Genomic DNA, 54,165 nt, shown 5'->3' with positions numbered 1-54,165 from the left:
TTGAGCGCGCTGCGAAGATGAACGACGAGAACGGCAACGGCTCGCTCACTGCGCTTCCGATCATCGAAACGCAGGCTGGCGACGTCTCGGCCTACATTCCGACCAACGTGATCTCGATCACCGACGGCCAGATCTTCCTTGAAACCGGCCTGTTCTACCAGGGCATCCGTCCGGCCATCAACGTGGGTCTGTCGGTGTCGCGCGTCGGCGGTTCGGCCCAGACCAAGGCGATGAAGAAGGTTGCCGGCTCGATCAAGCTGGAGCTGGCGCAGTACCGCGAAATGGCGGCCTTCGCCCAGTTCGGTTCGGACCTCGACGCCTCGACCCAGAAGCTCCTCAACCGCGGTGCGCGCCTGACCGAGCTGCTCAAGCAGAAGCAGTTCTCGCCGCTGAAGTTCGAAGAGCAGACGCTGTCGATCTTCGCCGGCACCAACGGCTACCTCGATGCCCTGCCGGTTTCGAAGGTCACCGAGTACGAAGCCGAAATGCTCGACTTCATGCACGAGAAGCACGCCGACGTTCTCGAACTGATCCGTTCGACCAAGGACTTCGGCGACGAAGCCAAGGCGAAGACCAAGGCTGCGCTCGACGCGTTCGCCAAGCAGTTCGCCTGAGATTGACCTGATCCTCCGTTCCGGCTGCCATCGCGGCGGCCGGGGCGGAAAACGGAGAGAAACGAGTGGCTTCGCTCAAGGAACTCAAAGGCCGCATCAACTCGGTCAAGTCGACCCAGAAGATCACCAAGGCCAAGCAGATGGTCGCCGCGGCCAAGCTGCGCAAGGCGCAGGCCGCCGCGGAGTCCGCGCGTCCCTACGCCGCGCGTCTCGCCGAGGTGATGGGATCGCTCGCCAGCAAGATCACGGTCAGCGAGAACAGCCCCAAGCTGCTCGCCGGCACCGGCAGCGACAAGGTGCACCTGCTCGTCGTCGCGAACTCGGACAAGGGTCTGTGCGGCGCGTTCAACTCGAACATCGTCAAGGCCGCACGTGTGAAGGCGCGTGAGCTGGAAGCACAGGGCAAGACCGTCCTGTTCTACCTCGTCGGTCGCAAGGGTCGCGCGCCGCTGCGCCGCGAATTCCCCAAGCAGATCGCGCACATGTTCGACACCACCGACGTGCGTGACCCCGGCTTCAACGAAGCCGAGCGCATCGCCGACGAACTGGTCGCCATGTACGAGGCCGGCAAGTTCGACGTGGCACACCTGTTCTACTCGAAGTTCCGCTCGGCGCTTCTGCAGGAGCCGACCGACCAGCAGATCATCCCGGTGCCCGCCCCCAAGGCGGTCGTGGCCGGTGATGCCGTGACCGAATACGAGCCGGAAGAGGAAGAAATCCTCGCCGCGCTGCTGCCGCGCTACCTGCGCACGCAGATCTTCGGTGCGCTGCTGGAGAACGCCGCTTCCGAACAGGGCGCGTCGATGACCGCCATGGACAACGCCACGCGCAACGCCGGCGACCTGATCCAGAAGCTGACGATCCAGTACAACCGCAGCCGTCAGGCCGCGATCACCACCGAACTCATCGAAATCATTGCTGGCGCGGAAGCGCTGTAAGTCACCGCAGGCAAGGAAACCAAAATGGCCACCGCACCCGTGCTAAACCTGACCGCTACTGGCAAGATCAGCCAGATCATCGGCGCCGTCGTCGACGTCACCTTCGAAGGCGAACTGCCGGCGATCCTCACCGCGCTCGAGACCGAGAACAACGGCCAGAAGCTGGTTCTCGAAGTCGCGCAGCACCTCGGTGAAAACACCGTTCGCACCATCGCCATGGACGGCACCGATGGCCTGACCCGTGGTCAGCCCGTCGCCAACACCGGCAAGCAGATCTCGGTCCCCGTCGGTCCGAAGACCCTCGGCCGCATCATGAACGTCGTCGGCGACCCGATCGACGAGCGTGGTCCCGTCGGTTCGGACATGTTCTCGCCGATCCACGCCAAGGCTCCCGAATTCGTCGACCAGTCGACCGAAGCGGCGATCCTGGTCACCGGCATCAAGGTCATCGACCTTCTCGCCCCCTACGCAAAGGGCGGCAAGATCGGCCTGTTCGGCGGCGCCGGCGTGGGCAAGACGGTTCTCATCCAGGAACTGATCAACAACATCGCCAAGGGCCACGGCGGCGTGTCGGTCTTCGCGGGCGTCGGTGAACGCACCCGTGAAGGTAACGACCTCTACCACGAGTTCCTCGACGCCGGCGTTATTGCCAAGGACGCCGAAGGCAACGCCACCTCGGACGGTTCGAAGGTTGCTCTCGTGTTCGGCCAGATGAACGAACCGCCGGGCGCCCGCGCTCGCGTCGCTCTCTCGGGCCTGACCATGGCCGAGTACTTCCGCGACCAGGAAGGCCAGGACGTTCTGTTCTTCGTCGACAACATCTTCCGCTTCACCCAGGCGGGCGCGGAAGTGTCGGCTCTGCTCGGCCGTATTCCTTCGGCCGTGGGCTATCAGCCGACCCTGTCGACCGACATGGGCCAGCTGCAGGAACGCATCACCTCGACCACCAAGGGTTCGATCACCTCGGTTCAGGCGATCTACGTCCCCGCGGATGACCTTACCGACCCGGCACCGGCCGCATCGTTCGCGCACCTTGACGCAACGACCACGCTGAACCGCGCCATCTCGGAACTGGGCATCTACCCGGCCGTTGACCCGCTCGACTCGACCTCGCGCGTTCTTGAGCCCCGCGTCGTCGGCGCCGAACACTACGAGACCGCCCGCAAGGTTCAGGAAACCCTGCAGAAGTACAAGTCGCTTCAGGACATCATCGCGATCCTGGGCATGGACGAGCTTTCGGAAGAAGATAAGCTCACCGTCGCCCGCGCCCGCAAGATCCAGAAGTTCCTGTCGCAGCCGTTCCACGTCGCGGAAGTCTTCACCGGCATCTCGGGCAAGTTTGTCCAGCTGGAAGACACCGTGAAGTCGTTCAAGGCCGTCGTCGAAGGCGAATACGATCACCTTCCGGAAGCAGCCTTCTACATGGTCGGCGGCATCGAGGAAGTGGTCGCCAAGGCCAAGAAGCTGGCCGAAGAGGCGTAATCGATCATGGCTCTGCACTTCGAACTCGTCACGCCGGCCAAGCTCGTCCGCTCGGAAGACGTCCACATGGTGGTCGTCCCCGGCACCGAAGGCGAGTTCGGCGTGCTGGAGGGCCACGCGCCCTTCATGTCGACCGTCGCTGACGGCGCCCTCAAGGTCTATCGGGCCGAAGGCGCCATGCCGGAAGAGATCCGCATCACCGGCGGTTTCGCCGAAGTGGGCGAAAAGGGCCTGACCGTGCTCGCAGAGCACGTCGAGGGCTGATCTCCGACAAAAGCTTTCAACAAGCTTTGCGCTTTCAGGGGCGCCTCCGGGAAACCGGGGGCGCCCTTTTGCTTCTGCCTGCAGACCTGACGCGAGATCTTGCGGCAATCGGAAGCCGGGGCCGCGCCCATTAGGAAGTTATCAAAGTTTCAACCTTAATCCTCTGCATATTCGCACAGGTTCGCGGGCAACCGCGCAACCGGAGCGCTGGAAAGGTTTATGGAAGCATGACGGCATTCGGGCGGCGTAACGGCATGGGAGGGATGAGCCAGGGAGCGCGTCCCGCGTTCGGCGTGGCCAAGCCGCTCAAGAGCGGCGTCGGTGAGAAGCCTCCGGTTTCGGGCGGCCCGGGCGGCGAGCAGTTCCCGCCGGTTGCCAGCATGGACGCGCCCTCGTCCGGCCCGCAGAACTCGCGCGAGGACGCCATGTCGCGCCTCGCCGATCGTGCCAATTCGGTTCATTCGGGCGAATCCGAGCAGAACGGCTTCGAAGCCTCGATCCACAAGATCAAAGAACAGGTACTCCCCCGCCTGCTCGAACGCGTCGATCCCGAAGCGGCGGCGACGCTGACCAAGGACGAACTGTCCGAGGAATTCCGCCCGATCATCATCGAAGTGCTGGCCGAACTGAAAATCACCTTCAACCGCCGCGAACAGTTCGCGCTGGAGAAGGTGCTGATCGACGAACTGCTCGGCTTCGGCCCACTGGAAGAGCTGCTCAACGATCCCGACGTGTCGGACATCATGGTCAACGGCCCGAACCAGACCTACATCGAAAAGAAGGGCAAGCTGCAACTCGCGACGACCAAGTTCCGCGACGAGCAGCACCTGTTCCAGATCGCCCAGCGCATCGTCAACCAGGTCGGCCGCCGCGTCGACCAGACCACGCCGCTGGCCGACGCCCGCCTCAAGGACGGCAGCCGCGTCAACGTCATCGTGCCGCCGCTCAGCCTGCGCGGCACCGCGATCTCGATTCGTAAGTTCTCCGAGAAGCCGATCACCATCGACATGCTCAAGGACTTCGGTTCGATGAGCGAGAAGATGGCCACCGCACTCAAGATCGCCGGCGCCTGCCGGATGAACGTCGTGATCTCGGGCGGTACCGGCTCGGGCAAGACGACGATGCTCAATGCCCTCTCGAAGATGATCGATCCGGGCGAGCGCGTGCTGACCATCGAGGACGCCGCCGAACTCCGCCTCCAGCAACCGCACTGGCTGCCGCTGGAAACCCGCCCGCCGAACCTTGAAGGGCAAGGCGCGATCACTATTGGCGACCTTGTGAAGAACGCCCTGCGTATGCGCCCGGACCGGATCATCCTGGGCGAAATCCGCGGCGCCGAGTGCTTCGACCTGCTCGCCGCCATGAACACCGGCCACGACGGTTCCATGTGCACGCTCCACGCCAACAGCCCGCGCGAGTGCCTTGGCCGTATGGAGAACATGATCCTGATGGGCGACATCAAGATCCCCAAGGAAGCCATCAGCCGCCAGATCGCCGAATCGGTAGACATCATCGTGCAGGTAAAGCGCCTGCGCGACGGTTCGCGCCGCACTACCAACATCACCGAAGTGATCGGCATGGAAGGCGACGTGATCGTCACCCAGGAACTCTTCAAGTTCGAGTATCTGGACGAGACCGACGACGGCAAGATCATCGGCGAATTCCGCCCCTCGGGCCTGCGTCCCTACACGTTGGAAAAGGCCCGCCAGTTCGGATTCGATCAGGCCTATCTGGAAGCCTGCCTCTGACGCGAGTGCCCTCACCGCGCGCACCCGGTTGACACGAAACCGGGTGCGAAACGGTGTAACCTTGCCTCGCCCCTAGCGCCCGACAATGCCGAACGATCCAACTGGGCGAGATAGGCCAGAAGCGCGGAATTGTCGGCTTTTCGCTCGGTCGCGACATGGCGGCCACGGTACATCCGCACCTTGAGCAGACCGAACAGCGCGCGTTGTGCCCGCTCTTCGGCTGTGACCTTCCACTTTCGCGACCTGTCACCTTGTGCGGGCCTGTCACCTTGTGGGCGCACACCCGTCACTTTGTCCCATGCGGCGGCGAAACTGCCCGCGCCCGGCTTGCGGCGCAGCCGATAGGCCGTCTCGCGCGCCATCCCGACGCGCCGCGCGGCCTCCACGACCGAACCCGTCTCCGCCAAGGCGCCGAGAAAGCGCGCCTGACGGTCCGGCGTCCAACCATCGGCACGCGCCCGCACGGGTACGGGAGCAAATGCGGGAACCCGGATGTGACGGGGCTTGTTGCGGGGCAGATTGCGCTTCATCCCCCGATTAGGTCACAACCCCGCGATGTAGGAAAGCGCGGCAAGCGCCCCTAGTCGATCATGCGAATGATCCGCGCCGGGCTTCCGCCGACAAGCGCGTTCGGCGGCACGTCCTTGGTCACGACCGCCCCCGCTGCCACGACGGAATTCTCGCCGATCGTCACGCCGCCGATAATCGTCGCACCATTGGCGATCCAGGCGTTGCGTCCGATCACGATCGGTTTGCCGATCGTGACGGAGCGACGCTGGACCGGATCGAGGGGATGGCTCGCCGTAATGATGCTCACGTTCGGCGCGATCATCACATCGTCACCGATGTCCACGCCGCCAAGATCGTAGATCGTGCAATTCTGATTGATGAAGACATTCCGGCCAAGCCGGATTTCGGTGCCCCCGGAGGTGTAGAACGGTGGAAGCAGGAGGAAACCATCGTCGACCGGGGTTCCGATCAGTTCGCTGAACAGCGCCCGCACCGCATCGGCATCGTCGAACGTCAACTGATTGAGCCGGGCCGTCAGCGTCATCGCCCGCCGCGTTGCCGCGACCATGGCCGCAGACTCCGGAGTCTTGCCGCGAACGATCCGCATGCCCGGTTCATCATCCATCAGACATTCCCCCTGCCCTTGTCGACCGGCGGCCTAGGCCCTTGCCGGATTATCGCCCGAACCAGTCCTTCGCGGAAATCCCGAGCAGCAGCACCGCCCCCATCAGCGCAATGAAGAACACCGTCGTCCAGGGCATGAAGCCCACGCGGTCGAGATCGCGGCGCTTCATGCGGCGAAGGTCGCCGATCCAGGCGATCGCCGCCACCACGACGCAGACCCCGCCCGCCGCTGCCATGATAAGGTCGGTATCGTTCATTCCCCGCCCTTGCCTCCTTGCGCCGGGAAGATAAAGCCCGCCGGGTGAACGTTTCCTCCGCCCCGTCGCCATCCCGCCCACCCGCAAGCAGGCGTCCGGACCGTCCGCTGCTGGCCATCGGGCTGCGCCTCATGGCCATGACCATGCTCTCGACCATGTTCATGCTGATCAAGCTTGCCGGAAGCCGGGGCGTTTCGGCGCCGGAAATGGTGTTCTGGCGGCAGGCCATGGCGGTTCCGCTGATGGCGGGCTGGCTGCTGGCGACAGGACGGCTCGGCATGCTGAGGACCGGCCGCCTGCGCAATCATGCGATGCGGGCGACCACCGGGACGCTGGGCCTCGTCTGCAATGTCACGGCGGCCATGCTGCTGCCGCTGCCCGTGGGCACGACGCTGGGCTTCACAGCGCCGCTCTTCGCGGTGCTGATCACGGCCCTTGTCATGCGCGAGCATGTCGGCCGCTGGCGTTGGACCGCCGTGGTACTCGGCTTTATCGGCGTGTTGCTGATTACCCGGCCGGGGGAACAGGCGGTTCCGCTGGCGGGCCTCGCCGCCGGGCTGGGTGCGGGCGTGATCGTCGCCGTCGTCAGTTTCCAGATCCGCGACCTTGCCAGTACCGAGGAGCCGATCGCCTGCGTATTCTGGTTTTCTTTCTTCGGCTCGCTGTTCGCCGCCGTGCTGCTGCCGTTCTATGGCCAGTCGCACCCGCCGCAAGTCTGGCTGCTGCTGGTGGCCGTGGGGCTTGCCGGGACACTGGCGCAATTGCTCATCACCGCCGCGCTGCGGTACGGCGCGGTCGCGACCGTGGTGGTCATGGACTACAGCGCGCTGATCTGGGCGACGCTTTACGAACGCACGATCTTCGGATCGCTGCCGCCCGCATCGATCTGGCTTGGCGCGCCGCTGATCGTCGCGGCAGGCCTCATCATCACCTGGCGCGAACATACACTGGCAAAGCGTATCTCGCCGACCTCCGCGCTGGATGAAGGGGCGACCGAAGAAAGCCTTGGCGAGGCGGGGCCGGCAATCGAAACCTCCGCGCCCTCCCTTCAGCGAACCTAGGGAACCTGCTCGCGGGCTGGACGTTGCCTTTAGCGATCCCGGTAAAACATGCCGGACGGATGCTCGAAAGGAACGAGAAATGCTCAAGAAATTCGTGCTCGCCCTGATGGTCGGCGGTATCGTCGTCTCGGCTTCGGCCTGCAACACGGTCAAGGGCGCCGGCAAGGACGTCCAATCGGTCGGACAGGCCGGCGAAGACGCCATTCACAAGTAAGCCGATCAGCCGCGCACGCCGAAAGTGGGCCGGAACGCTTCGGCCGAGCGCCGAAGCGCAGGCTCTCCCCTCTTTCGCTGCCTTGCGTGATCGCCTAGCGGTCGCCGATCGATAGGACCAATCCGGGGCCTTTCGCTGACAAGGATAGCGAAAAGATGATCAGGAAGCTTGTCCTGGCTGCCGCTGCGGCGGGCCTCGTGCTCGGTGCGGCTGCCTGCAACACCGTGCGCGGCGTGGGACAGGACATCGAATCCGCGGCGAATGCGGTCGACCGCGCGACGTGAGGCATCACGGCCTGCCCCAGCGCCACAGGCGCCGGCAGGCCGCAATTTCCTGTTCTGTCAGGCGTCGGTGATGTGGTTGGCCACCATGGCCCGCGCACGCTGCCAGAGCACACCTCGGCTCACCACGACCATTCCCAGCACCAGACCGAGCATAGCATCGGTCAGCAACAGCGCCGTGGCCGCAGGATGGCTCGCGCCGATGGCCATGCCGCCCGGAAGCAGAAGGCGGCGCACTATGAAGACGCCGCCGATCAGAACCAGCGCAAGCGGCGACTGACGCACCATGACACGCGCATCGTCGCCCTCGCCTTCGACATGCAGGCGCATCAGGCGCGAACGCTGCATGCCGATCGCGCCGCCGATCGTGGCACCGGCGGCAAGGCTCAGCCAGCCAAGGCCGCTCGGCGGCAAGGCAAACAGCGCGAAGCAGACCAGTGCCGTAATGATCAGCGGCAGTATCCAGAGCAAGGGAAGCCGGAGCGGACGCGCCTTTTCAAGGTTGCGGAACCGCCAGAGCATCAGCCCGGCAAAGACCAGCAGCGGCAACCATGCCGCCATTCCACGTCCAGCTTCCCCCATAGACTTCAGCTACCCCCGAACTCGCTCAGCGAAGGCGTACCCGGCTCACCCAAGTGCCCCTGCCACACGAGCACTGGCTTACGCGCCGCAAGCGTTTCGTCAAGTCGACGACGCGGGGCAAAATGCGGCGCGCTGTGAAGGCTTTGGTCGCCATCCTTGGCACGCTGGGCAAGGCTGCGCAGCGAACCGATGAAGCGGTCAAGCCCGGCCTTGCTTTCCGTCTCGGTCGGCTCGACGAGCATCGCGCCCTTGACCACCAGCGGGAAGTAGACGGTCATCGGGTGGAAGCCCTCGTCGATCAGGCCCTTGGCGATGTCGAGCGTGGAGAAGCCCTCGGCCAGACCGGCGTCGCTGAACAGCGCCTCGTGCATGCACGGGCCGCTCTTGGCGAAGGGTGCGGGCAGCAGGTCCTCGCACGAGCGCAGGACGTAGTTGGCGTTGAGCACCGCGTCCTCGGCCACCTGGCGCAGACCGTCCGCGCCGTGGCTGAGGATGTAAGTCAGCGCGCGGGTGAACATGCCCATCTGGCCGTGGAAGGCGACCATGCGGCCGAATGCCTGTGCATGGCCCTCACCCGCGTTCTCTTCCTCGACGAGGTGGACGGTGCCGTCCGCGCCGCGCGTGACGAAGGGCAGCGGCGCGAAGGGTGCCAGCGCTTCGGAGAGCACGACCGGACCGGCACCGGGGCCACCGCCGCCGTGGGGCGTCGAGAAGGTCTTGTGCAGGTTGATGTGCATGGCATCGACGCCGAGGTCGCCGGGGCGGACCTTGCCGACGATGGCGTTGAAGTTCGCGCCGTCGCAGTAGACATAGCCGCCCGCCGCGTGAACCGCGTCACCGATCGCCTTCATCTCCGGCTCGAACAGGCCGCAGGTGTTGGGGTTGGTGATCATCACGCCCGCGACGTTCGGCCCGAGCTTGGCCTTGAGCGCATCGAGATCGACGCGGCCTTCCGGGGTCGCCGGGATCGACTGGACCTTGAAGCCCGCAAAAGCGGCCGTCGCCGGGTTGGTGCCGTGGGCGCTCTCAGGCACCAGCACGACGTCGCGCTTCTCACCGCGCGCGTCGAGCGCGGCGCGGATGCAGAGCAGGCCGCAGAGTTCGCCATGGGCACCGGCCTTGGGGCTCATCGCCACCGAAGCCATGCCGGTGAGCGTGATCAGCCAGTCGGCCAACTGCTCGATCACTTCCAGCGCACCCTCGACCGACTTCTGCGGCTGGAGCGGGTGGACGTCGGCGAAGCCCGGCAAGCGGGCCATCTTCTCGTTCAGGCGCGGGTTGTGCTTCATCGTGCACGAGCCGAGCGGGAACGGCCCGAGGTCGATCGCGTAGTTCTGGCGCGAGAGGCGCGTGTAGTGGCGCACCGTCTCCGGCTCGGTCAGGCCCGGCAAAGCCGGAGCGGCCTTGCGCAGGAACTTCGACAGACCTGCCGCCGCCGGACGTGCCGGAGTGTCGAGATCGACACCGCACTTCTCGGAAGAGCCGAGTTCGAAGCTCAGGGCTTCTTCCAGCATCAGGCCGTAATCGCCTGAAGAGGTTACGAACTTTTCGCCCGCCTCACCGGTTTCGCCCATGCTGGGACGCCAGCCGCTTGCGTTTACCGCGTTCATGCCAGCACTCCTTCAAGCTCACGGGCAAAGGTTTCGATATCCTCGTCGGTGACGGTTTCCGTCGCCGTGATGAGCAGGCCGTTGTGCAGTTCGCCTGCCTCGGGGAACAGGCGGCCGAGCGAGACGCCGCCCAGCACCTTGCGGTCGGCCAGTTCGCGAACAACCTCACGCGCGTCGCGCGGGAGGACCAGCGTGACTTCGTTGAAGTAGGCGTCGTTCAGCAGCTTCACGCCCGGAACCTTGGTGATCCGTTCGACCAGCGCCTGCGTGCGATCGTGGTTCACGGCAGCGAGACGAGACAGGCCTTCACCGCCCAGAAGGGTCAGGTGGATGCTGAAAGCCAGCGCGCAAAGCCCTGAATTCGTGCAGATATTGCTCGTCGCCTTCTCGCGGCGGATATGCTGCTCGCGGGTAGAGAGCGTCAGCACGAAGCCGCGCTTGCCTTCGGCGTCCACGGTCTGGCCGCAGAGGCGGCCCGGCATCTGGCGCACGAACTTCTCACGGCAGCCGAACAGGCCGAGGTAGGGACCGCCGAACTGAAGGCCGACGCCCAGCGACTGGCCCTCACCCACGACGATATCCGCGCCCAGCTCGCCCGGCGCCTCGATCATGCCGAGCGCAACCGGCTCGGTGACGACCGCCACCAGCAGCGCGCCCTTGGCATGCGCGGCTTCGGCAATCGCGGCCAGATCGGGGATGCGGCCGAGGATGTCGGGATACTGCACGACGACGCAGGAGGTCTTGTCGTCGATCGCCGCGATCACGGCAGCGTCGTCGGCTTCGGCCACCAGTTCCGCCTTCAGCGAGACGATATCGTCCTCGGTGAACTTGGCGAGCGTGCGCACCACTTCGGCGTAGTGCGGGTGCAGGCCGCCCGAGAGCACCGCACGGCCCTTGCGGGTGACGCGCGCGGCCATCAGGATCGCTTCCCAGCACGCCGTCGAGCCATCGTACATCGAGGCATTGGCGATATCGGTGCCGAACAGGCGCGCCACCTGCGTCTGGAACTCGAACAGCACCTGCAGCGTGCCCTGCGCGATTTCCGGCTGGTAGGGCGTGTAGGCGGTGAGGAACTCGCCGCGCTGGATCAGGTGATCGACCGAGGCCGGAACATGGTGGCGATAGGCACCGGCGCCGAGGAAGAACGGCACCGAACCGGCGCTCAGGTTCTTCGCGGCAAGCGCGGACATGTGCCGTTCGACGGCTATTTCGCTGGCATGGGCGGGAAGGCCCGCGATGGGACCGGAAAGCCGCGCCTCGGCGGGAACGTCGACGAAGAGATCGTCAACGCTGGCGGCGCCGATGACGCCGAGCATCTCGGCCCGGTCGGCGGGAGTCAGGGGAAGGTAGCGCATGGAGCTGGGGTTTCCTCAGCAGAAAATCTCGAAGATCCTCCCCTGCAAGGGGAGGTGGCAGCCCTTGGGGCTGACGGAGGGGTATCGCCCTCTCGGCGTGGAGCCACGCCGCGGGCGTCGACACCCCTCCACCACCGCTTCGCGGCGGTCCCCCTCCCCCTCAGGGGGAGGATCGGAAGCTTAGAGGCTGCCGACATAGTCCTTGTACGCCGCCTCATCCATGAGGCCTGAAAGCTCCGAGGCATCGGAGAGCGTGATACGGAACAGCCAGCCGCCCACTTCGGCGTCGGTGTTGACCAGTTCCGGCTCGTCGCCGAGCGCGGCGTTCACTTCGGCGATGGTGCCCGAAACCGGGGTGTAGACGTCCGAAGCGGCCTTCACCGAGTCCACCACGGCGACGGAATCGCCCTTGCCGAACGTCGCGCCGGCTTCAGGCAGGTCCACGAAGGTGATGTCGCCGAGCTGGCCCTGTGCGTAGTCGGTGATGCCCACGGTGCCGAGGTCGCCTTCGACTTCGAGCCACTCATGTTCCTGGGAGAAATAACGGGTCATGGAATGTCCTTTGCTAGGAGGATTGGTCCTCAGCGGTGATAGCGATTGGGGACGAAGGGCATCGCCGCGACCGTGGCGTCGAGCTTCTTGCCCCGAATTTCGATGGAAAGCGCAGTGCCGTCAGCAGCAAGCGCCGCATCGACGTAGGCCATGGCGATCGGGTGCTGCAACGAAGGCGAGAAACCGCCCGAAGTCACAACGCCAACTTCCTGTTCTCCATGGAAAACCTTGGCACCCTCGCGGGCGGCCTGACGGCCTTCCAGCTTGAGACCGATGCGCTTCTGCGCAGTGCCCTCGGCAAAGTCGCGCTGGACGCGCTCGGCGCCGGGGAAGCCGCCTTCGAGGCGGCGGCGCTTGTTGATGCCGAAAGCAAGGCCGGCCTCGACCGGACCGCGCTCGGGATCCATGTCGTGGCCGTAGAGCGGCAGGCCGGCTTCAAGACGCAGCGAGTCACGCGCGCCAAGGCCGATCGGCCTCACTTCGGGCTGGGCCAGCAGCAGGTCCGCCACTTCGGCAGCGGAATCGCCGGGGATCGAAATTTCGAAACCGTCCTCGCCGGTATAGCCCGAGCGGCTGATCCAGGCGTCGACGCCGCCCAGCGTGAAGCGGCCGCCCTTCATGAAAGTCAGCGCGGAGAGCGGATATTCACCCTCGGCCACGCGTTCGAGTGCGGCAAAGGCCTTGGGGCCCTGAAGCGCCAGCAGCGCGCGGTCGTCGAGGTGGTTGAGCGTGACGTCGTCCGGCAGATACTCGCGCAGAGTGCCGATATCGTCCCACTTGGTGGCGCCGTTCACGACGAGGTAGAAGCCGCCCGGCCAGCGCGCGACCATGAGGTCGTCGAGAATGCCGCCGTTTTCGTCCAGCAGCAGCGAGTAGCGCACCGCGCCCAGCTTCAGGGTCGAAAGATCGATGGGCAGGGCCGCTTCGAGCGCGGGCTCGACATCGGTCTGCGCGCCCTCTTCGCCCGAAACGAGCAGCTGGCCCATGTGGCTGACATCGAACAGACCGGCGTTCTCGCGGGTCCAGAGGTGCTCGGCCATGATGCCCTCATACTGGACGGGCATCATGTAACCGGCGAATTCGACCATGCGGCCGCCGCGATCGCGGTGCCAGCTATCCAGCGGCAACAGCATCGGCGCGAGTTCTTCGGGTTCCTGATCGGAATCGGAAATCGGGTATTCGCTCAAGACATGACTCCGCACAGTTCGGTACACCATTCCAGGTGCCCCCTCTGTCACGGAAACCTGAGAGCTTCCCCCAGAGGGCCCGAAACGGACCATACCGGAGTTACACCGTCGGCGGCCTCACCCTTTTGGGATGAGACACTTTCCAGAGTCTCGCTATCGACGCTGCGCGGTCCTTTTGCCTGAGAGATTCCGGGGCGGTTGCTCCTTCGGCGCCTGCCTTCTCCGCATGTGCGAATCGGCAGGTCTCTCCCGCGCTGTCAGCGATGCCTTGACCCTTGGTTGAGAGGTGCGTTTGTGTCAACGCCGGTTGCGCTGCACTGCAGTACTATTTCCCCGAATGGAACGGGAGCGGGCACGGAAGCAGCCCCTTCCTGTCGCTGCCCCGTCTCCTTCTCGTCATTGCGAGCGTAGCGAAGCAATCCAGAGCGGTTCAAGACTGCCCTGGCTTGCTTCGCTACGCTCGCAATGACGAGAGAAGAAAGAAGGGGGGTATGGGCGACAGGAGAGTGCGCCCCCCCCCTCAATCCCCTGCCCGGCGCAGCGCGCGCATCATTGCTTCATGTTCGTGAATGAAGCGGCCACGCGTCTTCTCCGCGCTCAGCGCGAAAATCACATCGGCAAGGCGGCGGACCGAGATCGAGCGGAACTTGGAGAACCGACCGCGGAGCACGATGGCGTCGGCCACCGGGTTGAGCACTTGCGCCATGCTCTCCAGCGGGCGGCTTTCGGTGCGGTGCCCCCGCAAGAGGCCGGGGCGCAGGATGTCTAGCCGGCGGAAGCCCAGTTTATGAACCGCGTCCTCGATGTCACCCTTGGTGCGCAAATAGAGGTTGCGGCTCGCCCGGTCGGCGCCGACCGAAGAGACCAGGATCATATGCTCGATGCCGGACGCGCGCGCAGCCTTGGCAACTTCCAGCACGAGATCGTAATCGACGGCGCGAAAGGCCCCGTCGCTGCCCGCAGCCTTGCGCGTGGTGCCAAGCGCGCAGACCAGCACTTGCGCGCGCGCGGCGGCGATCAGCGGCGGCCAGTCGGCGGTTTCTCCCATAAGGATTTCCAGCCGTGCCCCCAGCGGCAGCGGCACCTCGCGCCGGGCCACGCCGACCACGCGAAGGTCGCTCCGCCCCATACTGCCCGCGATCACGGCCTGCCCGACCATGCCGCTTGCACCGACGAGGCAGAGGCGCCGGGCTCCTTGCGGAGCCGAGCCAGCATCAGACATTGCGCAACCCTTCGGGCGTAACGCCATAGATCTGCGCGTGGCAGGCGATGGCGTAACGGTCGGTCATGCCGGCGATATAGTCGGCGATATGGCGGCTGCGTTCGGGCTCGTGGCGCGGCAGGCCGTCGATCCAGCTTTCCTCCATCAGCACCGGCTCCTGCGAGTAGGCCGCGTAAAGTTCCGCGATCAGCGCGCGGGCACGGCGCGCGGTTTCCAGCTGTTCGGGGTGGTAATAGAGCTTCTCGTACATGAAGCGCTTGAAGGCCCGCTCGCCTTCCTCGACTTCGGGCGAGAACGTGACAAGCTGGCGTCCGGCGGTGCGCACGTCGTGCACGCTCTCGATGCCGATCAGGTTGGCCTTGGTCTGCGCGACGAGGTCGTTGACCATGAAGCCGATTTGGCTGCGGATCAGTTCGGCAAGCTGGCGATTGAGCGGAACCCCCGGGAAGCGGCGCTCCACCTCGCGCCAGCGGTCCACCACGAAAGGATGCGCGAGCAGTTCTTCGAGATCGAGGAAACCAGCGCGCAGGCCGTCATCGATATCGTGGTTGTCATAGGCGATGTCGTCCGAAAGCGCGGCGACTTGCGCTTCGAGCGAGGCGTAGGAGCCCAGTTCGAGATTGTAGTCCTGATCGAGGCCGGCAAGCGCCCAGTTCGGGGTCAGCACCGGGCCGTTGTGCTTGGCCAGCCCCTCCAGCATCTCCCATGTCAGGTTGAGCCCGTCATGCTCGCAATAGGGGCTTTCGATGCGCATGAGCGTGCGGAGGCAATTGGCGTTGTGATCGAAGCCGCCGGCCTTGTGAAGCGCGGCGTCCAGCGCTTCCTCTCCGGCATGGCCGAAGGGCGGATGACCGATATCGTGCGCGAGCGCGAGGCCTTCGGTCAGGTCCTCGTCGAGGCCGAGGATGCGAGCGATGACGCGCGCGACTTGCGCGACTTCAAGGCTGTGGGTCAGGCGGACGCGGTAATGGTCGCCATCCGGCGCGATGAAGACCTGCGTCTTGTAGCGCAGGCGGCGGAAGGCGATCGAATGGACGATGCGGTCGCGATCGCGCTGATAGGCACTGCGCGGACCGCGCGCGACGCCGTCCTCGATCGGATATTCGCGTCCGCGCGTGCGCGCCGGATCGGATGCGTAGGGAGCGAGGGTCAAGCGGTGATCTTTCCCGAACTAGGAATTTCTTGCCGCCCCCTAGAGCATTTTCAGGGCCGCTGGAAACACCTGACTTGTAAGGGCTTCAATGCGCAAGCCCGGACTTGCACAGGGCGGCGGAGGTGGTGGTGACGAGAATGACCTTGCTGTCGTCCACGCCCTTGACCGCATGGATCCAGGCGCCGAGCGTTGGCTTGTCGCCCTCCAGCTTCTCAAGCTTCATCAACTGGAGCAGGGTGAGGCGCTTCATCATGCGCTTGGTCATGCAGGACGCGACGCGATCGGACATGCCGTTCGCCACCAACGCGGAGTGCAGGCGCCAGCCCGCATAGAAATGCGCGCCCACGAAAAGCACCGCGGCAAGGCCGACGAGCAGCAGGATTCGCTTGAGAAACCGGGTCATCGCGCCGCTATAAGCCCTCGGCCTCAGTCCGCCAGAGCCTTGACGATGTCCTCGACCATCTTCTTGGCATCGGCCAGCAGCATCATGGTCTGGTCCATGTAGAACACGTCGTTGTCGACCCCGGCATAGCCTTGCCCGCCCATCGAGCGCTTGATGAAGAAGATGGTCTTGGCCTTCTCCACGTCGAACACCGGCATGCCGTAGATCGGCGAGGACTTGTCCGTTCGCGCGGCGGGGTTCACCACGTCGTTGGCGCCGATGATGAAAGCGACGTCGCACTGGGCGAACTCGCCGTTGATATCCTCAAGCTCGAAGACTTCGTCGTAGGGGACATTGGCTTCGGCCAGCAGCACGTTCATGTGGCCGGGCATGCGGCCAGCGACCGGATGGATCGCATATTTCACGCTGACGCCGTGCTTCTTGAGCTGGTCCGCCATCTCGCGCACCACGTGCTGGGCCTGTGCCACCGCCATGCCGTATCCCGGGATGATGATGACGTTCTCCGCCTCTTTCATGAGGAAAGCCGCGTCTTCGGCCGAGCCGCGCTTCCACGGACGGTCAGTCTGCGCCGCGCCGCCTCCTGCGCCGGCCTCGGCGCCGAAGCCGCCGGCGATCACCGAGATGAAGCTGCGGTTCATCGCCTTGCACATGATGTAGCTGAGGATCGCGCCCGACGAGCCCACCAGCGCGCCGGTCACGATCATCGCCGTATTGTGCAGCGTGAAGCCCATCGCCGCCGCCGCCCAGCCCGAGTACGAATTGAGCATCGAGACGACGACCGGCATGTCCGCCCCGCCGATGGGGATGATGAGCAGGAAACCGATTGCGAAGGACAGCCCGACGATGCCCCAGAACATCGGGTTTTCGCCGGGGCCCGCCTGCGCGGAATGAGCGAACAGCGCGGTCAGCGCGAGGATCACTACCAGCGTGCCAAGGTTGATCACATGGCGTGCGGGCAGCAGGATCGGCGCGCCCGACATGTTGCCGTTGAGCTTGGCAAAGGCGATGATCGAGCCCGAGAACGTAATCGCCCCGATCGCCGCACCCAAGGCCATTTCGATGCGGCTGACGGAGAGGATATTGCCGTCGGCTCCGAGAATTCCGAAAGCCTCCGGATTGAGAAACGCGGCCACCGCGACAAGCACTGCCGCAAGGCCGACCAGCGAGTGAAATGCGGCAACAAGCTGCGGCATCGCGGTCATCTGGATCTTGCGCGCGATCACGAAGCCGATGCCGCCACCGATGGCGATGGCCGCCACGATCTCGGGCAGGCTGGCGATCTGGTGCGTGAGCAGCGTGGTCGCCACGGCAATCGCCATGCCGATCATGCCATAGCGGTTGCCCCTGCGGCTGGTCGCCGGCGAGGACAGCCCGCGCAGCGCGAGGATGAAGCAGATACCCGCGACAAGGTAGGCCACTGCCACCCAGGGGTTCACCGCGTGGGCCGACATCAAGGCTTGCTCCCCTCACCCTTCGCGGGTTTGTCCTTTTTCTTGTACATCGCCAGCATGCGCTCGGTGACGGCGAAGCCGCCGAAGATATTGACGCTTGCCAGCACCACCGCGCCGAGGCCCAGCCACTTGGCCAGCGGCGAGCCGGCCGCCGCGCTCGCCACCAGCGCGCCGACCACGATCACCGAGGAAATCGCGTTGGTCACCGCCATCAGCGGCGTGTGCAATGCCGGGGTCACCGACCAGACGACGTAGTAGCCCACGAAACAGGCCAGTACGAAGATCGAGAGGATCGATACGAAATCCATGCCCTTACTTGTCCTCCCCGGCACGGGGAGGATCCTGCCAACGTGTCATCGCAACGATCGAGGCCGCTACTTCCCCCGCATCCCGCAACACGTCGGACGCCGGAATCCGGACCACCCGCAAGCCAATTTCCTGAAACCATGCATCCCGTAGCCTGTCGCGATCGGGATTCTCGCCCATGTCATGGGCACTGCCATCCACTTCGATAACGAGCCGTGCCTCGTGGCAATAGAAATCGGCCACGTATTTTCCTGCGGGATGTTGACGGCGAAACTTGAGACCCTCAGGCCGCTGACGGAGGCGCTGCCAGAGCAAGACCTCGGGCATCGTCATCTCGCGGCGGAGCCGCCGGGCGGCGCTTGCGGTCCGATCCGTCCCTTGCAACATTTCAGCTCCTCCCCTGCAAGGGGAGGTGGCAGCCCGTCAGGGCTGACGGAGGGGTATCACCGCTTCGGCCGTGCGCCACGGAGAGGGCGACACCCCTCCACCGTCCTGCGGACGGTCCCCCTCCCCTTGCAGGGGAGGAATTACGAGGGGATCCCCCACTCAACCCACCAGCCTCTCGTTCACCACCTTGCCGCCTTGCGTCAGACGGATCGCATTGCCGATTTCCTCGTCAAGCACGGGCCTGCCCTGCTCCTTGTCCCAGAAGGCCGAAACGAAGTTGAACAGGTTACGCGAAAAGAGCGCCGAAGCGTCGGCCGGAAGGTGCGCCGGCGTATTTGAATAGCCGACGATCCTGACCCCGTGCCGCACGACCACCTGATCGGCAACCGACCCTTCCACATTGCCGCCCTGCGGCGCGGCGAGGTCGAAGATCACGCTGCCGGGCTTCATCGTCGTGATCTGCGCATCGGTGATGAGTCGCGGAGCCTCGCGCCCCGGGATCAGCGCGGTGGTGATGACGATATCCTGTTTGGCGAGGTGACCGGAAACCAGTTCGGCTTGCGCCTTGCGGTATTCCTCGCTCATTTCGGAAGCGTAGCCGCCCGAGCCCTCGCCCTCGATGCCCGCGACGTTCTCGACGAAGATCGGCTTGGCACCGAGCGAGAGGATCTGCTCCTTCGTGGCTGAGCGCACGTCCGTTGCCGAAACTTGCGCGCCGAGGCGGCGGGCCGTGGCGATGGCCTGAAGCCCCGCGACGCCCACGCCCATGACGAAGCACTTCGCCGCGCTCACGGTGCCGGCGGCGGTCATCATCATTGGAAAGGCGCGGCCATAGAGATTGGCGGCGACCAGAACGGCCTTGTAACCCGCAAGGTTCGACTGCGAGGAAAGGATATCCATCGACTGCGCGCGTGTAATACGCGGCATGAATTCCATCGCCAGCGCTTCCAGCCCCGCCGTCGCATAAGCGGAAACCCGGGCCCGTCCGCCCTTTTCGCCCGCTCCGAAAGGATCGAGCCCGGCGACCACCCAGGCCCCCGGCTTCACGCCCGACAGCAGCGCCGGATCGGGGCCCTGCACGCCGAACACGATGTCCGCGCCCGCCAGCACCTCGGCCGCCGGGCCGACTTCGGCCCCGGCCGCCGCATAGTCCGCGTCGGAAATGCTGGCTGCCAGCCCCGCGCCGCTCTCCACCGCGACGGCCGCGCCCAGCGCGGTCAGCTTCTTCACGGTCTCCGGCGTTGCCGAGACCCGCGTTTCACCCGCCGCCCGCTCTTTCAGGACAGCGAAGCGCGTGGTGCCCGCCACCCGCGGTCAGGACGCGATGATGGCGACGACGACGGCGACGATGATGACGATGGCGCCAGTGCTCCAGGTCGCGGCCTTGATGAAGGTGTTGTAGGTTTCGGTCGCCGCCTTGATGTCCGTGCCGGATGTCATCGGATCAAATCCCCTGCTGTGATTTCGACGTGATTATTTTGAATAATTGCCAATGATCTAACCGTGTCAGGTCCGCGGCTCAAGTGCCAAGCCTAACGACCGGGACGCTATTGGCGCCGTTATCGTATCGTCTCGGCGATTGGCATGCGGAATTGCCATTTTTCGCCGCGGACGGCACACGGGGCACAGGCTTAAGTCCGTATTTACTGGTTTGCCCTAAGCCTCAGTCACCACAAATGCGAGGCGAATGACGGGCGTGAATATGGCGGAACCGGAACAGCGCCTCCTGATGCTGATCGACGACGAGCCTGCGCAGAGCCGTCTGATCTCGGCGCTCGCCGCGCGGGAGGGTTGGCGAACGCTGATTGCGCGCGATCCCGAGACCGCGATTGCCACGCTCGGCACCCGTCAGGGCATGCAGCTTTCGGCCATCATCCTCGACCAATGGGTGCCCGGCGAAGACGCCTGCGCGCTGATTGCCGAGCTGAAATCGCGCCGCCCGGCGCTGCCGATTCTGATGCTCACCGCCAATACCTCGCCGCTGCTCGCGGTGGAGGCGATGCGTGCGGGGGCGACCGATTATCTGGTCAAGCCCATCGCACCGGACCGGCTGATGCACGCGCTGCGCTCCGCCACCACGCGCGAGGCCCCGCGCGACGAACTGGCACCGCTGACCGAGAAGATGCCCTCCAACCCCGATTTCGAATCGATGATCGGGGCCTCTCCCAACTTCCGCAAGGCACTCGCCGTGGCTGCCAAGGCCGCGCGCGGGCATGGGCACGTGCTGGTCGAGGGCGAGAGCGGCACCGGCAAGGAAGTGCTGATCCGCGCCATGCACGCCGCCAGCCCGCGTTCGCGCGGAGCACTGCGCTTGGTCAATATTACCGGCCTTGCCGCCAATTCGATCGAATCCAACTTGTTCGGCCATGAGAAAGGCGCCTTCCCCGGCGCTTTCGAGCAGCAGATCGGCGCCTTGCAGCATTGCGACGGCGCCACCTTGGCGCTCGATGAGATCGACCAGTTACCGCTGAGCGTGCAGGAGCGTTTGCTCGAATCGATCCGCAAGAGCGACGTGCGCCCGATTGGTGCGCGCCATTCGTTCCGCATCGACGTGCGCATCATCGCCGCCAGCAACATGCCCTTGCAGGACCTTGTCGATATCGGCGAGTTCCTGCCCGAGCTGTACGAAGCGCTTTCGCCCACCAAGGTCGATCTCCCGCCGCTGCGCGAACGGACCGGTGACATTCCCGCACTCTCCCGCTTCTTCCTTGCGCGCATCGGCGAGCAGCCGGGGCTGCGGGAACTGGGCATCACCGACGGTGCGCTCTCGCTGCTCGCAGCATACGACTGGCCGGGCAACGTGCGCCAGTTGCAGGCCGTGCTGTTCCGCGCCGCCGTGTTCTGCGACGGCGATGCGCTGACTTCGGACGATTTCCCGCAGCTTCTCAATATCCTCGGGTCCGGCCCCGCGACGGTTGCCGGCAATCCGCGACAGGAAAGCTCGGGCGTGATGCTCTATACCGCCGACGGTCACTTGCGGCCGCTGGAAGAGATCGAGGCCGACGTCATTCGCCTGGCCATCGGGCTCTACCGGGGCCGCATGACCGAAGTGGCGCGGCGGCTCGGCATCGGCCGCTCCACGCTCTATCGCAAGCTGGGCGAACTCGGCATCGACAACGCCGCCTGACAATAGGCGACCCCGGAGCCGGGGCTCCGGGGTCGCCGCCCCTTGCGGGGCTGCCCCCAAACGGTGGCTGGCTACCGGCGCTTACAGGCTTTCGAGATAGACCTGCGGCACGCGGTAACCGCGCTTGCTCATGTACTTCACGTACTTGCCGCGTTCCTTGAAAAGCTCGCTGGCATATTCACTGTAGGCGTCGCGCTGATCCTCGATATCGGTGGCGTGGCGCAGATCGCTGGCGAGTTCCTTGCGCGTCTCGGTGACGTTGATGCGGTAGTCGTACCACTTGCTGTTGAGGATGCCGCCAATCGGGCTTTCGATGATCCGGGCTTCCTCGCCGCGGGCGACTTCGTGTTCGTACATCGTCGGTACGGCCAGTGCGGCGCTCGCGGGCACCACCGCCATGACGGCGAGAGCGGTACGAAACAGAATGGTCTTGTTCATGGGATATCTCCCTTTCGCTTTGGGGTGCGAGAGAACGGGCCTCACACCTTTCGGTCGGTTCGGGGGAGTAACGAACCGAACGGCGATTTTCGTCAGGACTGTGGGACGAACCGGGCAGCGCTCCGGACGATCCGAAATGGCGTCAGATCATGCGTTTACGTGTCGACACATGGCCGGACGCCGTTCATCGGCGAGCAAGGCTATCCGCAGCGCGGGTCATTGGGGCAACTGCGCGAAATCCGTCAGCGCCGCGTCGCGCAGGCCGCGCCAGACATGGACCGCCTGCACCGTCTCGCGCACGTCGTGGACGCGCAGGATGTGCGCTCCGGCATCCATCGCCTTGATCGCCAGCAGCAGCGAGCCGCCAAGACGGTCATGCGCGGCCGCCTCGTTGGACAGCGCGCCGATCATGCGCTTGCGGCTGGCGCCGACGTAGAGCGGGTGGCCCAGCGCGTGGAAGATCGCGAGGCCGTTCATCAGCATGAGGTTCTCGGCCACCGTCTTGCCGAAGCCGACACCGGGATCGAGCAGGATATTTTCCGGCCGTACGCCTGCCACCAGCGCCTCGTCCCGGCGCTGTTCGAGCCAGTCGTAGACGTCGAGCACGACATCGGCATAGTCGCCGTTGGAATGGAGGTCGTCCGCCTTCCCCGGCGCGTGCATCAGCACCACCGGCGCGCCCGAAGCCGCCGCGAGGCCAAGACTGCGCGGATCGTAGCGCAAGGCCGAAACGTCGTTGATGATGTGCGCGCCGGCGGAGAGCGTCGCTTCCATCACGGCGGGACGGCGCGTGTCGATGCTGATCGCCGCACCCATCGCCGCGAGTTGCCCAACCATCGGCACCACGCGCTTGATCTCGTCCCCTTCCCAGACCGCGCCGGCACCGGGACGGGTGGATTCGCCGCCAATGTCGACCATCGCCGCGCCCGCTTCCAGCATGGCGGCGGCGTGTTCCCACGCGACGTCCGGCTTGTCGAGGAACGAGCCTCCGTCGGAGAAGCTGTCCGGCGTCATGTTGAGAATGCCCGCGACTTGCGGCTGTTCAAGGCGGATCGTGCGCGCGCCGCATTGGAGCGGGGCGTGGACCTTGCGCAAATTCGCCCACTGGACCTCGGCCATCGCCGCAAGGTCGCCGGGCAAGGCCGCGAGCGCGCCGGGCACTTCGGCCGCGCCCAGCCGCTGGCGCGAGATCACTTTGCCGTTCTCACGCAGGATCAGCGCAAAGCGGCTGGCCCAGACCAGCGAACCGGCGAGACGGACCGCCTCGCCCTCCTCGCTCTGCGGGCTCTGGGCGAAGGCGATCGGCTGGATGTAGATCTTGCGAGTCATGGGCGGCCCTTAGCGGTTGCGCGGGCCACGCAGAACAGGTTTCGAGGGCCAGCCCGGTTTTGGGCCCATCACCTCTCGCTAAACCTCGCGCCTCCGCATACCCGTCATCCTGAACTTGTTTCAGGATCCATCGGGCAGCGGAGGCTGAAGCGTCGCGAATTTCGAGCCGACCTGTCGGCTGGCTGACCACCCCCGGCACAGGCTGAGGGATGGATCCTGAAACAAGTTCAGGATGACGGAAGGAGGAAAGTCAGGTGTTCCCCAGGCCCCGATCAGGGCTCGGTCGCGAGGATGTAAAGCTGGCGGATCGCGTCGATCGGCTTGACCTGGCCTTCATGCTCAAGGTGCCAGAACGTCCAGCCATTGCACGAAGGCGCGCCCTGGAGTTCCTTGCCGAGGCCGTGGATCGAACCGATCGCCTTGTCCTCCGCCACCAGCGAACCATCGGCGCGCACGACGGCGCGGAAGCGGTTCTTCTTATCCGAAACCACGGTGCCGGGCGCGATCCAGCCGGTCTCGATCAGCGTGCCGAACGCCACCTTGGGCGCGGTGCGCTTCGACTGCATGGTCTTGAGCGCGCTTTCGTCGAGCGGCAGCGCCATTTCGATACGCTCCATCGCGGCTTCGCGATAGTCGCCCTCACGCTCGCAGCCGATCCACTCGCGGCCGAGGCGCTTGGCGACAGCGCCGGTGGTGCCGGTGCCGAAGAACGGGTCGAGCACGACGTCGCCCGCATTAGTGGTGGCCAGCATCACGCGGTAGAGCAGTGCTTCGGGCTTCTGCGTCGGGTGAACCTTGCGGCCGCCCTTCTTCAGGCGCTCCGCGCCGTTGCAGATCGGCAGCACCCAGTCCGAACGCATCTGCAGTTCGTCGTTGAGCGTCTTCATCGCGCGGTAGTTGAAGGTGTACTTCGACTTTTCGCCCATCGAGGCCCAGATCAGCGTCTCGTGCGCGTTGGTGAAACGCGTGCCCTTGAAGTTCGGCATCGGGTTGGCCTTGCGCCACACGATGTCGTTCAGGATCCAGAACCCCATGTCCTGCATGATCGCGCCGAGGCGGAAGATGTTGTGGTACGAACCGATCACCCACAGCGAACCCTCGGGCTTGAGCACGCGGCGGGCCTCGGTCAGCCAGTCACGGGTGAACTGGTCGTAGACGGCGAAGCTGGAGAACTTGTCCCAGTCATTGGTGACAGCGTCCACATGGCTGCCATCCGGACGCGAAAGGTCGCCGCCGAGCTGGAGGTTGTACGGCGGGTCGGCGAAGACCATGTCGACGCTGGCGTCGGGAATGGTGCGCATCGCCTCGATGCAGTCGCCCGGGATGATCTGGCCGAGGGGCAGCAGTTCCTTCGGCGTCGGCGCGGGTGCGCGAGCGCGGATCTTCTGCTTGACAAGTAACTGGCCCATGTTTGCTCCGGGGTATTGAACTGTGGATTGACCCCCTAGTGAGTCTTTCGAGAGTCAGCGTCAAGGCGCGACTCGTGGGATTCCCTTGTGATTCACGTGTTCAGCAGAGAGGAACAAAACGAATCCGACACAAGATGTCGAGTCATATGCGAATCGCATGACTCAACATCTTGGGTTTCGCGACTCGCAGGAGTCGTCAGGAATTTTTTATCAACAAGACCCGTCAGGCCGGAGCGAGGCCGTAATCCACACCTGTTGTTTGTGCGCTGACGTCCCACAACCGTCGCGCCGCTTCGGGATCGGTGGCGGACGGCTTGCGCTTCGCCACGCCCGAGGGGCCCGAAACCTCGCCCATGCGCTGGGGACCGTAGTATTGCCCCGGTTCGACGGCGTCCGTCGCCGCCTGAAGTGTGGGCCACGCCCCTTGCGCCGCGCTGTTGAGCATCACGCCGACAATCGGGAACAGCGCCCGGAAGGCCAGAGAGTGACGCCCCAGTTCGGTGGAAGCGACGCCGGGATGACAGGCCACCGCCGTAACCGGCGAGCCCGCCGCGCGCAGGCGCCGGTCCAGTTCCTACATGTGCAGCAGGTTCATCAGCTTGCTGTCGCCATAGCGCTGCGAGCGGTTGTAGCTGCGATGCGCGTCGAGATCGTCCCAGTCGATCTTGCCGCGCCGGTGGGCAAGGCTGGCGGTGATGACCACGCGCCCGTCATCCACGGCAGACAACTTGGCCAGCAACAGCCCGGTCAGTGCAAACGTGCCAAGGTGGTTCACCCCGAACTGCAATTCATGCCCCTGCACCGTACGCTGGAGCGGCGGCATCATGACGCCCGCATTGTTCACAAGCACATCGAGCCGAGGCTCGTCACGCGAAACCATCGCGGCGCATTCGCGCACGCTGGCAAGGTCCGCCTGATCGAGCGGCACGAAGGCCAGATTGGCGCCGGGCACTTCCATGCGGATGTGCTCCATGGCCAGCCGTGCCTTGTCCTCGCTGCGGCAGGCCAGCAGCACGCGTGCGCCCCGCGCGGCCAGCACTTTCGTCGCCTCGTAACCGAGCCCGGTATTGGCGCCGGTGACGAGAAAGCACTTGCCGGCCTGTCCGGTCACATCCGCAGCAGTAAATCCGGTCAAAGCGCCATCTCCAGTTGAGCGACCGGCGCGAAACTGCGGCGGTGGTGAATGGTCGGGCCGTGGGTGCGCAGCGCCTCAAGGTGCTGGGCGGTGCCGTAACCGGCATTACGCTCCCAGCCATAGTGCGGGTGCGCCAGTGCCAGTTCGCGCATCAGGCGGTCCCGGTGCTCCTTGGCGATGATCGAGGCGGCCGAAATGCAGGGTTCCACCGCGTCCCCGCCGACAATGGCGCGCGCGTTCCAGCGCCACTCGGCCGTGCGGCCGTGCGGCGTCATATTGCCGTCTATCAGGACTTCGTGGGGGTCTTGCTCAAGCTGGGCGCAGAGCGCGGCCACCGCGCGCGTCATCGCCAGCATCGTTGCGCCGAAGATGTTGATCCGGTCGATCTCCTCGACGCCGACCACGCCCACGGCCCAGCGGCAGCGGCGCTTGATCACCTCTTCCAGTTCTGCGCGGCGCTTGCCGGACAACTTCTTGGAATCATCCAACCCCGATGGCCGGGGCTTGCACAGCACGACCGCGCCCGCCACAACCGGACCGGCCAGGGGGCCACGCCCTGCCTCGTCCACGCCGATGATGAGGCGGCCCGGTGCAATGGCAACAGGGGATGAAATCGACGTGACCAAGCGGAATACCTCCAGATCGCTCCTCGCTGCGGTATCGCCCGTAGCTTTCGTCCTCGCAAGCTGCGGCGCGGCAGGCTCCGGGGATAAGGCTTCCGCGGCGACGTCCGATGCCGCGCCTTTCAAAGTCTCGCAAGTTGCCGCGTTCAATGAGCCTTGGGCGATGGATATCGACAAGGCCACCGGCGCGATGATCGTCACCGAGAAAAAGGGCAGGATCCGCCTGCGCCTTGCTGACGGCACAATGGGCGAAGTGAGCGGCGCGCCGACGGTCGCCTATGGCGGACAGGGCGGGCTTGGCGATGTGATCTTCGCTCCGGACCAAACCGGCAAGACGCTCGATGCCAAGACATTGAACGGGCGCGTGGTCTACCTCAGCTGGGCGGAAGCCGGCGACGGCGATACGCGCGGCGCGGCGGTCGGCAAGGGCACCCTTTCCTGCCCGCAACCGGCAAGCTGCTCGCTTCAGGGCCTGACGGTGATCTGGCGGCAAGTGCCCAAGGTGACGGGAGAAGGCCACTTTTCGCACCGCCTGGTGTTCTCGCCCGACGGCAAGTACCTCTTCGTCAGCTCAGGCGAGCGGCAGAAGTTCACGCCTGCGCAGGACCTTGGCACCAATCTCGGCAAGATCGTGCGCCTGCTGCCCGACGGCACCCCTGCCCCCGGCAATCCCTTCGCCGACAAGGGCGCGCCGACCAACCAGATCTGGTCCTACGGCCACCGCAACGTACTGGGCCTCGTGTTCGACGACAAGGGCCGGCTCTGGAACCTCGAGCACGGCCCGGCGGGCGGTGACGAAATCAATCTCATCAAGCCGGGCCAGAACTACGGCTGGCCGCTGGTCTCGGACGGCGACAATTACGACGGTACGCCGATCCCGCGCCACAAGACCCGGCCCGACCTTGCCGCCCCGGCGATCAGCTGGAACCCGGTGATCGCGCCGGGCGACTTCATTTTCTACACCGGCCAGCAATTCCCGCAGTGGCAAGGGCAGTTCCTGATAGCCTCGTTCGCCGTTCCCGGCCTCGTGCGCGTGCGGATCGACGGGGAAAAGGCCGTGGAGGAAGCGCGTTACCCGCTCGATAACCGCATCCGCGAGATCCAGCAGGGGCTCGACGGATCGATCTGGCTGCTGGAGGACGGACCCGCTCCAGACTCCGGCCGGCTGCTGCATCTCACGCCGGAAACCTGATAGCCCCTCACATGAATTGAATCGACAAACCCGCGCGCCGCACCTATCGGCCCGCGCGATGTCCGATATCGCCACGCTCATTCCGCTCGACAATGTCGATCCCGCGCTCGTCGAAGCGCTGCTCGATCGTGCGTTCGAGCCGGAGCGACACACGCGCACCGCCTACAAGGTGCGGGCGGGTACCGATTGGCTGCCCGGGCTGTCCTTCGCCGCGTTGGACGGCAGCGAGATGCTGGTCGGCACGATCCAGTGCTGGCCGGTCGCGCTGACCGACCCCGAAGGCCGCGCGCATCCGATGATCATGATGGGGCCGGTGGCCGTGCTTCCCGGCCTTCAGGGCAAGGGCTTCGGCAAGGCGCTGATGTCGGCCAGCCTTGCCGGGATCGACGCGCGCGCGCCGCTGCCGCAAGTGCTGATCGGCGATCCCGACTATTACGGCCGCTTCTGGGGCTTCTCGAACGAGGCGACCGGCGAATGGACGCTTCCGGGGCCCTTCGAACGGCACCGCCTGCTCGTGCGCTGCGACAATCCGGCCGTCCTGCCGCGCGAGGGCGCGCTGGGGCCTTGGCTCCGTTAATAATCGCGTCTTCCCGTTAAATCGCGGGCGGACACGCACTGGACCTTGGCGCGCGAGCCCCTATCTGGCATCGCAAAGCCATGCCTTATGACGTGCCGCCCGATCTCTCCGCCCTGACGCTCGCCGAAGCGGCCGAACTGGTGGCCGCGCGCAAGCTGCCGCCGGTCTCCGAATGGTCGCCGGCGCAGACGGGCGACAGCGAAATGCGCATCATGGCCGACGGGCGCTGGTTCCATCAGGGCGGTGAAATCCGCCGTCCCGCCATGGTCCGCGCCTTCGCTTCCCTCCTGCTGCGCGACGACGATGGCCGGCACTGGCTGGTCACGCCCGCCGAGAAGCTCTCGATCGAGGTCGAGGATGCCGCCTTCATCGCCACCGACGTGCGTGCAGAAGGCGACGCGCTGGTCTTCCGCCTCAATACCGACGATATCGTCATCGCCGGGCCGGATCACCCGATCCGCAGCGCAGGCGATCCCGAGACACCGGCGCTCTATCTTGCCGTCCGCAATGGCGCCGAGGCCCGTCTCAACCGCAGCACTTACGGCCAGCTTGCCGAGATCGCGCTTTCCGGCGGCGACCTTTCGGTGACGAGCCGGGGCGCGACTTTCGATCTGGTGCCGTCATGAGCCTGCTGTTCGACCGCCTCCGCCCGCGTTTCGATGCCGCGCACAAGAACGCGCCGCCCGAACTCTGGCTCGATCCGCGCATCGACGAGATTCCCGAGTTCAAGCCCGCCGCCGTGCTGGTGACGCTGACCGAGCGTGATAAGCCCGGCACGCTGCTGCTCCATCGCCCCTCCACGATGCGCGCCCACCCCGGCCAGATCGCCTTCCCCGGCGGGCGGCTGGACGAAGGCGAAACCGCGATCGAAGCCGCGCTGCGCGAGGCGGACGAGGAACTGGGCATCCATCCGCGCGACGTGCAGGTGCTGGGCACCAGCGACGTCTACCGCACCGGCAGCGGCTACGAGATCACGCCGGTACTTGCGGTGATCCCCGCCGACCTGCCGATCCATCCGAACCCGGCCGAAGTGGCGCAGTGGTTCGAGGCGCCGATGAGCTACCTTCTCGATCCCGCCAACCAGCAGCAATGCTCGGTGGAATGGGAAAACCGCCATCACCGCTTTGTCGAGATCAACTGGCACGACCACCGCATCTGGGGCGTGACCGGGGCGATCCTTCACAACCTTTCCCGCAGGCTCGACTGGAATGACTGAACCACTGCCCACCCGCATCGCGCCCGAATGGATGCGGAGGGAGGATATCGCGGCGCTGGTGGAAACGCTGGGTGCCGAAAATGCCCGTTACGTTGGCGGCGCCGTGCGCGACACGCTGCTGGGCCTGCCGGTCAAGGATATCGACATGGCCACCGTGCTCGAACCCGACGCGGTGATGGAACGCCTGAAGAGCGCCGAGATTCACCGTATCCCCACCGGCATCGACCACGGCACCGTCACTGCCGTACTGCCCGGCGGCCCTGTGGAGATCACCACGCTGCGCCACGACGTCGCGACCGACGGGCGCCGCGCGACGGTGGCCTTTGCCGAAGATTGGCGCGAAGACGCCGCGCGGCGCGATTTCACGATCAACGCGCTCTATGCCGATCCGCTGACCGGCGAGGTCTTCGACTGGTTCGGCGGCCTTGCCGACCTTGCCGCCCGCCGCGTGCGCTTCATCGGCGATGCCCGCCAGCGCATCCGCGAGGATCACTTGCGCATCTTGCGCTACTTCCGGTTTCAGGCCCGGTTTGGCTCGCAACCCGCTGACGAGGAAGCGGAAAGTGCCTGCGCTGAACTCGCCGCCACGCTCAAGGGGCTTTCGCGCGAGCGTGTGGGCATGGAGATGATGAACCTTCTCGGTCTGCCCGATCCGGCGCCCACTGTCGCGCGCATGGCCGAGCTGGGCGTGCTGACGGTGATCCTGCCCGAGGCCGATCCCGCCGCCCTTGCGGCGCTGGTGGGTCATGAAAAGGCACAGGGCGTCGCCCCCGACGCGCTGCGCCGCCTTGCTGCGCTGTTGCCCGCTCACGTGCCACTGGCCGAGCAGATCGCCTCTCGCTTCCGCCTTTCTGGCGCGCAGAAAAAGCGCCTCGCCCTCGCCGCCGCGCGAGAGGACGAGCCCGGAGAGCCGCGCGCACTCGCCTATCGGCTGGGCCGCGAAAGCGCGCTCGACCGGCTGCTGATCGCCGGTGCCGATACGGCAGCGCTGGGCCAGTGGGACATTCCCGCCTTCCCGCTCAAGGGTGGCCAAATCGTGGCGCGCGGCGTCAGCGCCGGACCTGAAGTGGCCCGCGTGCTGCGCCGCGTCGAAGATCGCTGGATCGCCGAGGGCTTTCCCGCAGCCGCGCGCATCTACGCGCTGCTCGACGCGGAACTGACAGGGCAGGCGCAGTGAACTTCGGGCAGCTTGAAGCGCTGCTTTATGCGAAGCCGCTGCTGGCGCTGACCATCGTCGCGATCCTGCTGGCGGTGCTGGCTGGCATGCTGCTCCACCGTTACCCGCGTCTTGGGCATGGCATGCGCAATACGGCGTACCTCGCCCTCACTGCCGCGCTTCTGCTGACCGTTGCCAGCCTTGCCACCAGCGCGCACCGTTCGGATGCCGCGCTCTGGCTCGATCAGGTGAGGCCGGCCGCCGTTGAAGGCGGACAGACCGTGCTGCCGCTGCGGACCGACGGCCACTTCTGGGTCGAGGCGCAGCTCAATGGCGTGCCTGTCAATTTCCTGATCGATACCGGCGCCACTTACACCGGCATCTCCCAATCGGCCGCCCGCCGCGCGGGCATCATGCCCGACGAAGGCGATCAGGGCGTGATGCTGGATACGGCGGGCGGCACTATCGTCGCCCGCATGGGAACCGCGAGTTCGCTGCGCTTCGGCTCGATCGAGGCGACCTCCCTGCCCGTCGCCATCGGCCCGGACAGCGAGGTCGAAACCAATGTCATCGGCATGAACCTGCTGTCGCAGCTGGGAAGTTGGCGGGTGGACAATAACCAGCTCATTCTGGTGCCCAAGCCTGCGAGCGCGGCCAAGGATTGAGGCGGGGTGCGGAAAATCGCTCCCTCAATATTGTCAGGCAGGCCCCAGCACAAAACAATCCGTCGCCCCCGCGAAGGCGGGGGCCCCGCTTCTTTTCGCCCCGCCGCAAGAACAAGCGGGGTCCCCGCCTTCGCGGGGACGACGGGGTGATTTGGGATAGCCGGCTCACGAATGATGCGGGTGTTCGGCGACCACTTTCGCGGCGCCGAACACCAACCTCATTTATCCCTGAAACTTGTTGTCCCTCGGGAACCCGGTCGGCGGCAGACGGCCTGCCGCGCCGCGTGCGACTTTCCAGAGACCCATGTCCTTTTCGGTCCGCGTGCGGCCGCTGTCGCCGCCCATCGTCCACGACAGGCCATCCTCAAGCTTGAGCGTAATGAGATCGGACAGTCCGCCGTCGCGATAGCGCTGGAGCGTCACACCCTGCCCCTTGGCCATCAGCGGCAGCTCTTCCAGACTGAAGATCACCAGCTTGCGATTGTCGCCCACCACGGCAACATGGTCATGCTCGGCAGGGATCTCGCGCACGATCTTGAGCTGAACGCCCGCCTTGGTGGACATAACCGCACGGCCCTTGCGCGTTTCGGCCAGCAGTTCCTCCGCCTCGACCGCAAATCCGCGACCCACGTTCGAGGCCAGCAGGATCTGCGACTTCGGCTTGTAGACCAGCGCCGCGATGATGTGCGCATCCGCATCGATATCGACCATCGTGCGGATCGGCTCGCCAAACCCGCGCGCGCCCGGAAGTTTGTCGGCACCGACCGTGTAGAAGCGGCCATTATCCAGCGCGATCAGCACCTTGTCGGTGGTTTGCGCGTGGAAGGCATAGGCCGGGCCGTCACCTTCCTTGAACTTGAAGTCGCCGTCCAGCGGCACATGGCCCTTGGCAGCGCGGACCCAGCCCTTGGCCGAGAGGATCACCGTCACCGGCTCCTTCTCGATCATCGCGTCCATGCTGAATTCTACCGTCGGCTTGGCCTGCGCGATCGTCGTGCGACGGCGGCCGATGACGGTATCCTCGGCATATTCCTTGCGCAGCGTAGTCAGGTCGCGCTTGAGACGCGTGCGCTGGCGGGCCGGGCTTTCGAGCAGCTTGTTGAGGTCTTCCTGCTCGCGCAGCAGTTCCTCGTGCTCCTTGCGAAGCTCCATTTCCTCAAGCTTGCGCAAACTGCGCAGGCGCATGTTGAGAATGGCTTCGGCCTGACGGTCGGTCAGTTCGAACTCGGCCATCATCACCGGCTTGGGCTCATCCTCGGTGCGGATGATCTCGATGATCCGGTCGAGGTTGAGATAGGCGATGATGTAACCGGCGACCAGTTCCAGCCGCGCGGCGATCTTTTCCAGCCGGTGGCGCGCGCGGCGCAGCAGGATGTCGATCTGGCTGTAAACCCATTCGGACAGCAGCAGCTTCAGGCCCATCACCCCCGGCGTGCGATGCGAATCCAGCACGTTAAGGTTGAGCGAGAAGCGGCTTTCCAGATCGGTAAGCCGGTAGAGGCTTTCCTTCAGCAACTCGGGATCGACATTGCGGCTCTTGGGCACGAAGACGATGCGGATCTGCTCGTCGCTCTCGTCGCGAATGTCTTCGAGGATCGGGAGCTTCTTGTCACCGATCAGCGCGGCGACCTGCTCGATCAGCTTGCCCTTGGCCAGCATGTAGGGAATTTCGGAAATGACGAGTTGCCACTGGCCGCTGCCAAGCCGCTCGATCCCGCTCTCTTCCCAGTTGCCCGCCTGATCCTTTCCGGTCGAGAACCGGCCGCGCACACGGAAGGCGCCCTTGCCGGTCTCGTAAGCGTGGCTGATCGCCTCGGGACTGTCCACCACGAGCCCGCCGGTCGCGAAATCGGGGCCGTGGAACACCTGCATGAGTTGCTCATGCTCGGCATGGGGATTGTCGATCAGCATCATCGTCGCATCGATGATCTCGGCGACGTTGTGGCTGGGGATCGAGGTCGCCATGCCCACGGCGATGCCGGTCGAACCGTTCGCCAGCAGGTTGGGGAACATGCCGGGGAACAAGTCCGGCTCGCTCTCTTCACCGTTGTAGGTGGGAACGAAATCGACGGTGCCCTCGTCCAGCCCGGACATCAGGTGGATCGCCGTACGTGTCAGGCGCGCTTCGGTGTAGCGGTAGGCGGCCGCATTATCTCCGTCGATATTGCCGAAGTTGCCCTGGCCCTGCACCAGCGGATAGCGCAGCGAGAAGTCCTGCGCGAGGCGGACCATCGCGTCGTAGACCGAAGCGTCGCCATGCGGGTGGTACTTGCCGATCACATCACCGACGACGCGCGCCGACTTCTTGTAGGCATTGCCGGGATCGAGCTTCAGCTGCCGCATCGCCCAGAGCAGGCGGCGGTGGACCGGCTTCAATCCGTCGCGCAAATCCGGCAGCGAGCGCGCCGTGATGGTCGAAAGCGCATAGACAAGGTAGCGCTGAGACAGCGCGGCATCGAAAGGCGCATCGACGATGGCGTCGAACGGATCTGAATCTTCGTCGGTCGTGGTCACCATGGGCGGAACCTAGCAGCGCCCCGCCCGGTGCCAAGTCGGATTCCCGTGTTTTCCAGAACTTGGTTTCCCGATTCGTTCCGATTTGTCGGGATCAGCCGATCTGCATGTCTCGCGAGAGGCCGGGGATGCGCACTTCCAGGCCGTCCAGCGCCTCGGTCAGTTCGATCTGGCAGGACAGACGGCTGGTGCGCGTGACCCCGGCAGCGAGGTCGAGCATGTCTTCCTCGTCATTGGAGGCCGGCTCAAGAACGTCGAACCACTCGGGCGAGACGATCACGTGGCAGGTGGAGCAGGCCATCTGGCCTTCGCATGTGCCCTCAAGCGGCATGCCGCAGCGCTGGGCAAGGGCAAGGAGACGCGTCCCCGGCTCGGCCTCGGCCGTGACGGATACACCTTCAGCGGTAACAAATCTGACGTTCAACAATTCAGACTCCCTGCGCCGCTGCTGCGGCATCGATACGTGCGCAGGCATCCCCGATTTCCCTAAGCCCAGTATATCTCCCGAATCCCAGACGGATAGAGCTTTTGGCCTGCCGGTCAGAAAGTCCCAATGCTTTCAGCACATGGCTGGGCCGTCCGGAGCCGCTGGCGCAGGCGGAACCGGCGGAAAAGGCCATGTCCCGCAAGTCCGACATCAGCCGCGCGACATCGAGCGCGTCGAGCCGCACATTGAGGTTTCCGCGCCAGCGATGTTCCGCCGAGCCGTTGAGCGTCCAGCGGGCCAGCGCCTCGCGCGCGGCCGTCCACAGCGCCTCGACATGCGCCGCGTCCGCTTCCATGCACTGTGCGGCAAGTGTGGCTGCCGCGCCGAAACCCGCACAGAGAGCCGGACTCAGCGTTCCCGAGCGCAATCCCTGCTCCTGTCCGCCGCCGTGGATCAGGGGCTTCAGGTCCAGCCCGTCCCGGATCCACAGCGCACCGATTCCCTTGGGGCCGTAGAGCTTGTGCGCCGAAAGCGCGATGAGATCGGCGCCCTGCGGCGCTGCGATCTTGCCCGCACCCTGCACCGCATCGCAGAGGAACAATGCCCCCGCGCGGTGCGCAGCCTCAGCCAGCGCGGCGATCGGCTGGACAGTGCCGATCTCGTTATTGACCTGCATGACCGCGACAAGGCCCGGACCGTCAGAAAGGTTGAGCGCCGGATCGACCAATCCGTCGGCATCGACGGGAAGGATCGCCACATCGGGATCGACCACCCGCGCGGCGTCGAGAACTGCCGCATGCTCGATTGCGGAGACTGCCAGCCTGCGCGCGCCGCTGCCGAACAAGGCAAGATTGATCGCCTCGGTCGCGCCGGAGGTGAAGACAACCCTGCCCCCCGGCGGCAGCAGCGCCGCAACCTGTTCCCGCGCCACTTCGACAATGGCCGCCGCGCCGCGACCGGGACGGTGGGGACTATGCGGATTGGCGAAACCCACGCCCTCCGGCCCGCCAAGCCACGGCAGCATCGCCTCGCGCGCTTCGGGGGCGAGCGGTGTGGTGGCCTGATAGTCGAGGTAAATCATGCGTTCACCTGCGCCCAGGCTTCCGCAAAGGCATCGAGTTCGGCTGGTGTGGTATTCCAGCCAATGCTGATGCGCACGGTGCGCCGGGCAAGGTCTTCGTCCACGCCGAAGCCCTGCAAGACCCGGCTCTGCTTGAGCGTGCCCGAGGAGCAGGCGCTTCCCGCCGAAATCGCAAAGCCCATGGCATCCATGCGGATCAGAGTGGCGGTCGCGGCCAGACGCGGCGCGGCAACGGCAAAGATATGAGAACAGGGCATGCCCGGCTGAAGGATCTCCCCATGCGCGGACAGGCGGTTCCTGAAGTCGAAGCGCTGCTCGATGGACGTTTCCCAGTCTTCCAGCCCCCGCGCTTCAAGCGCGGCGGCGAAACCGAGTGCGCCGGGCAGGTTCTCGGTCCCGGCACGGTAGCCGCGCTCCTGTCCGCCGTTCGGCTCCAGCATCGCGAAATCCTTCACCAGCAAGGCGCCGATGCCGACGGGACCGCCCAGCTTGTGCGCGGAGACAACTACCATGTCCGCATCAGGCAAGCCCATCTTGCCCGCCGATTGCGAACAGTCCGCCAGGAACAACCCGCCCGCTGCGCGCACCTGCTCTGCCAACGGATTGCCTCCGGCAGGCAGCAGCACAGTGCCGGTCTCCGAGTTGATCGACTGTACCGCGACGACCGGACGCCCCGCGCCTGCCAGCGCCGCCGCAAGCGCGTCGGCATCGACCCCGCCCTCATGCATGGGCAGCACTTCGGCATCGGGCGCAGCGCGAAACACGGCGTCATGCTCGACCGCCGAGACCAGCCGCTGCTCTGCCTTCGCGCGGCCGAGGCCGATCGCCAGCGCCTCGCTCGCGCCGGAGGTGAAAATCACTTCGCCCTGCCAGCCCAGCACCCGCTTTATCCGCTCGCGCGCATCCTCCAGCGCGGCGCGGGCGGCGCGGCCAGCCTTGTGCGGGCTCGACGGATTGGCCCAGATTCGTGCCCCTTCCAGCCACGCATCGCGCGCTTCGGGCATGATCGGCGTCGTCGCGGCATGGTCGAGATAGATCGGTGCGTTTTCGATTTCGGGGGCCATTGTTTGCAAAAGTTGTTTTCGGGGCGGTTGTTTCTATATAGCGAACCTTCTTATTTGCACTCCCGCGATTGCCGGTGCGGCAGACCGCCGCCGGTATTTCGCGGGAGTTTCAACAGGTCAGGCCCGCAAACACATGCCCGCAGTCATTTTTCCCGGACCCGAAGGCCGCCTCGAAGGCCGCTTCCAGCCCGCAACGCGCCCGCGCGCGCCGGTGGCGATGATCCTTCACCCGCACCCGCAGGCGGGCGGCACGATGAACGACCGCGTCACCCAGCACCTCTACAAGGCCTTCGTGGCGCGCGGCTTCGCCACGCTGCGCTTCAACTTCCGCGGCGTCGGCCGCAGCCAGGGCAGCTTCGATAACGGCGTGGGCGAACTGTCCGACGCCGCAGCCGCGCTTGACTGGGTGCAGTCGATCCATCCCGAAGCCTCGACCACCTGGATCGCGGGCTACTCGTTCGGCGCGCTGATCGGCATGCAGCTGCTGATGCGCCGCCCGGAGATTCGCGGCTTCATCTCGGTGGCGCCGCCGGCCAACATGTACGACTTCTCGTTCCTCGCGCCCTGCCCCGCCTCGGGCATCATTATCCAGGGCGCGGCGGACACGGTGGTCACGCCGAACGCGGTGCAGAAGCTGGTCGACAAGCTGCGCACGCAGAAGCACATCACCATCCACCACGACGAGATCCCGCGCGCGAACCACTTCTTCGAGAACGAGATCGACGATCTGATGCGTTCGGTGGACAATTATCTCGATATGCGTCTTTCGCCGGATTGTCCGATTAAGTGACGCAAGCGGTTGGCGCCCGCAAAGCGGGCGCTTACCCCTTGCGTCACCCTGAACTTGTTTCAGGGTCCATTTTTCGGCCTCAACCGGAGGTTGCAGGGGTAACGCCGCGACGGCGTGTTACTGCCGCAAGACACAGCGCCAAAACCACGATGGACCCTGAAACAAGTTCAGGGTGACGTTGGTGGCGGTGGGCAAGCCGGTCGCAAAATCGCAAAATTTGGCAAAAGGCGTCGGAGGCTCACTCCGGCGCCTTTTCCTTTGCCGCACCGGCCAGCGTTTCGCCGCCGGACGTGGGCACGACCAGAATCGCCACATTCGCCACCATCACCCCCGCCAGCACCAGCATCAGCACCGCCTGCTTGCGATGCCCCCCGCGCCGAAACAGCGCAAAAGCGCCCAGCACAAGCGCGACAATAGTGAGAACGAGCAGGGAAAGCGCAATGTCCATGGTTATCCCCTAGCCGAGCAGGGTCCGGCAATCGAGCGGGTTTGACACACGCCTCGTCGCTCGCCAATTTCGCGGCCCATGAAGAACCAGACCATGGCCCCCCCGCCGCTCTCGCGTCGCACCACTCTCCAGCTTCTCGCCACCGGTACCGCCGCGCTCGCGCTGCCCGGCGCCCGCGCGCTCGCCGCCGCACCGGCCGGACAGCAGAACGCCGCCGCTCTGCTCGATTCGATCGCGTGGAAGATGCTGGAGCACGCGCCTGAAAACGCCACCAGCCTCGGCGTCGACACCGGCGCGCATGCCGCGTTGCGCTCGCGCCTTGAGGACCGCTCCTTCGCGGGCCGCGCCGCGCTCGGAAAGACGCTGCGCGCCGATCTCGCCCGTGTCGAGGCATTCGACACCACCGGGCTGGACCACGCGAACCGCACCAGCCTCGCCGTCGTGCGCAGTGCCTACAAGACCGCGCTCGACGGCCTGGCCCAGCCCTATGGCGACGTGGCCGTGGGCGGCTGGCGCAACACGCCCTACGTCGTGATCCAGAACGTCGGCGCCTATCTCGATACGCCCAAGTTCCTTGACGCCGACCACCCGGTAAAGACCGCCGCCGATGCCGAGGCTTATGTCTCGCGCCTCTCGCAGTTCGATGCCCAGCTCGACGGTGAGCTGGAGCGCATGCGCGCAGCAACCGACAAGGGCCTCGTCCCGCCCGACTTCCTGCTGGACCGCGCCATCGCGCAGATGGAAAGCACGATCGCCGAAGCGCGGAACAATGGCGGCGGGCTGGTGTCCTCGCTGGTCGGTCGCGCCAAGACGATCCCCGGCGACTGGGAGAACCGCACCAAGACCATCGTCGCGGGCGAAGTGGTGCCCGCGCTGGAACGCCAGCTGGCCGAACTCAAGCGCCAGCGCGGCCTCGCCAAGAGCGATCCCGGCATGGGCGCCCGCCCGAATGGCGACGAGTTCTACGCCTGGGCCCTGCGCGCCAGCACCACCACGACCGTCCCCGCCGAGGAAATCCATCAGCGCGGGATGGAGGAACTGGCAGCGCTCCACGCCCGCATGGACCCGATCCTGAAGTCGCTCGGCTATACGCAAGGGACTGTTGGCGCGCGGATGTCCGCGCTCGGCAACGACAAGCGCTTCATGTTCTCCGAGGGCGATCCCGGCCGGGCCGAGATCATGGCCTTCATCCAGAAGCGCATCGACTGGATCCGCGCGCAGATGCCGCGCGCCTTCCGCGATCCGGTATCGGGCAATGTCGAAGTGCGGCGCCTGCCGCTTTCGGAAGAGCCCGGCGCGCCCACGGCCTATGGCGGCGGCGGCTCGAAGGACGGCACGGTGCCCGGCAAGATGTGGATCAACCTCCACACCACCGACCTGCACCGCAAGTTCGACCTGCCGACGCTGGTTCATCACGAGGCGATTCCCGGCCACGTCTGGCAGGGCGAATATGCCAACCGGCTGCCGCTGATCCGCTCGATGCTGGCCTTCAACGCCTATTCCGAAGGCTGGGCGCTCTACGCCGAACAGCTGGCGGACGAACTTGGCGCCTATGACGACGATCCGGTCGGCCGCCTTGGCTACCTCCAGTCGATCGCTTTCCGTGCCTGCCGCATGGTGGTCGATACCGGCCTTCACGCCAAGGGCTGGAGCCGCCAGCAGGCCGTGCAGTTCTTCGTGGAACGCAACGGCAGCAATGCGGGCGAGATCGCCAGCGAAGTGGACCGTTATTGCTCGTGGCCGGGCCAGGCCTGCGGCTACAAGATGGGTCATTCGGAGATCAACCGCCAGCGCGACCGCGCCAAGGCGGCGCTGGGCACGGCCTACGACTTGCGCGATTTCAACCAGGCCGTGGTCGACGGCGGCAATGTCCCGCTCGATGTGCTTGCCACCAATATCGACGAATATATCGCCACCACCGGCAAGCGCTGATCGCTCCGCCGCGCTCACGGGGCACCATGCCCCATGAGCGCGGACATGGCGTAGGCACCCGGCCTGCCGGGGAGCAGGATCGATCCGCCGCCCCTACGTTGTCCGACTCAGGCGCGTGCGGGCGGCGGTTCGTTTTTCACCCCCCGGAACTCAGCCAAGGAGCATGCCCATGTCCATCTTCGGCTCGATCAAGGATGCCATTTTCGGAAAGAAGGCCGCGCCGGCGCCTGCCGCAGCGGCACCAGCGGCAGCCCCCGCCACAGCGCCTGCTCCCGCAGCCGCGGCCCCGCCGCCACAGGCCGCGCCCGAATCGGTAGACGTCAGCGCCGTGCTTACGGAAATGGCGTCCGGCAAGAACCTCGACTGGCAGCACTCGATCGTCGATCTGATGAAAGTGCTCAATATCGATTCCAGCCTCGACAACCGTAAGGAGCTGGCGAAGGAGCTGGGCTATACCGGCGCGCTGGACGGCTCGGCGGAAATGAACCTGTGGCTGCACAAGGAAACGCTGCGCCAACTGGCTGCCCACGGCGGTCAGGTGCCGGCCGACATGCTCGATTAAAGCATTTTCAAGTCGGGTGGCATCACCTGACGGCTCGGAACGAACGGATTACGCTCAGAATTCGTCCAGCTTCATCGTTTCGTCACCCCCGCGCAGGCGGGGGCCCCGCTGCCTTGAAACCTCTCGTTCTGCTGCCAGAAAGCGGGATCCCCGCCTGCGCGGGGATGACGAGTGTTTGTCGGGCAGGGATCGGGGCAGCCGGGCGCACTGCCAAGTCGGCCGGGTCGGATTCGCCTTGCGAATTTGTCCGCGCCTTCGGATGGCCTACGAGAAAGGCCGCCCCGCTTCGGCAGGGCGGCCTTCTTCGTCATGGCCGGGGTTCAGCTCTTGCCGAACAGGCCCTTGGCCATGTTGGTGATGTCGTCGACCACGCTGCCGTCACCGTCCTTGTCGAGGAAGGACGTGAACTTGGACGGATCGCTGGAAACGAGACTGGCGAACTGACCCAGAGAGCCCTCGCCGCCGATCGAGCTGATGATCTGCTGGATCGTGCCGACACCAAGACCGGTCTTTTCCGCCGCCAGTTGCGCGGTATCGCCTTCCTGCTGATGCGCGAAGCCGAGTGCGGCGATCGCCTTTTCCGCCGTTGCCGGATCAAGGCCCAGCTTGCCGGCAAGGTTCTCGACATCGGGGTGATCGCTGACCTGGCCGAGAATGCCGTCAAAAATTCCCATGGTCGTTTCTCCATGAAAGAGAGAGGGGGAGCGACAGCATGCACCCAATTCATGACAAGACAAGGGCCCCGAAACCGAAGTTCCGGGACCCTGCCTTTATTTCACGCTGAACGGCGCGCGTTGGCGCCGTTTCCGGCCGTTACACCGAGACGGGTGCAGCCTTGCGGACGCCTTCGTCGACATGGGCTTCGAACTGGGCGAAGTTGTCGATGAACTGCTTGACCAGCGTCTGTGCGGTCTTGTCGTACTCGGCACCGTCGGCCCAGGCCGCGCGGGGATCGAGCAGCTTGGCGTCAACGCCCGGAACCGCGACCGGAACCTCGAAGCCGAAGTTCGGATCTTCCTTGAACTCGGCGGTATTCAGGCTGCCGTCGAGCGCGGCATTGAGCAGCGCGCGGGTGGCCTTGATCGGCATGCGCTTGATGCCTTCCATCGTGGCCTTGCCGCCCGACCAGCCGGTGTTGACCAGCCAGCACTTCACGCCGCCCTTGGCGATACGCTCCTTGAGGAGGTTGCCGTAGACCGAAGGGTGACGCGGCATGAACGGTGCGCCGAAGCAAGTGCTGAACGTGGCTTCCGGCTCGGTCACGCCAATCTCGGTACCGGCAACGCGCGCGGTGTAGCCCGAGAGGAAGTGGTACATCGCCTGATCGGGCGTGAGGCGCGCGATCGGAGGCAGCACGCCGTAAGCGTCGGCCGTCAGGAAGATGATGTTCTTCGGAACCGGGCCGAGGTTCTTCTCCGAAGTGTTCGGAATGAAGTCGATCGGGTAGGAACCACGGCTGTTCTCGGCCAGCGAGTTGTCGTCGAGGTCGATCTCGCGCGTCACCGGGTCGATCACCACGTTTTCGAGCACGGTGCCGAAACGCTTGGTGGTCGCGAAGATTTCCGGCTCGGCTTCGGCCGAGAGGCGGATCATCTTGGCGTAGCAGCCGCCTTCGAAGTTGAACACCGCAGTGTCCGACCAGCCATGCTCGTCGTCACCGATCAGGGTACGCGAGGCGTCGGCCGAAAGCGTGGTCTTGCCGGTGCCCGACAGGCCGAAGAACACCGCAGTGTCACCCTCGGGGCCGATGTTGGCCGAGCAGTGCATCGGCATCACGCCCTTGGTGGGCAGCAGGTAGTTGAGGATGCCGAAGACCGACTTCTTCATCTCGCCCGCGTAGGAGGTGCCGCCGATCAGGATCAGCTTCTCGGTGAAGTTGACCGCGATCACGGTTTCGCTGCGGCTGCCGTGACGCTCGGGATCGGCGCGGAAGCTGGGCAGGTCGATGATCGTGTATTCGGGCGCGAAGTCCGCGAGTTCAGCTGCGTCCGGGCGCACCAGCAGGGTGCGGATGAACAGGTTGTGCCAGGCGAACTCGTTGATGATGCGCACCTTGACGCGGTGCTCCGGCTGCGAACCGCCGAACAGGTCCGCCACGTAGAGCGTATCCTTCTCGGCCACGGCCTTGAGGAAATCTTCCTTGAGCGCGGCGAAGTGCTCGGGCGTCATTGCGACGTTCGTCTTGCCCCACCAGACCGTGTTTTCGGTCTCGGCGTCCTTGACGATGAACTTGTCCTTGGCGGAGCGGCCGGTGTGTTTGCCGGTGGCGACGACGAAAGGTCCGTCGACGCTCAGCACGCCCTCTCCGTTTCTGACCGCATGTTCCACGAGCGGGGCCGTGCCCAGGTTCGCGAAGATTTCCGCGTTGGTTTCAATGCCTTGTTTGGCGAGCGGATAGTTCAGGGTAGCGGTCAATGTCATCTCCTCCATTTTCAGGCACCGATCGAGGGGGATCGATCGATACCCGGACATTTTTTCGCAAGACTCGGGGCGCGCATAATCCCGCCCCCCTTTTCCGTCAAATCTGGGGAAAAATAAACCAATCGGACTGCGACGAACCTTATCTCTTTTGCGTCAGGAACGGAGATTGTCAGCCGGACCCACTCCCGCTAGGCGTTTGTCGCTAGCGATAAAGAGGACCCCGCAGCCTCATGGCAGAGCCTTCGACAGCCCCCGGAAACGGCGAGACGATCCCTGCCCCCGCCCATGCGGGAGAAGTCCGGGCCGAAGCGCCCGCGCGTATCCAGACGATCGCGCTCGTGGATGACGACCGCAATATCCTCGCCACGCTGTCCATCAGCCTTCAGGCCGAAGGCTTTGCCACGCGCGTCTACGCCGATGGCGAGGCGGCGCTGAAAGCGCTGCTCGACAATCCGCCCGACCTTGCGATCTTCGATATCAAGATGCCGCGCATGGACGGGCTCTCGCTGCTTCAGGCGCTGCGCGCGCAGTCCAGCCTGCCGGTGATCTTCCTCACCTCCAAGGATGAGGAGCCGGACGAAGCGCTCGGGCTGGCCATGGGGGCGGACGATTATATCGCCAAGCCGTTCAGCCAGCGCCTGCTCGTCGCGCGCATTCGCGCCATCCTGCGGCGCAGCGAACTCGTGCGCGCGCCCATCGACGCCGACTCCGGCGAAAGCCTGCCGGACACGGTGGTACGCGGACGCCTGCAACTCGATCCCGCCCGCCATCAGGTCGCATGGGACGGCACGCCGGTCTCGTTGACGGTTACCGAGTTCCTGATCCTGGAGGCGCTGGCGATGCGCCCGGGCGTGGTCAAGAGCCGCAACCAGCTGATGGACGCCGCCTACAGCGAGGACGTCTATGTCGACGACCGCACCATCGACAGCCACATCAAGCGCCTGCGCCGCAAGTTCCGCGCCGTCGATCCCGAGTTCGCCGCAATCGACACGCTCTATGGCGCCGGTTACTCCTTCGCCGATGGCTGAACACCACCGCACAAAGCGGTCCAAATCGTCCCGCGCCACCTCATCCCGTCACCCCTCGTCCGGCAAGGCCTCGCTCGGCGTCCGCCTCGGCCTGCCTTGGCGCGTCTCGCTCACGGCGCGCATCCTTGCCGTGAACGTCATCGCGCTGGCGCTGTTGGCAGGCAGCCTGTTCTACCTCGACAGCTACCGGCGCGAATTACTGGACGAGCGCTACCGCCTCGCCGCCTCGCAGGCCGAGATCGTCGCCCATGCCCTTTCCGGCACCGAGGGAGATCAGCGCCGCGACCTGATCGCCCGCATCGGATCGAGCGAAACCCTGCGCCTTCGCCTGTTCGATGCGAAAGGCCATCTGATCGCGGACAGTTTCGCACTGGCCCCGCCGTCCTATACGCTCGTCGATCCGGCCACCGAGCCGTGGCTGCAGGACGCCGCCCGCGCGCTGGACAGCGGCATGAACTTCGTCCTCGGCTCCCCCCCGGTGCCGCCCTATCACGACAATCCGGGCGCCAATGCCAGCGCCTGGCCTGAGATCGCCACCGCCCTCGCCAACGGCCGCACCGAAGTCAGCAACGAGGCCGCGCCCGACCAGACCCCGGTCATCATCGCCGCAACTCCGGTGGGCGACCGGGGCGATGCCCTGCTCGTCACCCGCAATGCGCGCGACATCACCGAGAACGTGCGGATGGCGCGTCAGACGCTGGCGATCATCGTCGGCGGCGCGCTGGGCGTCTCGATCCTGCTCTCGCTGTTCCTGGCCCGCACCATCGTAGAGCCGCTGCGCAAACTGGTGCGCGCAACGGTGCGCGTGCGGCTCGGCCGCGACCGCAGTGTGGTGGTGCCTCGCCTGCCTGACCGGCGTGATGAAATCGGCCTGCTCGCGCGTGCGGTCTCGGACATGAGCGGCGCCCTGCGCCAGCGTATCGACGCCGTCGAGAGCTTCGCGGCCGATGTCGCCCACGAACTCAAGAACCCGCTGACCTCGCTGCGCAGCGCGCTCGAAAGCCTCGACCGGGTCGAGGATGCGGACCTGCGCCGCCAGTTGCTCGGCATCGCCAAGGATGACGTGCGCCGCATCGACTTCCTCGTGACCGAGATCGCCGATGCCAGTCGCATCGACGCCGAACTGAGCCGCACCACGTTCGAACCGGTCGATATGCTGCGGCTGGTGCGCGCACTGGTCAACGAACGGGAGCAGCGCGGCGTCAACGGGAACTGCCCGGTCGAGATCCTCGAAGCCGCCGGGGTCGATGCCTATGGGGCCGACCGGCTGGTCGTCCCCGGGGATGCCGGACGGCTCGAACGCGTGCTCCAGAACCTGATCGACAATGCCATCTCGTTCTCGCCCGCCGGTGCGCCGATCGAGATCATGCTGACCCGCGAAGCGCAACGCGTGGTGATCGCCGTTTCCGACCACGGACCCGGCATTCCCGAGCCCGCGCGCGAACGGATCTTCGAACGCTTCCACTCGCTGCGCCCTTCCGGCGAGGAATTCGGCAAGCACAGCGGCCTCGGCCTCGCCATCGCGCGCACCATCGTCGAGGCGCATTTCGGCAAGCTGCGCGCCACGGATCGTATCGACGGCGAGCATGGGGCCCGGCTGGTGTTCTCCCTCCCCGCATGGCAGGGCGAGTGACATGACGGGAACACCGCCTCTCGTGCGTCAGGCCACCAGCGTCGCCATCGACGGCCGCGCGATGCTGATCGAGGGCGATTCCGGAACGGGCAAGTCAAGCCTCGCCCTGGAACTCATCGACCGGGGCGCGGTGCTGGTGGGGGACGACGCCGTCCTGCTCGAAGTGTCCGGCAACCGTCTTCTGGCCCATCCCCATCCCAATACGCGCGGGCTCGTCGAAGTGCGCAACCTTGGCATCCTGCCCTTCCCTTGCGCGGAGGAGGCAACGGTTGCGCTCGTCATCGTGCTCGACCCGCAGGCGCCGCGTTTCATCGAAGCGGCCGATACTATTGAAATTGCGGGAATCGCCATCCCGCTGGTGCGCCTCTGGCCGCACGCGGGCCCGCTCGCGCTCAAGGCGGAACTGGCACTGTCCCACTTTGGCAACAGGGTTTGCTGACAGCACTACCCTCCCTCTTCCCTTTCCGGTCCGCCCGGCGCAAACAGGCCCTCATGACCCCCGATTCCCCGGAAAGCGAATATCTGTCAGAGGCCCAAGCCATCCCGGACCGTCAGCGCGTGCTGCTGGTCACCGGCATGCTTGGCGCCGGCAAGACGACCGTGCTGCGCGTCCTTGAGGATCTGGGCTGGGAAATCATCGACAACTTCCCGGTGCGCCTGCTCGAACGCCTGATCGAAAGCGCGCCGGTGGCCGACCAGTCGCCGCGCCCGCCGCTGGCGATCGGCTTCGATTGCCGCACGCGCGGTTTCGATCCCGAACGCGTGATCGGACAAGTCCGGACGCTCAGCGAGCGCGGCGATATCGAACTCAATACCCTGTTCCTCGACTGTTCGAGCAAGGAGCTGGAACGCCGCTTCAACGAGACCCGTCGCCGCCACGCATTGGCCGCCGATGCCCCGGTCGATACCGGCATCCGTGCCGAGCGTGAGTTGCTTGCACCGCTGCGGCGCTGGGCCGATCTGCTGGTGGAAACCACCGAATTCACCTCGAACGACCTCCAGCGCGTGATTCGCGAGCGTTTCTCGGCCGAACGGCCTGACGATCTCACGCTGACCATCTCCAGCTTCGGTTTTTCGCGTGGAATGCCACCGCTGGCCGATCTGGTCTTCGATATGCGCTTCGTGGAAAATCCCCACTGGGATCCCATACTGCGGCCGATGACCGGACTGGATGCGCCGGTGGGCGACTATATCCGGCGGGATCCGGCCTTCGACGAAGCTTTCGAGCGAATCCGCGATCTTCTCCTTCTGCTCCTTCCCCGTTACCGCTCACAGGGAAAGGCCTATGTCCACGTCGCATTCGGGTGTACGGGGGGGCGGCACAGGTCGGTATTCACAGCCGAGCGCATGGCTGCGGCCTTGCGCGAAGCGGGATTTTCGCCCACATTGCTGCACCGCAACCTGGGCTCGCGAGCAGCCGATCTTCTGGAAGGAGGTCAGCGGCGTGAAAAATGAACAAACAATCTGGTCGCCCAAGCAAGAAAAAGTTCGGAGCCCGTTTCCAGCATGATCGGCATGATCCTGGTTACCCACGGCAATCTCGCCGAGGAGTTCGTACACGCGATGGAGCACGTCGTCGGCGATCAGTCGGCGGTGGCGACTGTCTGCATCGGTCCCAATGACGATATGGAGCGTCGCCGTAGCGAGATTGCCGAGGCAATCGTCGCGGTCGACAGCGGCCAGGGCGTCATCATCCTTACCGACCTGTTCGGCGGAACCCCCTCCAATCTGGCGATCTCGCTGATGGAGGCCGGGCGCGTCGAAGTGATCGCCGGCATCAACCTGCCGATGCTGATCCGCCTCGCCAAGGCGCGCGAATGCATGTCGGTGCGCGAAGCCGCCGCGGCCGCGCGCGACGCAGGCCGCAATTACATCACCATCGCAAGCGAATACCTGGGGCAAGACGCCGCATGAATGATTGTCGTGAGACGGTCCTGATCGTGAACCAGCGGGGGCTGCACGCCCGGGCCAGTGCCAAGTTCGTAAACCACGTGGCCGAATTGCCGGCCACCGTGCTGGTCAAGGTTGGCAAGGACGGGATCGAGGCCGCGGGCAATTCGATCCTCGGGCTGATGATGCTCGGCGCCGCCAAGGGCGACACGATCGAGATTTCCTGCGTGGGCGATGGCGCACCTGACGCGCTGTCGGTGCTGGCAGGCTTGGTCCGCGATGGATTCGGCGAAGAATAAGGGCAGTCCGTTGGCCGAGCGCCGCACTATTACCGGTTTTTCGAACCCGCTGGTCAAATTCCTGCGCTCCTTGCGCGAGAAGAAGCATCGCAAGCGGGAAGAGCGTTTCCTGGCTGAAGGCCTGCGCCTGCTCACGGATGCGCGCGAATGCGGCGTGCTGCCCGAGATGCTCGTCATGGCCATCGGGCGCGAACCGCACCCTCTGCTTGACGCCCTGGAAGAGGCCGTGGCCGCCGCCGGCGGCGAGATCGTCGAGATGGACGAAGAGATCCTTGCCAAAGTCACCGGCAAGGACAATCCGCAGGCCGTGGCCGGCGTCTTTGCCGAATTCGATACGCGCCTTGCCAATCTCGACCGCGCCGCTGCGCCGATCTGGCTGGTGGCGCAGGCACTGCGCGATCCGGGTAACCTTGGCACCATGCTGCGCACCGGCGACGCCGTGGGCGCTGGCGGCCTGATCCTGATCGACGACTGCGCCGATCCCTTCTCGGTGGAAGCGGTGCGCGCCAGCATGGGCGCGATCTTCACGCAGAAGATCGCCATCGCGCGCTGGGACGAATTCCTGCCCTGGCTGCGCAATGGCGATGGCGGAAACGGGGGCCAGCTTGTCGCCGCATCGCTGCGCGATCCCACCGATTACCGCGAGGCACCTTACGCCGCACCCTGTTTCCTGATGGTCGGCAACGAATCGCAAGGCCTGCCGCAGACCTATGAGGAGGCCTGCGACCTTCGCGTGACCATCCCCATGCTGGGCCGCGCCGACAGCCTCAATGCCGCCGTCGCCGGCGCCGTGCTCGCCTACGAAGCCTTGGCGCATCTGCGCCCGGGCAAGTAAGCGCCGGTTTGTCCTGAGAGCGTTCGGAACAAGGTAATGAGGCCGGTGCCTTAAGCTCCAGCCTCATTAGCGATCTACACCAATACATGCGCCCCGCCGCCTTTCCGAAAGGCCGTGTTCATCACAGCCTCAGGTCGGTTGTGGCAGGAGCGTCGACGATGGTTCGTCACGCCCTTCTGCCGGTCTTCTACGCCGCCTCACTCGCTGCATGCTCGGGCGGCGGAGGCGACTCGCAGCTTTCTCGCAGCAGCTGGCGCTTCACGCTGATCGATGGCCAGCACCCGCAGACGGATGGCGCCCGCATCACGTTCGAAGGTCGAAAGATCGGCGTGCGTGTCGGCTGCAATCAGATGGACGGCCCGTGGCGAGTCGATGACGACCGGCTGGTTGCCGGACCGCTCGCGCTGACCGAAATGAGCTGTCCGACACCAGCATGGGATCAGGAAAAGGCGATCGGCGCTCTGCTCGTTGCCACGCCGCATTTTACCGTCGATCGCAACCGCATGGTCCTGCAATCAAGCGGCCACACTGCCGAGCTGCAACGGGAAACCAGCGTAGCCGGGAATGACAAGCTCCCCGGCACTGGCAGTTAAGGCTTATTCGGCCGCTTCGGCGCTCTCTTCTTCCGACTCGTTCGAGAAGTCCGCGATAACCGCGCCGGATTCGGAAAAGCGCGGCGCGGCTTCGACCATCGGCACATCGTCCGAAATCTCGCGCTTGCCGATCTTGATGTGCTTTTCGGTCAGGCGGCGCGCGCGGCTCATCACATTGCCCTCATAAGTCCGCGCGAAATCGTTGAAGCTGTTGACCGCGCGGCCGAGATGCACGCCGACCTTCGACAGATCGTCCTGCGTCTTGGCAATGCTGTCATAGAGATCGCTGCCGAGCTTGCCGATCTCGCGCGCTTCCTTGGCCAGCCCTTCCTGTTGCCAGACCTGCGCGATGGTGCGGCAGATGGCAACGAGATTGGTGGGGCTCGCCAGCAGCACGCGGCGCTCGAAGGCATAGTCCCACAGGCTCGAATCGTGATCGAGCGCAGCGGCAATGAAGTGCTCGCCCGGCACGAACATCAGCACATAGTCCGGCGCGTTCTCGAACTGGCTCTGATAGCTCTTGGTGCCCAGTGTCTGGATATGGTTGCGCATCGAGGCGGCATGAGCGTCGAGGAAGGCAAGCCGCGCCGTCTCGTCATCCGCCTCGAAAGCATCCTGATAGGCATTGAGCGAGACCTTGGCGTCGATCACCAGTTGCTTGTTGCCGGGAATGCGCACGATGGCGTCGGGACGCAGACGTCCCTCATCGGTATCGATCGAATGCTCGGTGACGAAATCGGTATGTTCGGTCAGCCCGCACTGTTCGAGCACGTTCTTGAGCTGCTGCTCGCCCCAGCGTCCGCGCGCCTTAGGCGCATTGCGCAGCGAATTGCCGAGCCGCACGGCCTCTGCCCGCACTTGCTCCTGCCCGACCCGAAGCGCCTCGATCTGGCCGGTAAGCTGGCCGAAGGCATCGACGCGCTTGGCCTCCAGCGCGGTAACCTGCTCCTCGTAGCTCTTCAAACGCGCGCCGACGGGTGCGAGCAAAGTGGCAATGCGCTCGGCATTGGCCTTTTCACTTTCCTCGAAACGCGCACCGGCGCGGGTCAGGAAGGCCTCCTGCGCGCCCGCCAGAACCTTGGCCCCGGCATTCTCGAATTCCTTGCGAAGCGCTTCCTGCGCTTCGATCAGCAGACGCTTCTGCTCGTCGAAATTGGCGGATTTTTCGCGCAGGGTGGCGAGTTCGGAGGCCAGTTCGCGCTGTTCGCGGCGCAGGGCGTCGACAAGCGACGCATGTTCGCTGCGCGTGCGTTCCAGAATCTGCGTGAGATCGGTGCGTGTGCGCTCCAGCACGGTTCCATGCTCACCGCGCAGCCGTTCGATCGTTTCGCCGTGGCCACGCCGGGCAATATCCATCGCCTCGGCATGGTCCACGCGGCTGCGTTCGAGCGCTTCGGCAAGATCGTCGGCGCGGATGGCGCGTTCACTCGCCGAAGCGAGGTCGCGAATCGCGGCGCGGAAACGCTCATCCAACTCGCGCGCCTCGCGGTCGCGCGTTTCGTGCCGGGTTCGCCATTCGGCCACAGGCCGCGATCCGAGGAACCAGCCGGCTCCAAGACCGACAACAAGCGCGAGAATGGCGACGACAGCGATTTCCATCCCGGCAGCATAACCGGAACATTCAGGGAACGCCAGCCCTCAGGCCGGCTTTTCCCCAAATCGCGAAATCAGGCGGCCTTGCGCATCTTGTCGAGCTTCTTGAGCGCCATCTGGCGCTTCAGGCGCGAGAGGTGATCGATGAAGAGAATGCCTTCGAGATGGTCCATCTCATGCTGGAGGCAAGTGGCCATCAGGCCATCCATGTCTTCCTCATGAACATTGCCGTCGAGGTCATGCCAACGCGCGCGGATGCGCGACGGGCGTTCGACATCGGCGAAGATCTCGGGCACCGAAAGGCAGCCTTCCTGATAGACCGTGTGCTCTTCCGAAGGGTCGAGAATCTCCGGATTGATGAAGATCCGGGGTTCCTTCTTCGTCGGCTGGTGCGTGTGGTGATGCCCGCCGTGCGAGGAGCACACTTCAGGTTCCGCATCCTCGTCGTCAGGCTGGAGATCGATCACCAGAACGCGCAGCGGCACGCCCACCTGAATGGCGGCAAGGCCGATGCCCGGCGCGTCATACATGGTTTCGAACATGTCCTCGACGAGCGTCTTGAGCTCGTCGTCGAACTTTTCGACGGGGACCGAAACCTGCTTGAGACGCGGATCGGGAACTTCGAGGATTTCACGGATAGCCATGCCCGCCAAATAAGCGCGATGGCCGTTTTTCGCAAGATGGACGCTTCGATGACAGTGATCGGTCAGCTGACCGGTCGCCGCGCGCGGATCGCCTGGGCCAGCGTGCCCTCGTCCAGATAGTCGAGTTCACCGCCCACCGGCAGGCCATGGGCAAGCTGCGTGATCCGCACCGCAAGCCCTTCCAGGCGCTCGGCAATGTAGTGCGCCGTGGTCTGTCCTTCGAGCGTGGCGTTCATCGCCAGCACCACTTCGTCGATGCCGCCTTCTTCCACGCGGCGGAGCAGGCGGTCGATCGTCAGGTCCTCCGGCCGCACGCCGTCGAGCGCCGAAAGTCGGCCGCCGAGGACATGGTAACGGCCGTTGAAGAGTCGCGCGCGGTCGAGCGCCCAAAGGTCCGCCACTTCCTCCACCACGCAGAGCGAGCAGGCATCGCGGCGCGAATCGGCGCAGATGCCGCAGGGATTGGTCGTATCGATATTGCCGCAGGTCTGGCACTCGACCAACGCTTCCCGCACGGCTCCCAGTGCATCGACCAGTTGCACGAGCGAGGTTTCCCGCCGCTTGATGAGCCAGAGTACCGCACGGCGGGCGGAACGCGGGCCAAGGCCGGGGAGGCGCGACAGGGCCGCGGTAAGCGTCTCGATCTCTTGCGATGCCATGGCGCCGGAGATAGGGCCTCCGCAGCTTCAGAGGAAGTGTTTCGGAGATTTCCCCACACCATGCGCATCGTCTTTATGGGAACGCCCGATTTCGCGGTGCCCGCACTCGTCGCACTGGTCGAGGCCGGGCACGATGTCGTCGCGGTTTACAGCCAGCCGCCCCGCCCCGGTGGCCGCCGGGGCAAGGAACTGACGCCCTCCCCCGTTCACAAAGAAGCCGAGGTGCGCGGGATAGAGGTTCGCCATCCGGTTTCGCTGCGCAATGCGGAAGAGCAGGCGAAATTCGCGGCGCTCGAAGCCGATATTGCGATCGTTGCAGCCTATGGCCTGATCCTGCCGCAGGCGGTGCTCGACGCGCCGCGCCTTGGTTGCCTCAATATCCATGCCTCGATCCTGCCGCGCTGGCGCGGTGCGGCGCCGATCCAGCGCGCGATTCTGGCGGGCGATCCGACCACCGGCGTCACGATCATGCAGATGGAGGCCGGACTCGACACCGGGCCGATGCTGGCCACCCTGCGCACGACGATCGACCGCAAGACCGCCGGCGAACTGACCGCCGAACTGGCGGATAAAGGCGCGCAGCTCATGATCGGGACCTTGCGCGACCTTGCGGTCCACCGCGCCGTTACCCAGCCCGAGGACGGCGTGACTTACGCGAAGAAGATCGACAAGGCCGAGGCGCGACTCGACTTCACACACCCGGCCGAGCAGGTCGAGCGGCAGGTGCGCGCTTTCATGCCTGCGCCAGGCGCCTTCTTCGAACTCGATGGCGAACGGTACAAAGTACTCGCGGCCGATGTTGTCGAGGGCAACGGAGAACCGGGCACGACGCTCGACGACGCACTCACCGTGGCCTGCGGCGAAGGGGCCGTCCGCGTCACCCGCATCCAGCGCGCGGGCAAACCCGCCATGACGACGGCCGACCTGCTGCGCGGCCGCCCGATTCCCGCGGGCACGCGCCTCGGCTGATTCGTTACGTGCGTTCAGGTAAGCGGCGGACTGGCGGCGCCTCGTCCGCCCAGCGGGCCTGCGCCTCGCGTACGAGGCCTGCGCTTTTCGCCCAGCCTTCCGGCGACTTGTCGCGAATGCGGATGTCGAAAGCGTCGGTCGAGCGGAATTCGAGGACTTCGGCGCCCTCCGGCCCCGCGACATAAGCGTAGGGAACTTCGCTGCCGACGAAAAACCCGTCCCCAGCGACCAGCGTCTCGGTGCCAAGCTCCACGCTGCCCGCGACGATGTAATAGAGGCAGTCGCAATCGTGGCTGTGCAGCGGGAGTGCAAATCCGCTCTTGAGCAAAAGCCGGGCGAGGCTCATGCCCGGGCGGCGATAAGGGACATCGACCAGTTCACCGGTTTCCGCGCCAGCTTCGGCGAAAAGCGGAAGCGCGGCCATCATGTTTGGCACCTCGCCCGCCATGGTCATGCAGCCGCATTCGTCCAGCGTGGGTGCATTGCTGCCCCGGAATATCTCGAAACGTGGCGGCGCATCGGCCATTTTGCACTCTCCCCTTAAGCGTCGCGCAGAGAATGCGCCCCTTCTCCGTGCACGCCAAGCCGTTTGCAGCGGGCCCGCAGTCCTGTATCGGCGGCGCGATGACCCGCTTTGCCCTCACTCTCGAATTCGACGGCGCCCCGTACATGGGCCTTCAACGCCAGGCGCATGGCCCTTCTGTGCAGCAAAGCGTCGAGGAAGCAGCCTTTGCGCTCACCGGCCAGAGCACCAGCATGCACGCTGCCGGCCGCACCGATGCGGGCGTCCATGCGCTGGGCATGAAAGCGCATATCGACATCGATAAGCCGTTCACGCCGTTCCACTTCATGGAGGGGATGAATGCGCGGCTGCGTCCCCATCCGATTGCGGTTGTCGCCTGCGAGATCGTGCCGGACGCATGGCACGCCCGTTTTTCGTGCATCGGCCGGTCGTACATCTACCGCATCGCCAACCGCCGCGCGCCTCTGACGCTGGAGCGCGGCAAGGCCTGGCAGGTACCCAAGCCGCTGGACGAAGCCGCCATGCACCGCGCGGCGCAGATCCTGGTGGGCCTTCATGATTTCACGACGTTCCGCTCGGCGCACTGCCAGTCGCAAAGCCCGGTGAAGACGCTCGACCGGCTCGACGTGCGGCGCGAGGGCGAGATGGTGCTGATCGAGGCCGAGGCGCGCAGTTTCCTGCACCATCAGGTGCGCTCGATGGTCGGCTGCCTTGCGCTGGTGGGCATGGGCCGCTGGGATGAGCAGAAGGTCGCCGAAGCGCTGGCGGCGCGCAACCGGCAGGCGCTGGGCCTCAATTCCCCGCCGGATGGGCTCTATTTCGTGAAAGCGACTTACCTCGAGGACTGATTCTGCATGCCGGACATGGTGACATGCCTAGGCGACACGCTGTTCCGGTTACACCGACTTAGCTGCGGCCAGAAGGAAGCGGTGGAGGCAAGGTCGCTTGCCATTCCATTGTTGAATACTCAACACAGACGCGTTCTGGGCCGCATTTCATTTTCTCGGTTATCATACTGCGCAGCTGGTTAACCTGATCACATGCCAGCGTAGGCGCAAGTATTAGAACCATACCGCCGAAGCGATTGTGGGAAGCTTGTTCGAGTAACTGCATCAACTCCTGATTACTGACGTGATTGCCGTTCCACATTAACCGATCAGAGCCGACTTCGACGGCGTTGGACCACATGAGC

Annotated in this window: 62 protein-coding genes and 2 riboswitches (2 of these 64 cut by a window edge); of the genes, 28 read left to right on the top strand and 34 right to left on the bottom strand. The window is 65.3% G+C overall.

Annotation, left to right across the window (positions count from 1 at the left end; translation table 11 throughout):
• The 5 genes from atpA to AC1VVM_RS11190 all read left to right on the top strand — a co-directional run.
• A protein-coding gene (gene atpA / locus AC1VVM_RS11210; protein WP_132385208.1) for a F0F1 ATP synthase subunit alpha crosses the window boundary here: on the top strand, positions 1-614 show its final stretch. The gene continues 916 nt to the left of window position 1, outside the view; 614 of the gene's 1,530 nt are visible here — the last part of the coding sequence; the start codon falls outside the window, past its left edge; its stop codon occupies positions 612-614.
• Positions 615-679: 65 nt separating this feature from the next.
• Positions 680-1,552 carry a F0F1 ATP synthase subunit gamma gene (locus tag AC1VVM_RS11205; RefSeq protein WP_132385207.1) on the top strand — a complete coding sequence of 291 codons (873 nt, stop codon included), beginning with the start codon at positions 680-682 and terminating at the stop codon, positions 1,550-1,552.
• Positions 1,553-1,576: 24 nt separating this feature from the next.
• A complete protein-coding gene (atpD, locus tag AC1VVM_RS11200) occupies positions 1,577-3,034 on the top strand; it encodes a F0F1 ATP synthase subunit beta (protein ID WP_132385206.1) in 1,458 nt (485 codons plus the stop codon).
• Positions 3,035-3,040: 6 nt separating this feature from the next.
• Positions 3,041-3,298: an ATP synthase F1 subunit epsilon gene (locus AC1VVM_RS11195; protein WP_132385205.1), complete on the top strand. Its 258-nt coding sequence runs from the start codon at positions 3,041-3,043 to the stop codon at positions 3,296-3,298.
• A 263-nt stretch (positions 3,299-3,561) separates the two neighbouring features.
• Positions 3,562-5,046: a TadA family conjugal transfer-associated ATPase gene (locus AC1VVM_RS11190; protein ID WP_482903994.1), complete on the top strand. Its 1,485-nt coding sequence runs from the start codon at positions 3,562-3,564 to the stop codon at positions 5,044-5,046.
• 11 nt (positions 5,047-5,057) lie between these two features.
• Here the strand turns inward: AC1VVM_RS11190 and AC1VVM_RS11185 are convergent, their stop codons facing one another.
• From AC1VVM_RS11185 to AC1VVM_RS11175, 3 genes are read right to left on the bottom strand one after another with little or no spacing between them, the layout of a single operon-like run.
• Positions 5,058-5,576 (bottom strand): hypothetical protein, encoded by a 519-nt coding sequence (locus tag AC1VVM_RS11185; RefSeq protein WP_482903993.1) that lies wholly within the window; start codon positions 5,574-5,576, stop codon positions 5,058-5,060.
• 50 nt (positions 5,577-5,626) lie between these two features.
• A complete protein-coding gene (locus AC1VVM_RS11180) occupies positions 5,627-6,181 on the bottom strand; it encodes a sugar O-acetyltransferase (protein ID WP_482903992.1) in 555 nt (184 codons plus the stop codon).
• Positions 6,182-6,230: 49 nt separating this feature from the next.
• Positions 6,231-6,437 carry a hypothetical protein gene (locus AC1VVM_RS11175; RefSeq protein ID WP_132385200.1) on the bottom strand — a complete coding sequence of 69 codons (207 nt, stop codon included), beginning with the start codon at positions 6,435-6,437 and terminating at the stop codon, positions 6,231-6,233.
• 44 nt (positions 6,438-6,481) lie between these two features.
• On the opposite strand from AC1VVM_RS11175, the gene AC1VVM_RS11170 reads away from it, so the two are divergent.
• From AC1VVM_RS11170 to AC1VVM_RS11160, 3 genes are all read left to right on the top strand, one after another.
• Positions 6,482-7,498, top strand: coding sequence for a DMT family transporter (locus AC1VVM_RS11170; protein WP_482955069.1), 1,017 nt, complete (start codon positions 6,482-6,484; stop codon positions 7,496-7,498).
• A 79-nt stretch (positions 7,499-7,577) separates the two neighbouring features.
• The gene (locus AC1VVM_RS11165; protein WP_132385199.1) at positions 7,578-7,712 is read left to right on the top strand and encodes an entericidin A/B family lipoprotein; all 135 of its coding nucleotides are present in this window, start codon (positions 7,578-7,580) and stop codon (positions 7,710-7,712) included.
• 155 nt (positions 7,713-7,867) lie between these two features.
• Positions 7,868-7,996: an entericidin A/B family lipoprotein gene (locus tag AC1VVM_RS11160; protein WP_132385198.1), complete on the top strand. Its 129-nt coding sequence runs from the start codon at positions 7,868-7,870 to the stop codon at positions 7,994-7,996.
• A gap of 57 nt (positions 7,997-8,053) precedes the next feature.
• On the opposite strand, the gene AC1VVM_RS11155 is transcribed toward AC1VVM_RS11160, so the two are convergent.
• The 13 genes from AC1VVM_RS11155 to AC1VVM_RS11095 all read right to left on the bottom strand — a co-directional run bounded on the left by AC1VVM_RS11155 (position 8,054) and on the right by AC1VVM_RS11095 (position 19,641).
• The gene (locus AC1VVM_RS11155; RefSeq protein ID WP_482903989.1) at positions 8,054-8,554 is read right to left on the bottom strand and encodes a CcdC protein domain-containing protein; all 501 of its coding nucleotides are present in this window, start codon (positions 8,552-8,554) and stop codon (positions 8,054-8,056) included.
• Between the two features lie 26 nt (positions 8,555-8,580).
• Positions 8,581-10,185: an aminomethyl-transferring glycine dehydrogenase subunit GcvPB gene (gene gcvPB, locus AC1VVM_RS11150; RefSeq protein ID WP_482903988.1), complete on the bottom strand. Its 1,605-nt coding sequence runs from the start codon at positions 10,183-10,185 to the stop codon at positions 8,581-8,583.
• Positions 10,182-11,540, bottom strand: coding sequence for an aminomethyl-transferring glycine dehydrogenase subunit GcvPA (gcvPA, locus tag AC1VVM_RS11145; RefSeq protein ID WP_482955068.1), 1,359 nt, complete (start codon positions 11,538-11,540; stop codon positions 10,182-10,184). The genes gcvPB and gcvPA overlap by 4 nt, the downstream gene beginning before the upstream one ends.
• 180 nt (positions 11,541-11,720) lie before the next feature.
• Positions 11,721-12,092 (bottom strand): glycine cleavage system protein GcvH, encoded by a 372-nt coding sequence (gene gcvH, locus AC1VVM_RS11140; protein WP_482903986.1) that lies wholly within the window; start codon positions 12,090-12,092, stop codon positions 11,721-11,723.
• Between the two features lie 29 nt (positions 12,093-12,121).
• Entirely contained in the window at positions 12,122-13,225 is a 1,104-nt protein-coding gene (gene gcvT / locus AC1VVM_RS11135) for a glycine cleavage system aminomethyltransferase GcvT (RefSeq protein WP_482905088.1), read from the bottom strand.
• An 88-nt stretch (positions 13,226-13,313) separates the two neighbouring features.
• Positions 13,314-13,435, bottom strand: a riboswitch (glycine riboswitch).
• Between the two features lies 1 nt (position 13,436).
• Positions 13,437-13,541, bottom strand: a riboswitch (glycine riboswitch).
• A 258-nt stretch (positions 13,542-13,799) separates the two neighbouring features.
• Positions 13,800-14,501, bottom strand: a complete 702-nt coding sequence (locus tag AC1VVM_RS11130) for an NAD(P)H-binding protein (protein WP_482955067.1) — start codon at positions 14,499-14,501, stop codon at positions 13,800-13,802.
• The gene (locus AC1VVM_RS11125) at positions 14,494-15,654 is read right to left on the bottom strand and encodes a deoxyguanosinetriphosphate triphosphohydrolase (RefSeq protein ID WP_132385191.1); all 1,161 of its coding nucleotides are present in this window, start codon (positions 15,652-15,654) and stop codon (positions 14,494-14,496) included. The genes AC1VVM_RS11130 and AC1VVM_RS11125 overlap by 8 nt, the downstream gene beginning before the upstream one ends.
• A gap of 85 nt (positions 15,655-15,739) precedes the next feature.
• Positions 15,740-16,057 carry a hypothetical protein gene (locus tag AC1VVM_RS11120; protein WP_482903984.1) on the bottom strand — a complete coding sequence of 106 codons (318 nt, stop codon included), beginning with the start codon at positions 16,055-16,057 and terminating at the stop codon, positions 15,740-15,742.
• Positions 16,058-16,080: 23 nt separating this feature from the next.
• Positions 16,081-17,508, bottom strand: a complete 1,428-nt coding sequence (locus AC1VVM_RS11115) for an NAD(P)(+) transhydrogenase (Re/Si-specific) subunit beta (protein ID WP_482955066.1) — start codon at positions 17,506-17,508, stop codon at positions 16,081-16,083.
• Positions 17,508-17,816 carry an NAD(P) transhydrogenase subunit alpha part 2 gene (locus AC1VVM_RS11110; RefSeq protein WP_132385188.1) on the bottom strand — a complete coding sequence of 103 codons (309 nt, stop codon included), beginning with the start codon at positions 17,814-17,816 and terminating at the stop codon, positions 17,508-17,510. Before AC1VVM_RS11110 ends, AC1VVM_RS11115 begins: the two co-directional genes overlap by 1 nt.
• 4 nt (positions 17,817-17,820) lie before the next feature.
• Complete coding sequence (locus tag AC1VVM_RS11105; protein WP_482956343.1) at positions 17,821-18,141, bottom strand: endonuclease domain-containing protein; 321 nt, start codon at positions 18,139-18,141, stop codon at positions 17,821-17,823.
• Positions 18,142-18,360: 219 nt separating this feature from the next.
• Positions 18,361-19,509 carry an NAD(P) transhydrogenase subunit alpha gene (locus AC1VVM_RS11100; protein ID WP_482955065.1) on the bottom strand — a complete coding sequence of 383 codons (1,149 nt, stop codon included), beginning with the start codon at positions 19,507-19,509 and terminating at the stop codon, positions 18,361-18,363.
• 6 nt (positions 19,510-19,515) lie between these two features.
• Positions 19,516-19,641, bottom strand: coding sequence for an aa3-type cytochrome c oxidase subunit IV (locus AC1VVM_RS11095; RefSeq protein WP_132385185.1), 126 nt, complete (start codon positions 19,639-19,641; stop codon positions 19,516-19,518).
• Positions 19,642-19,903: 262 nt separating this feature from the next.
• Between AC1VVM_RS11095 and AC1VVM_RS11090 the strand changes: the two genes are divergently transcribed.
• Entirely contained in the window at positions 19,904-21,328 is a 1,425-nt protein-coding gene (locus AC1VVM_RS11090; protein WP_132385752.1) for a sigma-54-dependent transcriptional regulator, read from the top strand.
• A gap of 81 nt (positions 21,329-21,409) precedes the next feature.
• Here the strand turns inward: AC1VVM_RS11090 and AC1VVM_RS11085 are convergent, their stop codons facing one another.
• The 6 genes from AC1VVM_RS11085 to AC1VVM_RS11060 all read right to left on the bottom strand — a co-directional run bounded on the left by AC1VVM_RS11085 (position 21,410) and on the right by AC1VVM_RS11060 (position 26,265).
• Complete coding sequence (locus AC1VVM_RS11085) at positions 21,410-21,766, bottom strand: hypothetical protein (protein WP_482903980.1); 357 nt, start codon at positions 21,764-21,766, stop codon at positions 21,410-21,412.
• A 216-nt stretch (positions 21,767-21,982) separates the two neighbouring features.
• On the bottom strand, positions 21,983-23,095 hold the full coding sequence (gene folP, locus AC1VVM_RS11080) for a dihydropteroate synthase (protein WP_482903979.1): 1,113 nt from the start codon (positions 23,093-23,095) through the stop codon (positions 21,983-21,985).
• Positions 23,096-23,367: 272 nt separating this feature from the next.
• Entirely contained in the window at positions 23,368-24,504 is a 1,137-nt protein-coding gene (locus AC1VVM_RS11075; protein WP_482903978.1) for a DNA methyltransferase, read from the bottom strand.
• 223 nt (positions 24,505-24,727) lie between these two features.
• A complete protein-coding gene (locus AC1VVM_RS11070) occupies positions 24,728-25,033 on the bottom strand; it encodes a hypothetical protein (protein ID WP_482955064.1) in 306 nt (101 codons plus the stop codon).
• A 45-nt stretch (positions 25,034-25,078) separates the two neighbouring features.
• Entirely contained in the window at positions 25,079-25,639 is a 561-nt protein-coding gene (locus tag AC1VVM_RS11065) for an SDR family NAD(P)-dependent oxidoreductase (RefSeq protein WP_482955063.1), read from the bottom strand.
• Entirely contained in the window at positions 25,636-26,265 is a 630-nt protein-coding gene (locus tag AC1VVM_RS11060; protein ID WP_243652347.1) for a ribonuclease HII, read from the bottom strand. Before AC1VVM_RS11060 ends, AC1VVM_RS11065 begins: the two co-directional genes overlap by 4 nt.
• Here AC1VVM_RS11060 and AC1VVM_RS11055 point away from each other — a divergent pair.
• The 6 genes from AC1VVM_RS11055 (at position 26,258) to AC1VVM_RS11030 (ending at position 31,068) form a co-directional block, all read left to right on the top strand.
• Positions 26,258-27,454, top strand: coding sequence for a PQQ-dependent sugar dehydrogenase (locus AC1VVM_RS11055; protein WP_482903976.1), 1,197 nt, complete (start codon positions 26,258-26,260; stop codon positions 27,452-27,454). The two genes, AC1VVM_RS11060 and AC1VVM_RS11055, sit on opposite strands and share 8 nt — an antisense overlap.
• Positions 27,455-27,512: 58 nt before the next feature.
• Positions 27,513-28,031 (top strand): GNAT family N-acetyltransferase, encoded by a 519-nt coding sequence (locus AC1VVM_RS11050; RefSeq protein ID WP_482903975.1) that lies wholly within the window; start codon positions 27,513-27,515, stop codon positions 28,029-28,031.
• Between the two features lie 80 nt (positions 28,032-28,111).
• On the top strand, positions 28,112-28,657 hold the full coding sequence (locus AC1VVM_RS11045; RefSeq protein WP_482903974.1) for a DUF1285 domain-containing protein: 546 nt from the start codon (positions 28,112-28,114) through the stop codon (positions 28,655-28,657).
• Complete coding sequence (locus tag AC1VVM_RS11040; protein WP_482903973.1) at positions 28,654-29,247, top strand: CoA pyrophosphatase; 594 nt, start codon at positions 28,654-28,656, stop codon at positions 29,245-29,247. Before AC1VVM_RS11045 ends, AC1VVM_RS11040 begins: the two co-directional genes overlap by 4 nt.
• Positions 29,240-30,424 carry a CCA tRNA nucleotidyltransferase gene (locus AC1VVM_RS11035; RefSeq protein ID WP_482903972.1) on the top strand — a complete coding sequence of 395 codons (1,185 nt, stop codon included), beginning with the start codon at positions 29,240-29,242 and terminating at the stop codon, positions 30,422-30,424. The genes AC1VVM_RS11040 and AC1VVM_RS11035 overlap by 8 nt, the downstream gene beginning before the upstream one ends.
• A complete protein-coding gene (locus AC1VVM_RS11030; RefSeq protein WP_243652345.1) occupies positions 30,421-31,068 on the top strand; it encodes a retropepsin-like aspartic protease family protein in 648 nt (215 codons plus the stop codon). Before AC1VVM_RS11035 ends, AC1VVM_RS11030 begins: the two co-directional genes overlap by 4 nt.
• 222 nt (positions 31,069-31,290) lie before the next feature.
• On the opposite strand, the gene parC is transcribed toward AC1VVM_RS11030, so the two are convergent.
• The 4 genes from parC to AC1VVM_RS11010 all read right to left on the bottom strand — a co-directional run bounded on the left by parC (position 31,291) and on the right by AC1VVM_RS11010 (position 36,154).
• Positions 31,291-33,585: a DNA topoisomerase IV subunit A gene (gene parC / locus AC1VVM_RS11025; RefSeq protein ID WP_482903971.1), complete on the bottom strand. Its 2,295-nt coding sequence runs from the start codon at positions 33,583-33,585 to the stop codon at positions 31,291-31,293.
• Between the two features lie 91 nt (positions 33,586-33,676).
• The gene (locus AC1VVM_RS11020) at positions 33,677-34,009 is read right to left on the bottom strand and encodes a 2Fe-2S iron-sulfur cluster-binding protein (RefSeq protein WP_243652344.1); all 333 of its coding nucleotides are present in this window, start codon (positions 34,007-34,009) and stop codon (positions 33,677-33,679) included.
• 1 nt (position 34,010) lies between these two features.
• Entirely contained in the window at positions 34,011-35,090 is a 1,080-nt protein-coding gene (locus AC1VVM_RS11015; protein ID WP_482955062.1) for a cysteine desulfurase family protein, read from the bottom strand.
• Positions 35,087-36,154, bottom strand: coding sequence for a cysteine desulfurase family protein (locus tag AC1VVM_RS11010; RefSeq protein ID WP_482903969.1), 1,068 nt, complete (start codon positions 36,152-36,154; stop codon positions 35,087-35,089). The genes AC1VVM_RS11015 and AC1VVM_RS11010 overlap by 4 nt, the downstream gene beginning before the upstream one ends.
• Before the next feature lie 133 nt (positions 36,155-36,287).
• Here AC1VVM_RS11010 and AC1VVM_RS11005 point away from each other — a divergent pair, with 133 nt between their 5' ends.
• Positions 36,288-36,944: an alpha/beta hydrolase gene (locus AC1VVM_RS11005; RefSeq protein WP_132385172.1), complete on the top strand. Its 657-nt coding sequence runs from the start codon at positions 36,288-36,290 to the stop codon at positions 36,942-36,944.
• Between the two features lie 238 nt (positions 36,945-37,182).
• On the opposite strand, the gene AC1VVM_RS11000 is transcribed toward AC1VVM_RS11005, so the two are convergent.
• Entirely contained in the window at positions 37,183-37,392 is a 210-nt protein-coding gene (locus AC1VVM_RS11000) for a hypothetical protein (RefSeq protein ID WP_482903968.1), read from the bottom strand.
• 93 nt (positions 37,393-37,485) lie between these two features.
• Between AC1VVM_RS11000 and AC1VVM_RS10995 the strand changes: the two genes are divergently transcribed.
• Complete coding sequence (locus AC1VVM_RS10995; RefSeq protein WP_482903967.1) at positions 37,486-39,324, top strand: DUF885 domain-containing protein; 1,839 nt, start codon at positions 37,486-37,488, stop codon at positions 39,322-39,324.
• A gap of 169 nt (positions 39,325-39,493) precedes the next feature.
• Positions 39,494-39,886 (top strand): DUF3597 domain-containing protein, encoded by a 393-nt coding sequence (locus AC1VVM_RS10990; RefSeq protein WP_482903966.1) that lies wholly within the window; start codon positions 39,494-39,496, stop codon positions 39,884-39,886.
• Between the two features lie 320 nt (positions 39,887-40,206).
• Here AC1VVM_RS10990 and AC1VVM_RS10985 read toward each other — a convergent pair whose 3' ends face one another.
• On the bottom strand, positions 40,207-40,560 hold the full coding sequence (locus AC1VVM_RS10985; RefSeq protein ID WP_132385168.1) for a hypothetical protein: 354 nt from the start codon (positions 40,558-40,560) through the stop codon (positions 40,207-40,209).
• A gap of 139 nt (positions 40,561-40,699) precedes the next feature.
• Positions 40,700-42,301, bottom strand: a complete 1,602-nt coding sequence (locus tag AC1VVM_RS10980) for a phosphoenolpyruvate carboxykinase (protein WP_482903965.1) — start codon at positions 42,299-42,301, stop codon at positions 40,700-40,702.
• Between the two features lie 236 nt (positions 42,302-42,537).
• On the opposite strand from AC1VVM_RS10980, the gene AC1VVM_RS10975 reads away from it, so the two are divergent.
• The 8 genes from AC1VVM_RS10975 to AC1VVM_RS10940 all read left to right on the top strand — a co-directional run bounded on the left by AC1VVM_RS10975 (position 42,538) and on the right by AC1VVM_RS10940 (position 48,585).
• Positions 42,538-43,335, top strand: coding sequence for a response regulator transcription factor (locus AC1VVM_RS10975; protein ID WP_482903964.1), 798 nt, complete (start codon positions 42,538-42,540; stop codon positions 43,333-43,335).
• The gene (locus tag AC1VVM_RS10970) at positions 43,328-44,968 is read left to right on the top strand and encodes a sensor histidine kinase (protein WP_482903963.1); all 1,641 of its coding nucleotides are present in this window, start codon (positions 43,328-43,330) and stop codon (positions 44,966-44,968) included. The genes AC1VVM_RS10975 and AC1VVM_RS10970 overlap by 8 nt, the downstream gene beginning before the upstream one ends.
• A 1-nt stretch (position 44,969) precedes the next feature.
• On the top strand, positions 44,970-45,407 hold the full coding sequence (locus tag AC1VVM_RS10965; RefSeq protein WP_482903962.1) for an HPr kinase/phosphorylase: 438 nt from the start codon (positions 44,970-44,972) through the stop codon (positions 45,405-45,407).
• 53 nt (positions 45,408-45,460) lie between these two features.
• Positions 45,461-46,423, top strand: a complete 963-nt coding sequence (gene rapZ, locus AC1VVM_RS10960; protein ID WP_482903961.1) for an RNase adapter RapZ — start codon at positions 45,461-45,463, stop codon at positions 46,421-46,423.
• Positions 46,424-46,474: 51 nt separating this feature from the next.
• Entirely contained in the window at positions 46,475-46,882 is a 408-nt protein-coding gene (locus AC1VVM_RS10955; protein WP_132385162.1) for a PTS sugar transporter subunit IIA, read from the top strand.
• Positions 46,879-47,157 (top strand): HPr family phosphocarrier protein, encoded by a 279-nt coding sequence (locus tag AC1VVM_RS10950; protein ID WP_132385161.1) that lies wholly within the window; start codon positions 46,879-46,881, stop codon positions 47,155-47,157. Before AC1VVM_RS10955 ends, AC1VVM_RS10950 begins: the two co-directional genes overlap by 4 nt.
• Before the next feature lie 10 nt (positions 47,158-47,167).
• Complete coding sequence (locus AC1VVM_RS10945) at positions 47,168-47,992, top strand: TrmH family RNA methyltransferase (RefSeq protein ID WP_482955061.1); 825 nt, start codon at positions 47,168-47,170, stop codon at positions 47,990-47,992.
• A gap of 158 nt (positions 47,993-48,150) precedes the next feature.
• The gene (locus AC1VVM_RS10940; RefSeq protein ID WP_482903959.1) at positions 48,151-48,585 is read left to right on the top strand and encodes an META domain-containing protein; all 435 of its coding nucleotides are present in this window, start codon (positions 48,151-48,153) and stop codon (positions 48,583-48,585) included.
• Between the two features lie 3 nt (positions 48,586-48,588).
• Here AC1VVM_RS10940 and AC1VVM_RS10935 read toward each other — a convergent pair whose 3' ends face one another.
• The 3 genes from AC1VVM_RS10935 to recR form a co-directional block, all read right to left on the bottom strand.
• A complete protein-coding gene (locus AC1VVM_RS10935; RefSeq protein ID WP_482903958.1) occupies positions 48,589-50,184 on the bottom strand; it encodes a DNA recombination protein RmuC in 1,596 nt (531 codons plus the stop codon).
• 68 nt (positions 50,185-50,252) lie between these two features.
• Complete coding sequence (gene def / locus AC1VVM_RS10930; RefSeq protein WP_132385157.1) at positions 50,253-50,822, bottom strand: peptide deformylase; 570 nt, start codon at positions 50,820-50,822, stop codon at positions 50,253-50,255.
• 62 nt (positions 50,823-50,884) lie between these two features.
• Positions 50,885-51,481 (bottom strand): recombination mediator RecR, encoded by a 597-nt coding sequence (recR, locus tag AC1VVM_RS10925; protein WP_482903957.1) that lies wholly within the window; start codon positions 51,479-51,481, stop codon positions 50,885-50,887.
• Positions 51,482-51,541: 60 nt separating this feature from the next.
• Between recR and fmt the strand changes: the two genes are divergently transcribed.
• The gene (gene fmt, locus AC1VVM_RS10920; RefSeq protein ID WP_482903956.1) at positions 51,542-52,450 is read left to right on the top strand and encodes a methionyl-tRNA formyltransferase; all 909 of its coding nucleotides are present in this window, start codon (positions 51,542-51,544) and stop codon (positions 52,448-52,450) included.
• A 4-nt stretch (positions 52,451-52,454) separates the two neighbouring features.
• Here the strand turns inward: fmt and AC1VVM_RS10915 are convergent, their stop codons facing one another.
• Positions 52,455-52,976 carry a cupin domain-containing protein gene (locus tag AC1VVM_RS10915; protein WP_482903955.1) on the bottom strand — a complete coding sequence of 174 codons (522 nt, stop codon included), beginning with the start codon at positions 52,974-52,976 and terminating at the stop codon, positions 52,455-52,457.
• Positions 52,977-53,074: 98 nt separating this feature from the next.
• Here AC1VVM_RS10915 and truA point away from each other — a divergent pair, with 98 nt between their 5' ends.
• Positions 53,075-53,821: a tRNA pseudouridine(38-40) synthase TruA gene (gene truA, locus AC1VVM_RS10910; RefSeq protein ID WP_482956342.1), complete on the top strand. Its 747-nt coding sequence runs from the start codon at positions 53,075-53,077 to the stop codon at positions 53,819-53,821.
• 58 nt (positions 53,822-53,879) lie between these two features.
• Here truA and AC1VVM_RS10905 read toward each other — a convergent pair whose 3' ends face one another.
• On the bottom strand, positions 53,880-54,165 hold the 3' portion of the coding sequence (locus AC1VVM_RS10905) for a hypothetical protein (protein ID WP_482955060.1). It continues 200 nt past the right edge of the window; only the last 286 of its 486 coding nucleotides appear in the window; the start codon falls outside the window, past its right edge; its stop codon occupies positions 53,880-53,882.

The organism is Novosphingobium sp. BL-S-33 (assembly GCF_056857025.1).
This window is presented reverse-complemented; position numbering and strand designations above follow the sequence as displayed.

Excerpts from the sequence above, each read along its gene's own strand:
- AC1VVM_RS11180 (WP_482903992.1), bottom strand. The coding sequence starts at position 6,181 with ATGGATGATGAACCGGGCATGCGGATCGTTCGCGGCAAGACTCCGGAG.
- AC1VVM_RS10940 (WP_482903959.1), top strand. The coding sequence starts at position 48,151 with ATGGTTCGTCACGCCCTTCTGCCGGTCTTCTACGCCGCCTCACTCGCT.
- atpD (WP_132385206.1), top strand. The coding sequence starts at position 1,577 with ATGGCCACCGCACCCGTGCTAAACCTGACCGCTACTGGCAAGATCAGC.
- AC1VVM_RS11085 (WP_482903980.1), bottom strand. The coding sequence starts at position 21,766 with ATGAACAAGACCATTCTGTTTCGTACCGCTCTCGCCGTCATGGCGGTG.
- parC (WP_482903971.1), bottom strand. The coding sequence starts at position 33,585 with ATGGTGACCACGACCGACGAAGATTCAGATCCGTTCGACGCCATCGTC.
- AC1VVM_RS11015 (WP_482955062.1), bottom strand. The coding sequence starts at position 35,090 with ATGATTTACCTCGACTATCAGGCCACCACACCGCTCGCCCCCGAAGCG.
- AC1VVM_RS11005 (WP_132385172.1), top strand. The coding sequence starts at position 36,288 with ATGCCCGCAGTCATTTTTCCCGGACCCGAAGGCCGCCTCGAAGGCCGC.
- AC1VVM_RS11160 (WP_132385198.1), top strand. The coding sequence starts at position 7,868 with ATGATCAGGAAGCTTGTCCTGGCTGCCGCTGCGGCGGGCCTCGTGCTC.
- AC1VVM_RS11185 (WP_482903993.1), bottom strand. The coding sequence starts at position 5,576 with ATGAAGCGCAATCTGCCCCGCAACAAGCCCCGTCACATCCGGGTTCCC.
- AC1VVM_RS11165 (WP_132385199.1), top strand. The coding sequence starts at position 7,578 with ATGCTCAAGAAATTCGTGCTCGCCCTGATGGTCGGCGGTATCGTCGTC.
- def (WP_132385157.1), bottom strand. The coding sequence starts at position 50,822 with ATGGCTATCCGTGAAATCCTCGAAGTTCCCGATCCGCGTCTCAAGCAG.
- AC1VVM_RS11155 (WP_482903989.1), bottom strand. The coding sequence starts at position 8,554 with ATGGCGGCATGGTTGCCGCTGCTGGTCTTTGCCGGGCTGATGCTCTGG.
- AC1VVM_RS11120 (WP_482903984.1), bottom strand. The coding sequence starts at position 16,057 with ATGACCCGGTTTCTCAAGCGAATCCTGCTGCTCGTCGGCCTTGCCGCG.
- AC1VVM_RS11105 (WP_482956343.1), bottom strand. The coding sequence starts at position 18,141 with ATGCCCGAGGTCTTGCTCTGGCAGCGCCTCCGTCAGCGGCCTGAGGGT.
- folP (WP_482903979.1), bottom strand. The coding sequence starts at position 23,095 with ATGACTCGCAAGATCTACATCCAGCCGATCGCCTTCGCCCAGAGCCCG.
- AC1VVM_RS10965 (WP_482903962.1), top strand. The coding sequence starts at position 44,970 with ATGACGGGAACACCGCCTCTCGTGCGTCAGGCCACCAGCGTCGCCATC.
- AC1VVM_RS10990 (WP_482903966.1), top strand. The coding sequence starts at position 39,494 with ATGTCCATCTTCGGCTCGATCAAGGATGCCATTTTCGGAAAGAAGGCC.
- AC1VVM_RS10995 (WP_482903967.1), top strand. The coding sequence starts at position 37,486 with ATGGCCCCCCCGCCGCTCTCGCGTCGCACCACTCTCCAGCTTCTCGCC.
- AC1VVM_RS11040 (WP_482903973.1), top strand. The coding sequence starts at position 28,654 with ATGAGCCTGCTGTTCGACCGCCTCCGCCCGCGTTTCGATGCCGCGCAC.
- AC1VVM_RS11045 (WP_482903974.1), top strand. The coding sequence starts at position 28,112 with ATGCCTTATGACGTGCCGCCCGATCTCTCCGCCCTGACGCTCGCCGAA.
- AC1VVM_RS10975 (WP_482903964.1), top strand. The coding sequence starts at position 42,538 with ATGGCAGAGCCTTCGACAGCCCCCGGAAACGGCGAGACGATCCCTGCC.
- AC1VVM_RS11075 (WP_482903978.1), bottom strand. The coding sequence starts at position 24,504 with ATGGGCCAGTTACTTGTCAAGCAGAAGATCCGCGCTCGCGCACCCGCG.
- AC1VVM_RS11000 (WP_482903968.1), bottom strand. The coding sequence starts at position 37,392 with ATGGACATTGCGCTTTCCCTGCTCGTTCTCACTATTGTCGCGCTTGTG.
- AC1VVM_RS11190 (WP_482903994.1), top strand. The coding sequence starts at position 3,562 with ATGAGCCAGGGAGCGCGTCCCGCGTTCGGCGTGGCCAAGCCGCTCAAG.
- AC1VVM_RS10915 (WP_482903955.1), bottom strand. The coding sequence starts at position 52,976 with ATGGCCGATGCGCCGCCACGTTTCGAGATATTCCGGGGCAGCAATGCA.
- gcvPA (WP_482955068.1), bottom strand. The coding sequence starts at position 11,540 with ATGCGCTACCTTCCCCTGACTCCCGCCGACCGGGCCGAGATGCTCGGC.
- gcvPB (WP_482903988.1), bottom strand. The coding sequence starts at position 10,185 with ATGAACGCGGTAAACGCAAGCGGCTGGCGTCCCAGCATGGGCGAAACC.
- AC1VVM_RS11195 (WP_132385205.1), top strand. The coding sequence starts at position 3,041 with ATGGCTCTGCACTTCGAACTCGTCACGCCGGCCAAGCTCGTCCGCTCG.
- AC1VVM_RS11110 (WP_132385188.1), bottom strand. The coding sequence starts at position 17,816 with ATGGATTTCGTATCGATCCTCTCGATCTTCGTACTGGCCTGTTTCGTG.
- AC1VVM_RS10950 (WP_132385161.1), top strand. The coding sequence starts at position 46,879 with ATGAATGATTGTCGTGAGACGGTCCTGATCGTGAACCAGCGGGGGCTG.
- AC1VVM_RS11115 (WP_482955066.1), bottom strand. The coding sequence starts at position 17,508 with ATGTCGGCCCACGCGGTGAACCCCTGGGTGGCAGTGGCCTACCTTGTC.
- recR (WP_482903957.1), bottom strand. The coding sequence starts at position 51,481 with ATGGCATCGCAAGAGATCGAGACGCTTACCGCGGCCCTGTCGCGCCTC.
- AC1VVM_RS10970 (WP_482903963.1), top strand. The coding sequence starts at position 43,328 with ATGGCTGAACACCACCGCACAAAGCGGTCCAAATCGTCCCGCGCCACC.
- AC1VVM_RS11095 (WP_132385185.1), bottom strand. The coding sequence starts at position 19,641 with ATGACATCCGGCACGGACATCAAGGCGGCGACCGAAACCTACAACACC.
- AC1VVM_RS11130 (WP_482955067.1), bottom strand. The coding sequence starts at position 14,501 with ATGTCTGATGCTGGCTCGGCTCCGCAAGGAGCCCGGCGCCTCTGCCTC.
- AC1VVM_RS11050 (WP_482903975.1), top strand. The coding sequence starts at position 27,513 with ATGTCCGATATCGCCACGCTCATTCCGCTCGACAATGTCGATCCCGCG.
- AC1VVM_RS10955 (WP_132385162.1), top strand. The coding sequence starts at position 46,475 with ATGATCGGCATGATCCTGGTTACCCACGGCAATCTCGCCGAGGAGTTC.
- gcvH (WP_482903986.1), bottom strand. The coding sequence starts at position 12,092 with ATGACCCGTTATTTCTCCCAGGAACATGAGTGGCTCGAAGTCGAAGGC.
- AC1VVM_RS11035 (WP_482903972.1), top strand. The coding sequence starts at position 29,240 with ATGACTGAACCACTGCCCACCCGCATCGCGCCCGAATGGATGCGGAGG.
- gcvT (WP_482905088.1), bottom strand. The coding sequence starts at position 13,225 with ATGCTGTTGCCGCTGGATAGCTGGCACCGCGATCGCGGCGGCCGCATG.
- AC1VVM_RS10935 (WP_482903958.1), bottom strand. The coding sequence starts at position 50,184 with ATGGAAATCGCTGTCGTCGCCATTCTCGCGCTTGTTGTCGGTCTTGGA.
- fmt (WP_482903956.1), top strand. The coding sequence starts at position 51,542 with ATGCGCATCGTCTTTATGGGAACGCCCGATTTCGCGGTGCCCGCACTC.
- AC1VVM_RS11010 (WP_482903969.1), bottom strand. The coding sequence starts at position 36,154 with ATGGCCCCCGAAATCGAAAACGCACCGATCTATCTCGACCATGCCGCG.
- rapZ (WP_482903961.1), top strand. The coding sequence starts at position 45,461 with ATGACCCCCGATTCCCCGGAAAGCGAATATCTGTCAGAGGCCCAAGCC.
- AC1VVM_RS11175 (WP_132385200.1), bottom strand. The coding sequence starts at position 6,437 with ATGAACGATACCGACCTTATCATGGCAGCGGCGGGCGGGGTCTGCGTC.
- truA (WP_482956342.1), top strand. The coding sequence starts at position 53,075 with ATGACCCGCTTTGCCCTCACTCTCGAATTCGACGGCGCCCCGTACATG.
- AC1VVM_RS11090 (WP_132385752.1), top strand. The coding sequence starts at position 19,904 with ATGGCGGAACCGGAACAGCGCCTCCTGATGCTGATCGACGACGAGCCT.
- AC1VVM_RS10985 (WP_132385168.1), bottom strand. The coding sequence starts at position 40,560 with ATGGGAATTTTTGACGGCATTCTCGGCCAGGTCAGCGATCACCCCGAT.